General features: G+C 71.0%; 55 protein-coding genes and 2 tRNA genes (1 of these 57 cut by a window edge). 12 read left to right on the forward strand and 45 right to left on the reverse strand.

The features are described from left to right. Both AB0E24_RS28060 and pyrR read right to left on the reverse strand, forming a co-directional pair. Positions 1-49, reverse strand: partial view of an aspartate carbamoyltransferase catalytic subunit gene (locus AB0E24_RS28060; RefSeq protein WP_069869789.1) — the 5' end (the start) only. Its footprint begins 932 nt before the window's first position; 49 of the gene's 981 nt are visible here — the first part of the coding sequence; the start codon lies at positions 47-49; its stop codon lies off the left edge, out of view. 137 nt (positions 50-186) lie between these two features. Continuing rightward, positions 187-768 (reverse strand): bifunctional pyr operon transcriptional regulator/uracil phosphoribosyltransferase PyrR, encoded by a 582-nt coding sequence (gene pyrR / locus AB0E24_RS28065; protein ID WP_069869788.1) that lies wholly within the window; start codon positions 766-768, stop codon positions 187-189. Between the two features lie 222 nt (positions 769-990). Here pyrR and bldD point away from each other — a divergent pair, with 222 nt between their 5' ends. Next, complete coding sequence (gene bldD / locus AB0E24_RS28070) at positions 991-1,491, forward strand: transcriptional regulator BldD (RefSeq protein WP_014056259.1); 501 nt, start codon at positions 991-993, stop codon at positions 1,489-1,491. A 137-nt stretch (positions 1,492-1,628) separates the two neighbouring features. Here the strand turns inward: bldD and nusB are convergent, their stop codons facing one another. The 14 genes from nusB to rpsD form a co-directional block, all read right to left on the reverse strand. After that, positions 1,629-2,072, reverse strand: a complete 444-nt coding sequence (gene nusB / locus AB0E24_RS28075; protein WP_069869787.1) for a transcription antitermination factor NusB — start codon at positions 2,070-2,072, stop codon at positions 1,629-1,631. 2 nt (positions 2,073-2,074) lie between these two features. Then, positions 2,075-2,641, reverse strand: a complete 567-nt coding sequence (efp, locus tag AB0E24_RS28080; protein WP_069869786.1) for an elongation factor P — start codon at positions 2,639-2,641, stop codon at positions 2,075-2,077. A gap of 64 nt (positions 2,642-2,705) precedes the next feature. Beyond that, positions 2,706-3,836, reverse strand: coding sequence for a M24 family metallopeptidase (locus AB0E24_RS28085; RefSeq protein WP_069869881.1), 1,131 nt, complete (start codon positions 3,834-3,836; stop codon positions 2,706-2,708). A gap of 69 nt (positions 3,837-3,905) precedes the next feature. After that, positions 3,906-4,784, reverse strand: coding sequence for a Pro-rich N-terminal domain-containing protein (locus tag AB0E24_RS28090; RefSeq protein ID WP_069869880.1), 879 nt, complete (start codon positions 4,782-4,784; stop codon positions 3,906-3,908). Positions 4,785-5,101: 317 nt separating this feature from the next. Continuing rightward, a complete protein-coding gene (gene aroB / locus AB0E24_RS28095) occupies positions 5,102-6,205 on the reverse strand; it encodes a 3-dehydroquinate synthase (RefSeq protein ID WP_359381087.1) in 1,104 nt (367 codons plus the stop codon). After that, positions 6,202-6,684, reverse strand: coding sequence for a shikimate kinase (locus AB0E24_RS28100; RefSeq protein WP_359381091.1), 483 nt, complete (start codon positions 6,682-6,684; stop codon positions 6,202-6,204). Before AB0E24_RS28100 ends, aroB begins: the two co-directional genes overlap by 4 nt. Before the next feature lie 44 nt (positions 6,685-6,728). Further along, positions 6,729-7,913 (reverse strand): chorismate synthase, encoded by a 1,185-nt coding sequence (gene aroC, locus AB0E24_RS28105; RefSeq protein ID WP_232636762.1) that lies wholly within the window; start codon positions 7,911-7,913, stop codon positions 6,729-6,731. Between the two features lie 275 nt (positions 7,914-8,188). Next, on the reverse strand, positions 8,189-9,016 hold the full coding sequence (locus AB0E24_RS28110; RefSeq protein ID WP_359381095.1) for a shikimate dehydrogenase: 828 nt from the start codon (positions 9,014-9,016) through the stop codon (positions 8,189-8,191). 6 nt (positions 9,017-9,022) lie between these two features. Then, positions 9,023-10,831, reverse strand: a complete 1,809-nt coding sequence (gene mltG / locus AB0E24_RS28115; protein ID WP_359381098.1) for an endolytic transglycosylase MltG — start codon at positions 10,829-10,831, stop codon at positions 9,023-9,025. A gap of 91 nt (positions 10,832-10,922) precedes the next feature. After that, a complete protein-coding gene (gene ruvX / locus AB0E24_RS28120; protein WP_069869780.1) occupies positions 10,923-11,393 on the reverse strand; it encodes a Holliday junction resolvase RuvX in 471 nt (156 codons plus the stop codon). Further along, positions 11,393-14,062 (reverse strand): alanine--tRNA ligase, encoded by a 2,670-nt coding sequence (alaS, locus tag AB0E24_RS28125; RefSeq protein WP_069869779.1) that lies wholly within the window; start codon positions 14,060-14,062, stop codon positions 11,393-11,395. The genes ruvX and alaS overlap by 1 nt, the downstream gene beginning before the upstream one ends. Next, positions 14,062-14,391 (reverse strand): DUF6167 family protein, encoded by a 330-nt coding sequence (locus tag AB0E24_RS28130; RefSeq protein WP_069869778.1) that lies wholly within the window; start codon positions 14,389-14,391, stop codon positions 14,062-14,064. Before AB0E24_RS28130 ends, alaS begins: the two co-directional genes overlap by 1 nt. Positions 14,392-14,399: 8 nt before the next feature. Beyond that, a complete protein-coding gene (locus tag AB0E24_RS28135) occupies positions 14,400-14,846 on the reverse strand; it encodes a DUF948 domain-containing protein (RefSeq protein WP_079153530.1) in 447 nt (148 codons plus the stop codon). A gap of 301 nt (positions 14,847-15,147) precedes the next feature. Next, entirely contained in the window at positions 15,148-15,759 is a 612-nt protein-coding gene (gene rpsD / locus AB0E24_RS28140; protein ID WP_069869776.1) for a 30S ribosomal protein S4, read from the reverse strand. Between the two features lie 55 nt (positions 15,760-15,814). Here rpsD and AB0E24_RS28145 point away from each other — a divergent pair, with 55 nt between their 5' ends. Then, positions 15,815-16,717 (forward strand): DUF2470 domain-containing protein, encoded by a 903-nt coding sequence (locus AB0E24_RS28145; protein WP_359381106.1) that lies wholly within the window; start codon positions 15,815-15,817, stop codon positions 16,715-16,717. Positions 16,718-16,792: 75 nt separating this feature from the next. Here AB0E24_RS28145 and AB0E24_RS28150 read toward each other — a convergent pair whose 3' ends face one another. Together AB0E24_RS28150 and AB0E24_RS28155 are read right to left on the reverse strand one after the other, a co-directional pair. Beyond that, complete coding sequence (locus AB0E24_RS28150; RefSeq protein WP_093705601.1) at positions 16,793-18,181, reverse strand: replication-associated recombination protein A; 1,389 nt, start codon at positions 18,179-18,181, stop codon at positions 16,793-16,795. Positions 18,182-18,272: 91 nt separating this feature from the next. After that, positions 18,273-18,929 (reverse strand): vitamin K epoxide reductase family protein, encoded by a 657-nt coding sequence (locus AB0E24_RS28155; protein WP_435865329.1) that lies wholly within the window; start codon positions 18,927-18,929, stop codon positions 18,273-18,275. Positions 18,930-19,108: 179 nt separating this feature from the next. On the opposite strand from AB0E24_RS28155, the gene AB0E24_RS28160 reads away from it, so the two are divergent. The 4 genes from AB0E24_RS28160 to AB0E24_RS28175 are packed head-to-tail and all read left to right on the forward strand — an operon-like array spanning position 19,109 to position 22,714. Then, a complete protein-coding gene (locus tag AB0E24_RS28160; RefSeq protein WP_435865330.1) occupies positions 19,109-19,987 on the forward strand; it encodes an ABC transporter ATP-binding protein in 879 nt (292 codons plus the stop codon). Beyond that, positions 19,984-20,844, forward strand: a complete 861-nt coding sequence (locus AB0E24_RS28165; RefSeq protein ID WP_174883258.1) for an ABC transporter permease — start codon at positions 19,984-19,986, stop codon at positions 20,842-20,844. Before AB0E24_RS28160 ends, AB0E24_RS28165 begins: the two co-directional genes overlap by 4 nt. Continuing rightward, positions 20,802-22,097 (forward strand): sensor histidine kinase, encoded by a 1,296-nt coding sequence (locus tag AB0E24_RS28170; RefSeq protein ID WP_359381114.1) that lies wholly within the window; start codon positions 20,802-20,804, stop codon positions 22,095-22,097. The genes AB0E24_RS28165 and AB0E24_RS28170 overlap by 43 nt, the downstream gene beginning before the upstream one ends. Further along, complete coding sequence (locus AB0E24_RS28175; RefSeq protein ID WP_359381116.1) at positions 22,094-22,714, forward strand: response regulator; 621 nt, start codon at positions 22,094-22,096, stop codon at positions 22,712-22,714. The genes AB0E24_RS28170 and AB0E24_RS28175 overlap by 4 nt, the downstream gene beginning before the upstream one ends. Positions 22,715-22,765: 51 nt before the next feature. Here the strand turns inward: AB0E24_RS28175 and hisS are convergent, their stop codons facing one another. Continuing rightward, entirely contained in the window at positions 22,766-24,028 is a 1,263-nt protein-coding gene (gene hisS, locus AB0E24_RS28180; RefSeq protein WP_069869770.1) for a histidine--tRNA ligase, read from the reverse strand. 13 nt (positions 24,029-24,041) lie between these two features. Further along, a complete protein-coding gene (locus AB0E24_RS28185; RefSeq protein ID WP_069869769.1) occupies positions 24,042-24,758 on the reverse strand; it encodes an MBL fold metallo-hydrolase in 717 nt (238 codons plus the stop codon). Positions 24,759-24,911: 153 nt separating this feature from the next. Between AB0E24_RS28185 and AB0E24_RS28190 the strand changes: the two genes are divergently transcribed. Next, a complete protein-coding gene (locus tag AB0E24_RS28190) occupies positions 24,912-25,775 on the forward strand; it encodes a peptidylprolyl isomerase (RefSeq protein WP_069869768.1) in 864 nt (287 codons plus the stop codon). A 208-nt stretch (positions 25,776-25,983) separates the two neighbouring features. Next, positions 25,984-27,213 (forward strand): DUF349 domain-containing protein, encoded by a 1,230-nt coding sequence (locus AB0E24_RS28195; RefSeq protein WP_079259644.1) that lies wholly within the window; start codon positions 25,984-25,986, stop codon positions 27,211-27,213. A 122-nt stretch (positions 27,214-27,335) separates the two neighbouring features. Here the strand turns inward: AB0E24_RS28195 and AB0E24_RS28200 are convergent, their stop codons facing one another. The 15 genes from AB0E24_RS28200 to pgsA all read right to left on the reverse strand — a co-directional run bounded on the left by AB0E24_RS28200 (position 27,336) and on the right by pgsA (position 43,628). Further along, positions 27,336-29,867 (reverse strand): RelA/SpoT family protein, encoded by a 2,532-nt coding sequence (locus AB0E24_RS28200; protein WP_069869766.1) that lies wholly within the window; start codon positions 29,865-29,867, stop codon positions 27,336-27,338. Between the two features lie 198 nt (positions 29,868-30,065). Further along, positions 30,066-30,665: an adenine phosphoribosyltransferase gene (locus AB0E24_RS28205; protein ID WP_347234437.1), complete on the reverse strand. Its 600-nt coding sequence runs from the start codon at positions 30,663-30,665 to the stop codon at positions 30,066-30,068. 17 nt (positions 30,666-30,682) lie between these two features. Continuing rightward, complete coding sequence (secF, locus tag AB0E24_RS28210) at positions 30,683-31,804, reverse strand: protein translocase subunit SecF (RefSeq protein ID WP_069869765.1); 1,122 nt, start codon at positions 31,802-31,804, stop codon at positions 30,683-30,685. Between the two features lies 1 nt (position 31,805). Continuing rightward, positions 31,806-33,596 (reverse strand): protein translocase subunit SecD, encoded by a 1,791-nt coding sequence (secD, locus tag AB0E24_RS28215; RefSeq protein ID WP_359381124.1) that lies wholly within the window; start codon positions 33,594-33,596, stop codon positions 31,806-31,808. A gap of 151 nt (positions 33,597-33,747) precedes the next feature. After that, positions 33,748-34,353, reverse strand: a complete 606-nt coding sequence (gene yajC, locus AB0E24_RS28220) for a preprotein translocase subunit YajC (protein WP_359381127.1) — start codon at positions 34,351-34,353, stop codon at positions 33,748-33,750. 293 nt (positions 34,354-34,646) lie between these two features. After that, positions 34,647-35,735, reverse strand: coding sequence for a Holliday junction branch migration DNA helicase RuvB (ruvB, locus tag AB0E24_RS28225; protein WP_069869762.1), 1,089 nt, complete (start codon positions 35,733-35,735; stop codon positions 34,647-34,649). A 67-nt stretch (positions 35,736-35,802) separates the two neighbouring features. After that, a complete protein-coding gene (gene ruvA, locus AB0E24_RS28230; RefSeq protein ID WP_359381131.1) occupies positions 35,803-36,423 on the reverse strand; it encodes a Holliday junction branch migration protein RuvA in 621 nt (206 codons plus the stop codon). After that, the gene (gene ruvC, locus AB0E24_RS28235; protein ID WP_147965158.1) at positions 36,420-37,043 is read right to left on the reverse strand and encodes a crossover junction endodeoxyribonuclease RuvC; all 624 of its coding nucleotides are present in this window, start codon (positions 37,041-37,043) and stop codon (positions 36,420-36,422) included. The genes ruvA and ruvC overlap by 4 nt, the downstream gene beginning before the upstream one ends. A 147-nt stretch (positions 37,044-37,190) precedes the next feature. Next, positions 37,191-37,943: a YebC/PmpR family DNA-binding transcriptional regulator gene (locus tag AB0E24_RS28240; RefSeq protein ID WP_069869759.1), complete on the reverse strand. Its 753-nt coding sequence runs from the start codon at positions 37,941-37,943 to the stop codon at positions 37,191-37,193. 137 nt (positions 37,944-38,080) lie between these two features. Next, positions 38,081-38,701, reverse strand: coding sequence for a pyridoxal 5'-phosphate synthase glutaminase subunit PdxT (gene pdxT / locus AB0E24_RS28245; protein ID WP_232636753.1), 621 nt, complete (start codon positions 38,699-38,701; stop codon positions 38,081-38,083). 99 nt (positions 38,702-38,800) lie between these two features. After that, positions 38,801-39,721 carry a pyridoxal 5'-phosphate synthase lyase subunit PdxS gene (gene pdxS, locus AB0E24_RS28250; RefSeq protein ID WP_079153527.1) on the reverse strand — a complete coding sequence of 307 codons (921 nt, stop codon included), beginning with the start codon at positions 39,719-39,721 and terminating at the stop codon, positions 38,801-38,803. A 298-nt stretch (positions 39,722-40,019) separates the two neighbouring features. Then, positions 40,020-40,580, reverse strand: a complete 561-nt coding sequence (locus AB0E24_RS28255) for a hypothetical protein (RefSeq protein WP_069869758.1) — start codon at positions 40,578-40,580, stop codon at positions 40,020-40,022. Between the two features lie 218 nt (positions 40,581-40,798). Next, a complete protein-coding gene (locus AB0E24_RS28260; protein ID WP_069869757.1) occupies positions 40,799-41,959 on the reverse strand; it encodes a glycosyltransferase family 4 protein in 1,161 nt (386 codons plus the stop codon). After that, a complete protein-coding gene (locus tag AB0E24_RS28265) occupies positions 41,956-42,963 on the reverse strand; it encodes a phosphatidylinositol mannoside acyltransferase (protein ID WP_351371948.1) in 1,008 nt (335 codons plus the stop codon). The genes AB0E24_RS28260 and AB0E24_RS28265 overlap by 4 nt, the downstream gene beginning before the upstream one ends. Then, positions 42,960-43,628 carry a phosphatidylinositol phosphate synthase gene (pgsA, locus tag AB0E24_RS28270; RefSeq protein ID WP_069869755.1) on the reverse strand — a complete coding sequence of 223 codons (669 nt, stop codon included), beginning with the start codon at positions 43,626-43,628 and terminating at the stop codon, positions 42,960-42,962. Before pgsA ends, AB0E24_RS28265 begins: the two co-directional genes overlap by 4 nt. A 206-nt stretch (positions 43,629-43,834) precedes the next feature. Between pgsA and AB0E24_RS28275 the strand changes: the two genes are divergently transcribed. After that, complete coding sequence (locus AB0E24_RS28275; protein WP_069869754.1) at positions 43,835-46,042, forward strand: elongation factor G-like protein EF-G2; 2,208 nt, start codon at positions 43,835-43,837, stop codon at positions 46,040-46,042. Between the two features lie 358 nt (positions 46,043-46,400). Then, positions 46,401-48,053 carry an AbeC-like domain-containing protein gene (locus tag AB0E24_RS28280; protein WP_176742966.1) on the forward strand — a complete coding sequence of 551 codons (1,653 nt, stop codon included), beginning with the start codon at positions 46,401-46,403 and terminating at the stop codon, positions 48,051-48,053. A gap of 78 nt (positions 48,054-48,131) precedes the next feature. Here the strand turns inward: AB0E24_RS28280 and AB0E24_RS28285 are convergent, their stop codons facing one another. From AB0E24_RS28285 to AB0E24_RS28300, 4 genes are all read right to left on the reverse strand, one after another. After that, the gene (locus AB0E24_RS28285) at positions 48,132-48,698 is read right to left on the reverse strand and encodes an HIT family protein (RefSeq protein WP_069869752.1); all 567 of its coding nucleotides are present in this window, start codon (positions 48,696-48,698) and stop codon (positions 48,132-48,134) included. A 92-nt stretch (positions 48,699-48,790) separates the two neighbouring features. Then, positions 48,791-50,770 carry a threonine--tRNA ligase gene (thrS, locus tag AB0E24_RS28290; RefSeq protein ID WP_174883265.1) on the reverse strand — a complete coding sequence of 660 codons (1,980 nt, stop codon included), beginning with the start codon at positions 50,768-50,770 and terminating at the stop codon, positions 48,791-48,793. A 151-nt stretch (positions 50,771-50,921) separates the two neighbouring features. Beyond that, positions 50,922-52,127: a hypothetical protein gene (locus AB0E24_RS28295; RefSeq protein WP_206333725.1), complete on the reverse strand. Its 1,206-nt coding sequence runs from the start codon at positions 52,125-52,127 to the stop codon at positions 50,922-50,924. Then, on the reverse strand, positions 52,127-52,705 hold the full coding sequence (locus tag AB0E24_RS28300) for a DUF4365 domain-containing protein (protein ID WP_435865331.1): 579 nt from the start codon (positions 52,703-52,705) through the stop codon (positions 52,127-52,129). Before AB0E24_RS28300 ends, AB0E24_RS28295 begins: the two co-directional genes overlap by 1 nt. Before the next feature lie 161 nt (positions 52,706-52,866). Between AB0E24_RS28300 and AB0E24_RS28305 the strand changes: the two genes are divergently transcribed. Next, a complete protein-coding gene (locus tag AB0E24_RS28305; protein WP_069869749.1) occupies positions 52,867-53,592 on the forward strand; it encodes a 3'-5' exonuclease in 726 nt (241 codons plus the stop codon). Between the two features lie 205 nt (positions 53,593-53,797). Here the strand turns inward: AB0E24_RS28305 and AB0E24_RS28310 are convergent, their stop codons facing one another. The 6 genes from AB0E24_RS28310 to AB0E24_RS28335 form a co-directional block, all read right to left on the reverse strand. Continuing rightward, a complete protein-coding gene (locus AB0E24_RS28310) occupies positions 53,798-54,169 on the reverse strand; it encodes a VOC family protein (RefSeq protein WP_069869748.1) in 372 nt (123 codons plus the stop codon). A 126-nt stretch (positions 54,170-54,295) separates the two neighbouring features. Then, positions 54,296-54,370: transfer RNA gene (locus AB0E24_RS28315), tRNA-Val, on the reverse strand. A gap of 67 nt (positions 54,371-54,437) precedes the next feature. Further along, the gene (locus AB0E24_RS28320) at positions 54,438-54,935 is read right to left on the reverse strand and encodes an SRPBCC family protein (RefSeq protein WP_359381147.1); all 498 of its coding nucleotides are present in this window, start codon (positions 54,933-54,935) and stop codon (positions 54,438-54,440) included. Positions 54,936-54,968: 33 nt separating this feature from the next. Beyond that, entirely contained in the window at positions 54,969-55,346 is a 378-nt protein-coding gene (locus tag AB0E24_RS28325) for an exo-rhamnogalacturonan lyase family protein (RefSeq protein WP_430541460.1), read from the reverse strand. A 224-nt stretch (positions 55,347-55,570) separates the two neighbouring features. Further along, a tRNA-Val gene (locus AB0E24_RS28330) sits at positions 55,571-55,642 on the reverse strand. A 66-nt stretch (positions 55,643-55,708) separates the two neighbouring features. Continuing rightward, positions 55,709-56,161, reverse strand: a complete 453-nt coding sequence (locus AB0E24_RS28335; RefSeq protein WP_102936813.1) for a TIGR02611 family protein — start codon at positions 56,159-56,161, stop codon at positions 55,709-55,711. A 190-nt stretch (positions 56,162-56,351) separates the two neighbouring features. Between AB0E24_RS28335 and AB0E24_RS28340 the strand changes: the two genes are divergently transcribed. Continuing rightward, entirely contained in the window at positions 56,352-56,765 is a 414-nt protein-coding gene (locus tag AB0E24_RS28340; protein ID WP_003959770.1) for an SsgA family sporulation/cell division regulator, read from the forward strand. The last annotated feature ends 51 nt before the right edge of the window (positions 56,766-56,816 follow it).

Here is a 56,816-nt window from a genome sequence, read left to right on the forward strand (position 1 = left end):
CGGCGTCGTCGCGCGAGAGGTCGGCGGCCGAGATGAGGTGGCGCTTCATCCGGTTGCTCCGTGGGTGAAGGAGGTGTGCGGGCATGCGGGCGGGCAGGCGCGGGGACCGGTGCCCGGCGGCACCGGTGGTCCTTCGGGCGGGTCCCCCGGGGTCGCCGGGGCGGCACTCGCCGTCGGTGAGGGGCGCTACTTCCCGTCCGCGGGGGTGGTCTCGCGCAGCCCGAGGAGCACGCTGTCGCGGCCGTCCTCCTCGGTGAGCTGGACCTTGACCGTCTCCCGCAGCGACGTGGGGAGGTTCTTGCCGACGTAGTCGGCGCGGATCGGCAGTTCACGGTGACCACGGTCGACGAGGACCGCGAGCTGGACCGCGCGCGGCCGCCCGATGTCACCGAGGGCGTCGAGCGCGGCGCGGATGGTGCGGCCGGAGAAGAGCACATCGTCGACGAGGACCACCAGACGGCCGTCGATGCCGTCGTCGGGGATCTCGGTGCGGGCGAGTGCGCGGGCCGGGCGCAGCCTCAGGTCGTCGCGGTACATCGTGATGTCGAGCGAGCCGACCGGGATCCGGCCGGGCCTGCCGGTGATCTCTTCGAGCCGGGCGGCCAGCCGCCGGGCAAGAAAGACACCACGGGTGGGAATGCCGAGCAGCACCACGTCATCGGCGCCTTTGGCGCGCTCGACGATCTCGTGGGCGATGCGGGTGAGAACGCGCGCGATATCCGGTGCTTCCAGCACGGGACGCGCGGCGTCCGAGGTACGGGCGTCCATACGAAACGGACCTCCTTCTCCGCCTCACGGGACGGACCTTAAAGGACGGTCGGATTTGCGCCATTCACACTAGCAGGGGTACTCGGCTCCTCCGTCAACACCCCTGGCCGGAGCCCCTCCGCTCCGTTCGGCTTGACGAATGGAAATTACGCTGCGTAACCTCACAGTGAGTGACCAGCCGCGCGGCAGAGCCGCACGTCGATACAGCGTCCGGGGAGCTTTATGTCCAGCGAATACGCCAAACAGCTCGGGGCCAAGCTCCGCGCCATCCGCACCCAGCAGGGCCTCTCCCTCCACGGTGTCGAGGAGAAGTCCCAGGGCCGCTGGAAGGCCGTGGTGGTGGGATCGTACGAGCGCGGCGACCGCGCCGTGACCGTGCAGCGTCTCGCCGAGCTGGCCGACTTCTACGGCGTCCCGGTGCAGGAGCTGCTTCCGGGCACGAGCCCGGCCGGAGCCGCCGAACCGCCGCCGAAGCTGGTACTGGACCTTGAGCGACTGGCCCATGTGCCGGTCGAGAAGGCGGGCCCGCTTCAGCGGTACGCCGCGACGATCCAGAGCCAGCGTGGTGACTACAACGGCAAGGTGCTCTCGATCCGCCAGGACGATCTGCGCACCCTCGCCGTTATCTACGACCAGTCGCCGTCCGTGCTGACCGAGCAGTTGATCAGCTGGGGCGTGTTGGGCGCCGACGCCCGCCGCGCCGTTCAGCACGAAGACGTCTGAGTCCCCATTTATCCGCTCTTCACCAGCAGAAACGTGCCGCCGGGGGCGGTGGAGCCCTTCTGGGTCCTCCACCGCCCCCGGCGGCTCTGTCATATGACGCCCCTGTGCGGCGTGCGTTCCGCGCCTGTGCGGCGGCGCTATGTCTGGGGCTCCTGATCGCGGCGCAGACTCGGCTTCAGCTCCTTGATACGGCCCAGCAGGCCGTTCACGAAGGCCGGTGAGTCATCGGTGGAGAACTCCTTGGCGAGCTGCACCGCCTCGTCGATCACCACCGCGTCCGGGGTCGCGTCCTCCCACACCAGCTCATACGCGCCCAGTCGCAGAATGTTCCGGTCCACGACCGGCATCCGGTCCAGCGTCCAGCCCACCGCGTAGGTGGCGATGAGCTCGTCGATCCGCTCGATGTGCTGGGCGTATCCCTCGACGAGCTGCATCGTGTATTCGCTGACCGGCGGCTGCCGGTCGTCGGTCCGGGCGAGCCGGATCCAGTCCGCGAGCACGGTCTGCACGGCGCTGCCGCGCTGATCGGCCTCGAAGAGGATCTGGAAGGCGCGCTTACGGGCCTTGTTGCGGGCAGCCACGGTTAGTTGTTCACCCGACCGAGGTACTCACCGGAGCGGGTGTCGACCTTGATCTTCTCACCGGTGGTGATGAACAGCGGCACGCCGATCTCGTAGCCGGTCTCCAGCTTGGCGGGCTTGGTGCCACCGGTGGAGCGGTCGCCCTGGACGCCCGGCTCGGTGTACTCGATCACCAGCTCGACGGCGGCGGGCAGCTCGACGTAGAGCGGATTGCCCTCGTACATCGCCACGACGGCCTCGAAACCTTCGAGCAGGTAGCGGGCGTTGTCGCCGACGACCTCGGGGGTGATGTAGATCTGGTCGAAGGTGTCCATGTCCATGAACACAAAGCTCTCGCCGTCCTTGTACGAGAACTGCATGCCGCGCTTGTCGACACTGGCCGTCTCGACCTTCACGCCGGCGTTGAAGGTCTTGTCGACCACCTTGCCGGACAGCACATTCTTGAGCTTGGTGCGCACGAAAGCCGGGCCCTTGCCGGGCTTGACGTGCTGGAACTCGACAACGGACCACAGCTGGCCGCCGTCGAGCTTGAGCACCATGCCGTTCTTGAGGTCGTTCGTGGATGCCACGGTTGCGGGATCTCCTGGACTGCTGCTGGCGGAGACCAGAAAGCCGCCGGCGCGCCCTGTTCCGCTAGAGCGCGAGCAGCTCTTTGGTCGTGATGGTGAGTAGCTCGGGTCCGCCGTCCGCCTCGGGGCGGACGACGAGCGTGTCGTCGATCCGGACACCGCCCCGGCCCGGGAGGTGAACCCCCGGCTCGACGGTGACCGGCACACAAGCGTCCAGTTTACCCATGGCGGACGGTGTGAGCCGAGGGTCCTCGTCGATTTCCAGGCCCACACCGTGTCCGGTGCACGGTTCCAGCGCGTCTCCGTAGCCCGCGGCGTTCAGCACCTGACGGGTCACCCGGTCCACATCCCGGTACGCCCGGCCCGGCAACAGCGCCTCCCGCCCGGCCCGCTGAGCGGCGAAGACGGCGTCGTACAACTCGACCTGCCAGTCCGCGGGCGAGGGGCCGATGACGAAGGTACGGCCCACCTGACAGCGGTAGCCGCGGTAGTCGGCGCCCAGGCAGATGCTGAGGAAATCGCCCTCCTCGACCCGCCGGTCGGTGGGCAGATGGCCGGGGCGCCCCGCGTTGGGCCCCGCCGCGACCACGGTGGGGAAGGCCGGGCCGTCCGCGCCGTGGTCCACCAGCCGGCGATCCAGCTCCAGCGCCAGATGACGCTCGGTGCGGCCCACCAGGATCGACTCCAGCAGCTCGCCGAGCGCCTGGTCGGCGAGCTCCCCGGCGATCCGCATACAGGAGATCTCCTCGTCGTCCTTGACCAGCCGCAACTGCTCCACGCAGCGGCCCAGATCGGCCAGGCGGAGCCGGGGGGCGGCGGCGCCGAGCGCCCGATGGCGGGCGACGGTCAGATCGTGCTCCTCGACGGCCAGCGACTCGGCGCCGTCCGCCGCGGCCAGATCGGCGGCGGCCACCACCGGATCGCCGTCCGCGCCGGGCAGGACCAGCAGCCGTGGCTCCTCCGCACGCGGCGTCCCCGAAGGAGGCGGTGCGGGTGGTGAGAGCGGTGGGGTGGCCGGCACCTCGGCGGCCACCATCACGTCCTGGACGGGCCCGAGCAGCAGCACGGCCCCGGGCGGCACGGCGCCGCAGAGATAGCGCACATTGGCGGGCCGGGAGACCAGCGCCGCCGCGCTCCCGGCCGCGGCGCACTGATCGCGCAGACGGGCACGTCGCGCCGCGTACACCTCGGACATGTCCCCGAGGTTACGCACGCTCGGGACGCACGGCTCCTCCAGTGGCTCCGGCGAGTGAGCCGAGGGGCGTCACCAGCTCGGGGGGCTCGCGATGGAGCGGGTGACCACCTCGTCGAGCATGCGGGCCGTGGTCTCCACATCGTGCGTGGAGTTGTCGATGATCGGCAGGCCGGAGCCGTACCACCCGGCCATCCGGCCGTGGATCCGCGCCACCTCCTCGTCGCTGAGGCGGCGGTTGCCACTGCGGGCCGCGTTCCGCTCCAGGACGATCTCCAGGCCCGGAAGGACCACCACCGGCAGCAGCCCGGGGCCCACATGGCGCTTCCAGCCACCGAGGCCGACGACCGGGCGGTCGGGGAAGACGGCGTCGTCGAGGATGCAGGAGATCCCGTTGGCCAGGAAGTTACGGGCGGCGAAGCCGCAGGTGCGGCGGGCGAGACGGTACTGCGCCTCGGAGTTCTCGTTCCACCCCGACTGGGGGTTGGCGAAACCGGAGCGGACCCACTCCCGCACGTCGTCCAGGCTGATGTGCGCGGTCGGCACCCGGCGGCGGTCGGCCCAGTGGCGCGCGACCGTCGTCTTGCCCGCCCCGGCCGGTCCGATCAGCAGCACCGCCACCGCCGCCTGCGAGAGATCGGCGACCGACGGGTCCGCCGGGGGGTGGGGCAGCGGCACCGGACCGCCGGGCGGCAGCTGGATATGGCCGGTGGTGTTCACCGTCTCCAGCGGCGCCCCGGGGGGCGCGGGCGGGGCGGGCGGAGGAGGCGACACCGGATGTTGTGCGGGAGGAGGTGCGGGGTGCCCGGGCACGGGAGGCGCGGGCGGATTGGGGTGAGTTCCCGGGTGATGGCTCGCATTCGCGCCCTGGGCCCAGCCCGCACCCTGTGGCCCGGGAACCGGCCCCGGCTGGTGGGGCGGTGGCAGCGGAGCTCCCACTGCATGCTGCATCCGGTGGCACTCCGTCTCGTACAGGCAGTTCTCGTCCGACAACTGTCACATGCTGATACGGCGGCGGCGAGGCCGCTCCTACCGAACGGTACCTGCCCAAAGCTCAGCTGTGTGAACGCCGCGCAAACCGATAGTCCGCCCGCAACCCCTCGCCAGCCAGGCAATTCGTCCCTCAAGGGCCGCAACTGCGAGGGGATGCGAGGTTGTTCGAAAGCCCGCGGCGATGCCGCGGGCTTCGAAGGCGATGACACAGTTGTGACGCGACGTCGACGGAGACGACGAAGGGGACAACGGCCCACTACGGCCCGAGGGCCGGATCAGCCGGAGACCTCGGCGTACGCGGCGAGCAGCACCGCCGGGTCCGGACCCTCCAGCACGGTGGGCTTGGCGATACCGTCCAGGACGATGAAGCGCAGCAGGTCACCGCGGGACTTCTTGTCCACCTTCATGGTCTCCAGCAGCTTGGGCCACTGGTCGCCACGGTAAGTGAGCGGCAGTCCCACGGCCTCCAGGACGGCGCGGTGCCGGTCGGCCGTGGCGTCGTCCAAACGGCCCGCCAGACGGCCCAGTTCGGCGGCGAAGACCATGCCCACGGAGACCGCCGCGCCATGGCGCCAGTTGTAGCGCTCGTTCTTCTCGATGGCGTGGGCGAGCGTGTGCCCGTAGTTGAGGATCTCCCGCAGCCCGGACTCCCTGAGGTCGCTGGAGACGACCTCGGCCTTGACCCGGATGGAGCGCTCGATGAGCTCGGCGGTGTACGGACCGGTGGGCGTGCGGGCGGCGGCCGGGTCCCGCTCGATCAGCTCCAGGATCTCCGGATCGGCGATGAAGCCCGCCTTGATGACCTCGGCGAGCCCGCTGACGTAGTCGTTGACCGGCAGCGACTCCAGCGCGGCCAGATCGCACAGCACCCCGGCCGGGGGGTGGAAGGCGCCGACGAGGTTCTTGCCCTCGGCGGTGTTGATCCCGGTCTTGCCGCCCACGGCGGCGTCCACCATGCCGAGCACGGTCGTGGGGACGGCGATCCAGCGCACTCCGCGCAGCCAGGTGGCGGCGACGAATCCGGCGAGGTCGGTGGTGGCGCCGCCGCCGACGCCGACGATCACATCGGTGCGGGTGAAGCCGGTCTGTCCGAGCGCCTTCCAGCAGTACGCGGCGACCTCGGCGGTCTTGGCCTCCTCCGCGTTGGGCAGCTGGATCGCGATGGCGTCGTACCCCTGCTCGGCGAGGTCCTGGCGGATGGCCTCACCGGTCTCGGCCAGCGCCTCGGGATGCAGAACGGCGACGCGCTTGGCTCCCGTGCCGAGCAGCCCGGGAAGCTCGCCGAGCAGCTGCCGGCCGATCAGCACCTCGTACGGCGCGGTGCCCGCGGTGCCTCCGACCTGGATGCGCGTAGGGGTCTCGGCCACAGGGGGTGTCATGCGTTCTTCAGCTCCAGTACGTCCAGGACGGCATCGGCCACGTCGTCGGGGGTGCGGTCCTCGGTCGACACCACGGCGCGGGCGACCTCGGTGTACAGCGGGCGGCGCTGCTCCATCAGCTCACGCCAGCGCTGACGCGGATTGACCGCGAGCAGCGGGCGCGGGGCGTCAAGCCCGGTGCGCTTGACGGCCGCGGCGACGCCCATCTCCAGGAAGACGACGGGACGGCCGCTGAGCAGCGCCCGGGTGTCCTCGTCCAGAACGGCGCCGCCGCCCAGCGCGAGCACGCCCTCGTGCTCGGCGACGGCGGTCCGTACGGCCTGCCGCTCCAGCTCGCGGAAGTGCGGCTCGCCCTCGTCGATGAAGATCTCCGAGATCTCCTTGCCGGCGGCCGTGACGATGTCGGTGTCGGTGTCGCGGAAGGTGGTGCCGAGCCGCTCCGCGAGCACCTGCCCGACGGTGGTCTTCCCAACCCCCATGGGCCCGACCAACACAACGGCCGGCCCCTCGCCGATCGCCCCGCTCACTGGATGGCCAGGTTGTCGAGGTAGCCCCGGACATTGCGGTGGGTCTCTGTGACCGAGTCGCCGCCGAACTTCTCCGCGACCGCGTCCGCCAGGACCAGCGCGACCATCGCCTCGGCGACGATCCCGGCCGCCGGGACGGCGCAGACGTCGGAGCGCTGGTGGTGGGCCTTGGTCGCTTCGCCGGTGTTCACATCGACCGTGGCCAGCGCCCGCGGCACGGTCGCGATCGGCTTCATCGCGGCCCGGACGCGCAACAGCTCGCCGGTGGTCAGCCCGCCCTCGGTGCCGCCGGAGCGGCCCGAGGAGCGCCGGATGCCCTCGTCCGTGGAGACGATCTCGTCATGGGCCTGGGAGCCGGGCACCCGCGCGAGGTCGAAGCCGTCGCCGACCTCGACGCCCTTGATGGCCTGGATGCCCATCAGCGCGGCGGCCAGCCGTGCGTCGAGTCGACGGTCCCAGTGCACATGGGAGCCGAGGCCGACCGGCACGCCGTACGCGAGCACCTCGACGACGCCGCCGAGCGTGTCGCCGTCCTTGTGGGCCTGGTCGATCTCGGCCACCATCGCCTTGCTCGCGTCGGCGTCCAGGCAGCGCACCGGGTCGGCGTCCAGCTTCTCGACGTCGGAGGGCTTGGGGTAGACGCCGTACGGCGCCTTCGCGGCGGCCAGCTCCACCACATGCGAGACGATCTCGATCCCGGCCGTCTCCTTGAGGTAGGAGCGGGCGACGGCGCCGAGCGCCACCCTGGCCGCAGTCTCCCGGGCGCTGGCGCGCTCCAGGACCGGCCGGGCCTCGTCGAAGCCGTACTTCTGCATGCCCGCGAGGTCGGCGTGGCCGGGGCGGGGGCGGGTGAGCGGGGCGTTACGGGCGAGTCCGTCAAGGATCTCGGGGTCCACCGGGTCGGCGGCCATGACCTGCTCCCACTTCGGCCACTCCGTATTGCCGATCATGATCGCGACCGGGGAGCCGAGGGAGAGCCCGTGCCGTACGCCGCCGATGAAGGTGACCTCGTCGCGCTCGAACTTCATCCGGGCACCGCGGCCGTAGCCGAGCCGCCGTCTGGCCAGGGCGTCCGCCACCATGTCGGTGGTGATCGGCACCCCGGCGGGCAGCCCCTCCAGCGTCGCCACGAGTGCGGGGCCGTGCGACTCCCCCGCGGTCAGCCAGCGCAACCTGCTCAACGGTGCTCCCTCATGCGCGTGCCTCGACGTCCTGCGGCGCGGCCCGGTCCGCGCGACTCCGGCCCGCACCTCCGATCCTCCCACGACCGGGGTGTCTCATCGGCTCGTGGTCCATGAGATGGACGCCCACGGCGGGCCGGGGAGGGGCGGAGAGGGCCGGGAGCGGGCCTGGCGGGGCCGGAGAGGGGCCCGCGACACACCCCCGCGACCCACACACCGTCCGGGCACCGGTCGCACACCAACCGGGCACCGGTCCAGGGCGCCCGCAGGGCGGCTCAGCGGGCCGCCAGCGCCTCGCGCATCGCGGCCAGGGGCGCGGGGGCGAGGCCCGTCATCTGCTCGACCTGGAGCACCGCCTGGTGCACCAGGAGGTCCAGCCCGCCGACCACCGGGCCGCCACGCGCCGCCCAGGCGGCGGCGAGCGGGGTCGGCCAGGGCTCGTAGAGGACGTCGAAGAGCGCGCCGGGGCGGTCAGGTACGGACGCGGCGAGCGCGTCGGCGGTGCCCGCGGGGGTGGTGGCGATCACCAGTGGCGCCCCGAGCGCCTCGGCCGCGTCGTCCCAGTCGGCCGTGCGCACCGCGACGCCCAGCCGCTCGCCCCACTGCCGCATCTCGGCGGCGCGGGCCTCGCTGCGGACGTAGGCGGTGACCTCGCCGTCGCAGATCCGGGAGAGCGCGGCCAGCGCCGAGGAGGCCGTGGCCCCGGCGCCCAGCACGGCCGCGCGCTCCACGCGGCCGACGCCGCGCTCGTGCAGCGCCGCCAGCATGCCGGGAATATCGGTGTTGTCCCCGAGCCTGCGGCCGTCGTCGGCGAAGACGACCGTATTGACGGCCTCCACCGACGCCGCGGTGTCGGTGATCTCGTCCAGCAGCGGGATGACGGCGCGCTTGAGCGGCATGGTCACGGAGAATCCGGCCCAGGCCGGTCCCCCGTCCTCACCGAGCCGTTTGAAGAAGTCGGGCAGCCCGGCCTCGTCCACTTCGAAGCGGTCGTACGTCCAGCCGCTCAGGCCCAACTCGCGATATGCGGCGCGGTGCAGCACCGGTGACAGGGAGTGGGCGATCGGCGAACCGAGCACCGCCGCCCTGCGGTTTTCCGACATCTTTCCTCAGCCGTTGCTCTTGCGCTGCTTATTGAACTTGTCGACCCACTTGAGATGCTCCGTGTAGGTCCTGGAGAAGTGGCTCTTGCCGTCGACCGCGACAAAGTAGTACCACCCGTCGGAAGTCGGGTTCATCGAGGCCTTCAGCGCGTCCGCACCCGGGTTGCCGATCGGACCCGGCGGGAGCCCCTTGTAGAAGTAGGTGTTGTACGGGTTGTCGTATCCCTTGATCTCACTGATCGGGATGTCCAGCTTGCTCTGGTTCTTGATGTAGTTGTACGAGGAGTCGAACTCCACCTTGCCGTTGGTCTCCGGGTTCGCGGGCTTGAGCCGGTTGTAGACGACCTCGGCCATCTTCCGGAAGTCGTCGTGGGTGATGCCCTCCGCCTGGACCAGGCTGGCCACGCTGATCAGCTGGAGCGGGGATTCGAGGCCCAGTTCCTTGGCCTTGCCCTCCAGATCCTGCTGCCCGTAATTCCGGCTGGCCTCGGCGACCATCTTCCGCAGCACATCCGCGGGCTTGGCGCCCTTGCCCACGCTATAGCGGGACGGATACAGGAACCCTTCCAGCGGATCCTTGATTTTGCTGTTGTCATTGGCCCAGGAGGGCAGGCCGAGGTTCTTGGCCTCCTTCTTGGCCACGTCCGCGGTGGTCCCCGCCTTGAGGCCGATCTTCTTGTCGATCGCCGCGTAGATCGTGGCATCGCGCATGCCCTCGGTGACGATCAGGGCGTTGCTGCTGCTGGGGTCGAGCATCAGCTTGACCGCCGCCGCGCCGGACATCTCCTTGCGCAGGGTGTAGGTGCCCGGCTGGACGAACTTGCCGCTGTCCTCCACCGCCTCGACGAAGGCGCCGCTGCTCTTGATCACGCCCTTGTCGGCGAGGATCGAGCCGATCTCGGCATTGCCGGAGCCGGAGGGCACCTCCACCTCGATCCGGCCGGTGCCCTCGCCCGAGTAGTCGGGGGCGGGGCCGAAGCGGGTCTGCCAGAAGTCGTAGGCGAAGTAGCCGCCTCCGCCGACGGCGCCCACCAGGACAACGGTCACGAAGAGGCAGGCCACGCCGCTGCGGCGCTTCTTGGGCCTGCCCTTCTTGCCGGTGCGCTCGCCGTCCTCGTCGTCGTCCGCCTCGTCGTCCACGTCCCGGCCGTCGCCGCCGCCCGTGAAGAACGGATGGTCTTCCTCGTCCTCCGCCTGGATGAACTGCTCTTCGGGCGCCTCACGCTGGCGCGGCACCTGGTGCTCCGCGGGCACCGTGGGCATCTGCTGTGTCTGCTGGGGCACATGAGCGCCATGGGGCCCCATGGGGGCCTGCGGCGCCTGCTGTTGTCCCTGGTAGACGTCCTGACCCGGATAGGGAGCGCCCTGGCCGCCGTAGGGGTCGTGGGGGTCCATGCCCCCGTACGAGCCGTCGTGGCCCGGGTAGGGGCCGCCCTGGCCCGGGTACTCCTGCGGGTGCCCCTGATGCGGATAGCCGCCGCCGTCCTGGCCGTCCCACTGGGGCTGCTGATGCTGCTGGGGGTCCTGCGGATATCCGTGCGGATACTGCTGGTGCCCGTAGGGATCCTGGCCGTACGGATCCGGTCCTTGGGGGCCCTGACCGTAGGAGCCCTGGCCGTACGGATCCTGCCCGTGGGAACCCTGGCCGTACGGATCCTGCCCATGGGAACCCTGGCCGTAGGCGTCCCGCGCATAGGGATCCTGTGCGTAGGGATCCTGGCCTGCCACCGCGTGGCCGCTCCACTCTCGGTCCCCGTACAGCGGATCCTCGGGGTGCCACGGTTGGGAGCCGGGTCCCCGGCCGTACTCAGTCATCGATCCCCTAGCGACGGAGGTGGTCACCGCTGGGCGTGTGCGTGGCACGGGCGGCGGCGGCCATGTCGCGCGGAACGTTACCGTATCGCGATCAGATGACCACTTCGACGGCTTCTCCCGGGGCCCGGCCCGAGACCCGCTCGGTCTCCAGCGCGCTCTGGAGGATCACCACGGCCGCCGCCTGGTCAACGACCGAGCGGCCCTTCTTCGATGTCACCCCGGAGGCGCGCAGCCCCTGGGACGCTGTGACAGTGGTCATACGCTCGTCGACGAGCCGGACCGGCACGGGTGCGACGCGGCGCGCCAACTCGCGCGCGAAGGTGCGCACCTTGGTCGCGGCCGGCCCCTCGCGCCCGCTGAGCGAGCGCGGCAGGCCGACCACGACCTCGATCGGTTCATACTCCTCGACGAGGGCCACGAGCCGCTTGTGGGCGGCCGGGATATCGCGTCCCGGCACGGTCTCCACGGGTGTGGCGAGGATCCCGTCGGGGTCGCACGAGGCGACCCCGATCCGGGCGTCCCCGACGTCGACGGCGATCCGCCTGCCGCGTCGCACGGCGATCAGGCCGATTCCGCGACAAGCCGCTCGACGGCCTCGATGGCCTCGCCGACGGCGCCCGCGTTCTGACCGCCGCCCTGGGCCACGTCCGGCTTGCCGCCGCCTCCGCCGCCGAGCGTCTTGGCGGCGGTGCGCACCAGGTCACCGGCCTTGAGACCGCGCTCACGCGCGGCCTCATTGGTGGCGATGACGGTCAGCGGACGGCCGCCCGCCACGGTGAAGAGAGCGACGACGGCCGGGCGGTCGCCCTGGATGCGCCCGCGCACGTCCAGGACCAGCTTGCGCAGATCGTCGGCGGAGGTGCCGTCCGGAACCTTGGCGGCGATCAGGGCCACGCCCCGGACGTCCTTGGCGCCCTGGGCAAGACCGGCGGCGGCCTGGAGCACCTTCTCGGCGCGGAACCGCTCGATCTCCTTCTCGGCCTCCTTGAGCTTGCCCAGCATCCCGGAGATCTTCTCCGGGAGCTCCTCCGGGCGGCCCTTGACCAGGTCGGTGAGCTGGGAGACGACCGTGTGCTCACGGGCGAGGAAGTTGTAGGCGTCCACGCCCACCAGGGCCTCGACCCGGCGCACACCGGAGCCGATGGAGGATTCGCCGAGCAGCTTCACCAGACCCAGCTGGGCGGTGTTGTGCACATGCGTGCCACCGCACAGCTCCTTGGAGAAGTCGCCGATGGTCACCACGCGCACCCGGTCGCCGTACTTCTCGCCGAACTCGGCGATGGCGCCCTGCTTCTTGGCCTCGTCCATGCTCATCACCTCGGCGGTGACGTCGAGTTCGCGCGAGAGCACCTCGTTGATCTTCTGCTCGACGTCCATGAGCACCGTGCCGGGCACGGCGGCCGGTGAGCCGAAGTCGAAGCGGAAGCGGCCGGGCGAGTTCTCCGAACCGGCCTGGGCGGCGGTCGGGCCCAGGGCGTCGCGCAGCGCCTGGTGGGTGAGGTGGGTGGCGCTGTGGGCGCGGGCGATGGCGCGGCGGCGGGTGATGTCGATCCGGGCGTGGGCACCGGCGCCGACCGTCACCTCGCCGACCTGGACGACGCCCTTGTGCACGCTGACACCGGGCACCGGCTGCTGGACGTCCCGGACCTCGACGACGGCGCCGGTGTCCAGCTTGATCCGGCCGGTGTCGGCGAGCTGGCCGCCGCCCTCGGCGTAGAACGGGGTGCGGTCCAGGACGACCTCGACCTCGTCGCCCTCGGTGGCGGCGGGCGAGGAGACCCCGTCGACCAGCAGGCCGACGACGGTGGACTCGCCCTCGGTGTAGGTGTAGCCGGTGAATTCGGTCAGGCCGGAGGTGTCGGCCACCTCGCGGTAGGCGGACAGGTCGGCATGGCCGGTCTTCTTGGCCTTGGCGTCGGCCTTGGCGCGCTCCCGCTGCTCCTTCATCAGCCGGCGGAAGCCGTCCTCGTCCACCGAGAGGCCCTGTTCGGCGGCCATCTCGAGGGTGAGGTCGATCGGGAAGCCCCAGGTGTCGTGGAGCAGGAACGCCTTGTCGCCGGCGAGCACGCTGCCGCCGGCGGCCTTGGTGTCGCTGACGGCGGTGTCGAGGATGTTGGTGCCGGCCTTGAGCGTCTTGAGGAAGGCCGACTCCTCGGCGAGGGCGACCGTCTCGATGCGCTTGCGGTCGGTCAGCAGCTCCGGGTACTGCTGGCCCATCGTCTTGAGGACGACATCGACCAGCTCGCCGACGACCGGATCGGTGGCGCCGAGGATGCGCATGTTGCGGATGGCCCGGCGCATGATGCGGCGCAGCACATAGCCGCGGCCCTCGTTGCCGGGGGTGACGCCGTCGCCGATGAGCATGACGGAGGTGCGCATATGGTCGGCGACCACGCGCAGCGAGACGTCGGAGTCATGGGTGGCGCCGTAGGCGACCCCGGTCAGCTCGGTGGCCTTGTCCATGACGACGCGAAGGGTGTCGGTCTCGTACATGTTCTGTACGCCCTGGAGGATCATCGCGAGGCGCTCGAGGCCGAGTCCGGTGTCGATGTTCTTGCTGGGCAGCTCGCCGAGGATCGGGAAGTTCTCCTTGCCCTCGCCCGGCCCGCGCTCGTACTGCATGAAGACCAGGTTCCAGATCTCCACGTAGCGCTCGTCGTTGACGGCCGGGCCGCCCTCCTCGCCGAACTCGGGACCGCGGTCGTAGTTGATCTCGGAGCAGGGGCCGCAGGGGCCGGGGACGCCCATGGACCAGTAGTTGGGGCCCATGCCCAGGCGCTGGATGCGCTCGGCGGGGACGCCGATCACCTCGCGCCAGATCCGCTCGGCCTCGTCGTCCTGCTCGTAGACGGTGATCCACAGCCGCTCGGGGTCGAGGCCGTAGCCGCCCTCTTCCTGGGAGCTGGTGAGCAGCTCCCAGGCGTAGGTGATGGCGCCTTCCTTGAAGTAGTCGCCGAACGAGAAGTTCCCGCACATCTGGAAGAAGGTGCCGTGGCGGGTGGTCTTGCCGACCTCTTCGATGTCCGGGGTGCGGACGCACTTCTGCACGCTGACGGCGCGGTCGAAGGGCGGCTTGACCTCACCGAGGAAGTACGGCTTGAAGGGCACCATGCCGGCGGGGACCAGCAGCAGCGTCGGGTCGTCCGCGATGAGCGACGCCGAGGGCACGACGGTGTGCCCGCGCTCTTCGAAGAAGCGCAGCCAGCGGCGGCGGATTTCAGCCGACTCCATCAGTGGTCCTCATTTCCGGCTTTGTGGATCTTGTAGGAAGTGGTCTGGGTGAGCTGGGCCCGGCCCCGCTGGGCGGGCAGCTGCTTACGGTCGTCCGGCGGCGGCGCGGAGAGCCCGAGCGCGTCCTTGAGCGCGGCCTCGCGGTCGGCCATCCCGTCCCGTACGTCGAGGGCGAAGACCTTGATCCGCCGCCCCGCCAGCACCGCGCGGTCGGCGGCCTGCGCCGCCAGGCTCTCCGGGGTGAGCTGGTTGAGCTTGCGGTTGACCTTGGTGGTGGCCCACACCCCGGCGGCGACGCCGGTGGTGAACCAGAATGCGCGGCGGAACATCCGGTCTGTCAGCCCTTCGATCCACGGTTGCGGCGCCCGCCCCAGCGGGCGGACGGCAGGGTCTTGCCGATGACGACGGTGCGCGCGGGCGCGGGCTCGTCCTCCGGCCGCCCCTTGCGGCCGATCGCCCGCCGGACGCCGTAGCCGAACGCGGCCACCTTGACCAGCGGGCCGCCGAAGGCGGTGGAGACGGTCGAGGAGAGCGCCGAGGCGTTGGAGGTGACCTCCTGGACATCGGCGGCGATCGAGTCCACCCGGGCCAGCTGGGTGTTCGCCTCGCGCACGGTCGCGGACGCCTCGCTCAGCAGCGGGACCGCCTGGTCGGTGACCTCCGCCACCAGCCGGGTGGCCGCCTTGAGCGTCTGGGCCAGCCTCACCAGCGCCAGGGCGAGGAAGGACACCAGGATCGCCCAGAAGACGGCCACGAGGATCCCGGCCACCTCTCCACCGGACACGTCGCACCGCTCCCTGTCGCCGCTCGTCGTCGTTGACCGTGTTGGTCGTGTTGGTCGTGCTCGTCGTGATGAGCCGTGATGACTCGTCGTTCGGAGTCCTTCGCCGCCCGCCGCTCTCGGGCGGTATCCGGGTGCGGGCGGCAGGTATCGACCTTATCGCGCCGCGGAGGCGCACCCGAAACGGATAAGGGCCGCCGGCCCGCCCGGCCCGGACCCGCCACCGGACGAGCCCGCGGGTTCCCCGCCGACCGGTGTCGAGGGGAACCCGCGGGCTCGGGTGCGTACCGTCCGCTCCGCCGGATCAGCGGGCGTAGTACTCGACGACGAGCTGCTCGTCGCAGATCACCGGGATCTCCTTGCGGTTGGGGTCCCGGTCGAGGCGGAAGGCGAGCGCCTTCAGGTTGACCTGGAGGTAGCGCGGGGTCTCGCCGTCGGGGGCGTAGCCACCCTCGCGCGCCACCTGGAAGGGGTGCTTCTCGCGGCTGCGCTCGCGGACCATCACCACATCGTCCGGGCGGACCCGGAAGGACGGCTTGTCGACCTTGCGGCCGTTGACCTCGATGTGGCCGTGGGTGACCATCTGGCGGGACTGGTAGATGGTGCGGGCGATGCCCGAGCGCAGAACGAGCGCGTCCAGACGGCGCTCGAGCTCCACGACAAGAGCCTCGCCCGTCTTGCCCTCGGCCTTGCGAGCGCGGTCGTAGGCGCGGGCCATCTGGCGCTCGCTGATGTCGTACTGGGCGCGCAGCCGCTGCTTCTCCAGCAGCCGGACCTTGTAGTCACTGGTCTGCTTGCGGCCGCGGCCGTGCTCGCCCGGCGGGTACGGGCGGGCCTCGAAGTACTTGACGGCCTTCGGGGTCAGAGCGATGCCCAGCGCCCGCGACTTCTTGACCTTGGGACGCGACTGGTTCACGGGGAACGAACCTCCATGTAAGTTAGGTGAGCCTTACCTTAGCCGAGGAGAGCGCATGTTTCGACCTGGGATCCCCCTGCCCAGCACTGGAAAGAGCCCCGAGGAGGGTCAGCCGCGTCCCAAGGAAGACGCCCTGCGGCCAACGGCGGCAGAGCGTGTACGTACTCTCGTTGAATCCAAGGCTACGGCTTCGTTGACGATTCCCGGAATCGAGGCCCTGGACGAACTGGGGGCGGACGGCCCGGCCGCCCGTACGGTCGCTCCGGACGGGGATGTGGTGCTCCTGGTCCCCAGCGGCTCCCCCGCCGCACGTGCCGCCGCGCACGCCCAGGACGACGAGCTGACCTGCGTGATGGAGATCACCGACGTCGCTCCCGTCGCGATGCCGCACCGGATCCGCGGCCGCGCCTGGGTGGCCGGCTGGCTCACCCCCGTGCCCTGCGGTGAGCGCACGCGGGCCGCGGCGGCGCTGCTGGCCGAGCGGCATCCGGTGGGCGAGCTGCTCGGCATCGACCAGGCGCCGCGGCCCCGGCGGTCCGGTAGGCCGGCCGCCGGGGTGGGGCCCGCCGGGCGAGCCGCCTGGGCACTGCTGCGGCTGGAGGTCGGCGAGGCGTGTGTGGACGACCTGTGGGGCGCGGACGGCGTGGAGCCGGACGACTTCTCGACCGCCGAACCCGATCCGCTGATCCGGCACGAGGCCGATCTGCTCCAGCATCTGCACGCCGCCCACGGCGACCAGGTGCGCGGGCTGTGCGCGCTGCTCGGCGACCGCTCCGACATCGTCTGCACCCGGGGCGCGGCCACCCCGGTGGCCCTGGACCGCTTCGGACTGCGGGTGCGCTTCACGGACGAGGCGGACCGGCCGTTCGACGCGCGCTTCGACTTCCCCGAGCCGGTGCGGAACGTGACCGAGCTGCGGTACGCGATGCACGCCCTGTTCGACGCGGCGGCGGGCTGAGGCCGTCCGCCGCGACGAGGCCGGGGCCGGTACGACGAGCGCCGGGGCCCGTACGGCGGGGCCGGGGCCCGGCCGCTACGACGAGGCCGGGGCCTGGCCGTCGGCGGACGGCGGCGGGTCGCCCCGCAGCCGCGCCCGGACCCGCTCCACCACATCCGCGTACCGCGCCTCGGCCCCGTACCGTGTGGGCTCGTAGTACCGCTTGCCGTGGATCTTGTCCGGTGCGTACTGCTGCGCCGCGATACCGCCCGGCAGATCGTGCGGATAGAGATAGCCCTGTGCGTGGCCGAGCTTCTTGGCGCCCTGGTAGTGGCCATCGCGCAGATGCGGCGGCACCGGTCCGGCGAGACCCGCCCGCACATCCGCGAGCGCCGCGCCGATCGCCGTGGTCGCGGCGTTGGACTTGGGCGCGAGCGCCAGGGCGATCGTGGCGTGGCTCAGGGTGAGCGCGGCCTCCGGGAAGCCGATCAGGGCGACCGCCTGCGCCGCCGCCACCGCGGTGGGCAGGGCGGTCGGATCGGCCAGGCCGATGTCCTCGCTCGCCGAGATCATCAGCCGGCGGGCGATGAACCGCGGATCCTCCCCCGCCTCGATCATCCGGGCCAGATAGTGCAGCGCCGCGTCCACGTCCGAGCCGCGGATGGACTTGATGAGGGCGCTGGCCACGTCGTAGTGCTGGTCGCCGGCCCGGTCGTACTTCACCGCGGCCCGGTCGACCGCCTCCTCCAGGGAGGTGAGCGTGACCTCGGGCTCGCCCTTGTCCAGGGCCGCCCCGGCGCCCGCCTCCAGCGCGGTGAGCGCCCGCCGGGCGTCGCCGCCCGCTATGCGCAGCAGATGCGCCTCGGCGTCCTCGGGGAGGGTGACGGCCCCGCCGAGGCCGCGCTCGTCGGTGAGCGCGCGCCGCAGCAGCCCGCGCAGATCGTCGTCGGTCAGCGGCTCCAGGGTGAGCAGCAGCGAACGGGAGAGCAGCGGGGAGATCACGGAGAAGTACGGATTCTCGGTGGTGGCCGCGATCAGTGTGACCCAGCGGTTCTCCACGGCGGGCAGCAGCGAATCCTGCTGGGCCTTGCTGAAGCGGTGGATCTCGTCCAGGAAGAGCACGGTGTCCCGCCCGTACGCCCCCGAGGAGCGGCGCGCGCCGTCGATGACGGCCCGGACCTCCTTGACCCCCGCGGTGATGGCCGACAGCTCGACGAACCGCTTCTGGGTGGCCTGGCTGACCACGTACGCGAGCGTGGTCTTGCCGATGCCCGGCGGGCCCCAGAGGATCACCGACGACGGCCCGGCAGGACCGCCACCGCCCTCGCCCACGAGCCGCCGGAGCGGGGATCCGGGGCGCAGCAGATGCTGCTGGCCCACGACCTCGTCAAGGGTGCGGGGACGCATCCGCACGGCCAGCGGGCTGCTGGCGGGGTCCTTCTCCTGGCGGTCCTCTGCGGCGGCGGTGAACAGGTCTGGCTCCACGTGGGAAGCCTATGCCAACCCTCCGACAACGCCGCCGGACCCAGGGGCCGGAAGGCAATGCCGCCGCCCCCAGGGTCCGGAAGGTGCGGGCTCAGCCCTGCGCGCCCGTCCAGAAGTCCCACCAGCGGGTCAGGATGAGCATGCCGATCACGCCGATCCACAGCACCGGGATCACCCAGTGGAACTCCATGAGCCCGCGCCGCAGCCCGTCCGGTGCCGGGAGGTAGCCGTGCTTGAGGTTGTGGCCGGTGACGTAGCAGAACATCACGATGGTGGCGACCCAGGCCAGGCAGCACCACAGGCACAGCGAGCCGATGACGTAGAGCGACTCGTGCTGGAGCCAGGTCACGAAGCCGACGCCGAAGAGCGTGCCCGCGTTGAAGGTCAGCCAGTACCAGCGCGGGAAGCGCGCCCCGGTCAGCAGGGACACGCCCACGCAGATCACGATGGCGTAGGCGACGAGGCCGAGCATCGGGTTCGGGAAGCCGAACGCCTGCGCCTGGTCGCTCTCCATGATGTTGCCGCAGGAGACGACGGGGTTGAGGCTGCACCCGGGCGTGAAGACCTTACCGTCGGCCTTGTACTCGAGGATCTTGTTCTTGTCGATCGTGATGACCCAGGCGGCGAGGAGGCCCAGCGCACCGGTGATCACGAGCAGGAGGGCGAAGGCGCGGCTGCCTCCCGTCCCGACCCGCGCGCCCTCCCGCGCCTCGCCGGACTCCACATCGTCCATCACTGTCGTCGCCATACTCGCCGTCCGTCGCTCTCCACCGTGTCCAGCCCCGTCGGGCACGGCCATTCTGCCGCACCCCCTGCCGCCGTGTGTCGCGTTCAGCCCGGACATGCCATGGTGCCCTGTCCCCCGTTCGGAGGACATAAGACGGGCTTTCCGGTCGTGCCCGGGACCGGCGCGGCACCGTCAGCCTCATGGGTATGGCAGATGAAGCGGTACGGGTGCGCGGGCTGTGCAAGCGCTATGGCGCGGTGACCGCGCTGGACGGCGTTGACCTGGGCATCCGGCAGGGTGAGGTGTTCGGCATCCTGGGGCCCAACGGGGCGGGCAAGAGCACGACGGTGGAGATCCTCCAGGGCCATCGGAGCCGGGACGCGGGCGAGGTCACGGTGCTGGGCCGGGATCCCGCCTCCGGGGGACGGCGGTGGCGTTCCCGGATCGGCATCGTTTGGCAGGATGAATCCGCCCCGGCCGAGTTGACGGTGCGGGAGACCGTGCGGCATTTCGCCCGCTACTACCCGCGGTCGCGCGACCCGGAGGAGGTCGTCGGGCTGGTCGGGCTCGAGGACAAGGCGGGCAGCCGGATCAAGGCGCTGTCGGGCGGGCAGCGGCGCCGGCTGGATGTGGCCCTCGGGGTGATCGGCGATCCGGAGCTGCTGCTGCTGGACGAGCCGACGACGGGCTTCGACCCGGCGGCGCGGCGGCAGTTCTGGGAGCTGATCCGGCGGCTGGCCGACGAGGGCACCACGATCGTGCTCACCACCCACTACCTGGACGAGGCCGAGGCGCTGTCCGACCGGCTCGCGGTCATCGCCACGGGCAAGGTCGTGGCCGAGGGCGCACCCGCCGGGCTGCGCGAGCGGCACGGCGGCCGGGCGACGGTCCACTGGAGCGAGCCGGGCGGCGGGGCTCGCCACGAGGAGACGGAGACCCCGACCCGTACCGTCGCGGAGCTGATGCGCCGCTTCGACGGGGAGATCCCAGGGCTGCGGATCTCCCGGCCGACCCTGGAGGACGTCTATCTGCGGCTCACCGGACAACTCGACGAGCAGCCCGGGGAGGCCGCGCTATGACCACCACGACCACCACCTCCTCCGGCACCCGGCGCGCCGCCGGGCCCGCCCCCGCGCGGCTGCCCGGCGCCTGGACCCTCGGGCTGCACCGGGGCGCCCTCGAGCTCAGGCAGTTCTTCCGCCAGCGCGAACAGGTCGTCTTCACCTTCGCCTTCCCCGTCGTCTTCCTGGCCCTGTTCGCGTCGATCTTCCGGGACGATGTGCGGGGCGCGGGCGTGACCGCCTCCCAGCTCTACGCCGCGGCGATGATCGCGTCGGGGGTGATGTCGACCAGCTTCCAGTCGCTGGGCGTCTCCATCGCGCTCGAACGGGACGAGAAGGTGCTGCGGCGGCTGCGCGGTACGCCGATGCCCCCGGCCGCGTACTTCCTCGGCAAGCTGTGGCTGGTCCTGGTCTCCGGGATCGCCGAGACGGTGCTGCTGCTGGCCGTCGGCACGGCCTGCTTCGATCTCGAGCTGCCCACGGGCGCGGCCACCTGGTTCACCTTCACCTGGGTCTTCGCCCTCGGGCTGACCGGCTGTGCGCTGCTGGGCATCGCGATCAGCAGTGTGCCGCGCTCCGGTAGGAGCGCCACCTCGGTGGTGGTCCTGCCGTTCCTGGTGCTCCAGTTCATCTCCGGCGTCTTCATCTCGATCGACACGCTGCCGGACTGGATGCTGAACGTGGGCGCCCTGTTCCCGCTGAAGTGGATGTGCCAGGGGTTCCGCGGGGTGTTCCTGCCGGAGTCGGCGGCCGTGCTGGAGCAGGCGGGCTCGTGGGAATACGGCCGGATCGCCCTGGTGCTGGGCGCGTGGTGCGTCGGAGGATTGGTGCTGTGTCTGCTGACCTTCCGTTGGAAGAGCCACCGGGACGGCTGAGCGAACCGGCCGGCCCTCGCGATCCCGACGTGTACAACCGCACCTACCGCCGCTGGGACGTCTATTTCGCGATCGTGTTCGCGGCCACCTTCCTGTTCGTGCTGAGCGGATCGGACCTCGGGACCGGACCGCGCGTGGTCGCGGTGGCCTTCTTCGCCGCGACCGCGCCGTGGTATGTGCTGGTCGGCCGGGCGGTGCTGCTCACCGAAGGCGATGACCAGCCCCGCGCGGTGGCCTATCTGGTGGGGCTCTTCCTGCTGTTCGTGGTGCCGTCCGCGCTGGTCGGCGAGACCCGGATCGCCATCTTCGCGCTGACGCCGCAGTGCTTCATGCTGCTGCGGATGCGCAGGGCACTGATCGCCGTCACCGTGATCAACATCGCCCCGGTGGTGGTCTGGGCGCTCGTGGAGCGGCCGGACTCCGGGGATCTGTTCTTCAACTCCCTCTTCGCGGCCGTCTCATGCGCCTTCTCACTGCTCATCGGCAGCTGGATCATCATGGTCCTCCAGCAGAGCGCCGAGCGCGCCCGGCTGATCGCCGAACTGGACGCCAGCCGCGAGGAGGTGGCCCGGCTGTCGGCCGCGCACGGCGCCCTCGCGGAACGGGATCGGCTGAGCCGGGAGATCCATGACACCCTCGCCCAGGGCTTCACCAGCCTGCTGATGCTCGTTCAGGCCGTGGAGTCCGAGCTGGACCACGATATGCCGCTGGCCCGCGGCCACTTGGGCCTCATGGCCCGTACGGCCCGGGAGAACCTCGCCGAGGCCCGCGCCCTGGTCGCCGGGGCGGGCCCGGCCGACCTGGACGGCAGTTCGCTCCCGGACGCGCTGCGGCGGCTGGCCGCGCGGCACGGGGAGCAGACCGGCTCCCCCGCCCGCGTCGAGGTCTCGGGGGCGGTACGGCCGCTGCCCGCCGCCGTGGAGGTGGTGGCGCTGCGCGGCTGCCAGGAGGCGCTGGCCAACGCCCGCCGGCACGCCGGGCCGGGCGCGGCGGTGACCATCTCGCTCGGCTACGGCGAGGACGCGCTGCGGCTGCGGGTCGAGGACACCGGCCGCGGCTTCGACCCGCGCGCCCCGCGCGAGGGCTACGGCCTGGCCGGGCTGCGCGCACGGGCGGCCGAGGTGGGCGGCACGGCCGAGGTGGCCGCCGCCCCGGGCGAGGGCACGGCGGTCGCGCTCGAACTGCCCGTCCGGCCACCCGCCCCCGTCCCCCATCCCTCCCGGCCGACGGCACGAACGAGGAGCGCACTGTGATCCGGATCCTGATCGCGGACGACCATCCGGTGGTGCGGGAGGGGCTGCGCGGCATGCTCGGCGCCGAACCCGATCTGACGGTCGTCGGCGAGGCGGCGAGCGGGCCGCGGGCGGAGGCGCTGTGTGCCTCGCTGCGCCCCGATGTGGTGCTGATGGACCTGCGGATGCCGGACGGCGACGGGGTGGAGTCGATCGCCCGGATGACCGCCGCCGGGCTGCCCTCCCGGGTGATCGTGCTGACCACGTACGAGACGGACGGGGACATCCTGCGCGCGGTGGAGGCGGGTGCGGCGGGCTATCTGCTCAAGGACATGCCCCGCGCCGAACTCGCCGAGGCCGTACGCTCCGCCGCCCGCGGTGAGACGGTGCTGGCCCCGTCGGTCGCCGCCCGGCTCATGGACCAGCTGCGCGACCGGCCCGAGCGCCCCCGCCTCTCCGAACGTGAGACGGCCGTGCTGCGGCTGGTCGCGGAGGGGTGCACCAACGCGGAGATCGGCCGCCGTCTGTTCATCGGCGAATCGACGGTGAAGACCCATCTGCTGCGGGCCTTCGGCAAGCTGGGCGTGGACGACCGCACCGCGGCGGTCACCAGCGCGATGCGGCTGGGGCTGCTCTAGAGCGGCGTAAGGGGCCCGGGAACCTCCCCGGGCCCCTTACGGCGGCGTCGCTCAGCCGAGGCGCGAGCGGACCGCCTCGACCACCTCGGCCAGCGGCACCGGCGCCTGCTCGCCGGACTCCATGTCCTTCAGCTGGACCACGTCCTCGGCGAGGTCGCGCTCGCCCGCCACGATCGTGTAGCGCGCACCGCTGCGGTTGGCCGCCTTCATCGCGGCCTTCAGACCCTTGCCGCCGTAGGCGAAGTCCGTGGCGACACCCGCCGTGCGGAGCTCGCCGACCACGCCGAAGAGGACCTTCCTGGCCTCTTCCCCCAGCGGCACCGCGAAGACGCTGACGGCGTCGGGCAGGTCCAGCTCGATGCCCTCGGCCTCCAGCGCGAGCACCGTACGGTCCACACCGAGCGCCCAGCCCACCGACGGCAGCGCCGGACCGCCGATCATCTCGGACAGCCCGTCGTAGCGGCCGCCGCCGCCGACCGCGGACTGCGAGCCCAGCCCGTCGTGGACGAACTCGAAGGTCGTCCGGGTGTAGTAGTCCAGGCCGCGCACCAGCTTGGCGTCGTCCTCGAAGGTCACGCCCCGCGCGGTGATCAGCTCGCGGACCTCCGCGTGGTACGCCTTGCACTCCTCGCACAGGTAGTCGCGCAGCAGCGGGGCGTCGGCCAGCTGCTTGCGCACCGCCTCGCGCTTGTCGTCCAGCACCCGCAGCGGGTTGATCTCGACGCGCCGCCGGGTGTCCTCGTCCAGGTCCAGGGCGCGCAGGAAGTCCTGGAGGGCGGCCCGGTAGACGGGGCGGCAGGTGGCGTCGCCCAGCGAGTTCAGCAGGATGCGGAAGTTCCGCAGCCCGAGCGAGCGGTAGGCGTCGTGGGCCAGGATGATCAGCTCGGCGTCCAGGGCCGGGTCCTCGGCGCCGATCGCCTCCGCGCCGACCTGCGAGAAGTGGCGGTAGCGACCCTTCTGCGGCCGCTCGTAGCGGTAGTACGAGCCCGAGTACCAGAGCTTGACCGGCAGGGATCCGGCCTTGTGCAGATTGGCCTCCAGGGCGGCGCGCAGCACCGATGCGGTGCCCTCGGGGCGCAGCGCGAGCTCGTCACCGCCCTTGGTGGTGAGGGTGTACATCTCCTTGGTCACGATGTCGGTGGACTCGCCGACGCCGCGCGCGAAGAGCTCCACGTTCTCGAAGCCGGGGGTCTCGATATAGCCGTAGCCGGAGCGCTTGAGCGGTGCGGCGATCGCCTCGCGCACCGCGAGGAAGGTCGCGGAGGCCGGCGGGATCAAGTCGTACGTGCCCCGGGGGGCCTTGAAGGTGCTCAACGGAAGTCTCTCGTCACATTCCTCGTCGCGGAGCCGGGCGCCGGGCGCCGTCTCCCAGGCCGGCGGCCACCTCCCGCAGAAACGGGTTGGTGGCGCGCTCACGGCCGATGCTGGTCTGGGGGCCATGGCCGGACAGCACCACGGTCGAGTCGTCGAGCGGCAGGACCACACGGGCCAGCGACTCGAGGATCTCGGCGTGATCGCCGCCGGGCAGATCGGTGCGTCCGATGGAGCCGGCGAAGAGCAGATCGCCCGAGAAGAAGACGGACGGGGTGTCCGCCTGCTCGGGCATCCGGAAGGTCACCGACCCCTTGGTATGGCCCGGGGCGTGCGCGACGGTGAGCTCCAGACCGGCCAGCTTCAGCTCGGCGCCGTCCGTCAGCTCCCTGACGTCGTCCGGCTCGCCCACGGTCAGATCGCCCAGCAGGGGCATGCCGACGGAGCGGGGAAAGGCCCTCTCGGGCTCGCTCAGCAGGATGCGGTCGGACGGGTGGATCCAGGCCGGTACGTCATGGGCGCCGCACACCGGCATGACCGAGGCGATGTGGTCGATGTGCCCATGGGTGAGGACGACGGCGACGGGCTTGAGCCGATGCTTGGCGACCGCCTCCTCGACTCCCTGGGTCGCCTCGACGCCCGGGTCGATGATCACGCACTCCTCGCCCGCCGCGGGAGCGACCAGGTAGCAGTTGGTCCCAAACGATCCGGCGGGGAACCCGGCAATGAGCACGATCGTCCTTCACTGTCGTCCGGTGGAAGATTGTCGGCGGCTTCAGAGCCTACCGGCGGCGCCCCTGCCACAGCGAACCCGTATACGGTACGGCCGAGCCCTCGTACACAAACAGCAGCACATCGACGGCACACGCCATGAGGAGACGACCCGGTGGTCAGTAACGAGCAGCGGCGGCGGCAACTCGCCCGGGAGAAGTACCTTCGGCAGCAGCAGCGGCGCGAAACGGCCCGGCGCAAGTCACGTCAGCGCAATGTGGTGATCGCCGCCGTGCTGGCCGTGGTCCTGGCCGGGGGCGGGGCCGTGGCGGCCACGGGCGCGCTGGCCGGGAACGACAAGGACAAGAAGGACGACGCCGCCGCGTCCGCGACCCCCTCGGCCGCCCCCTCGAGCAAGGCTCCGGACCCCTGCGCCAAGGAGGCGAAGGCGGTCGCAGGCGAGAAGCCCAAGAAGATGTCGTGGAAGAAGGAGCCCGAGGTCACGGTCGACAAGTCGGCTTCCTACACCATGAAGCTGGAGACGACCTGCGGGGACATGTCGGTGACCATGGACGCCGGCAAGGCGCCGCACACGGTCAACTCCTTCGACTTCCTGGCGGGCAAGGGCTACTTCGACCACACCAAGTGCCACCGGCTGGTGAACTCGGGGATCTACGTCTTGCAGTGCGGTGATCCGCAGGGCACCGGCGCGGGCGGCCCCGGCTACACGCTCCCGGACGAGAACCTGAAGGACCCCTCGATCAAGGGCGGCAAGTACCCGGCCGGCACCGTCGCCATGGCCAACCAGTACAACCCGCAGACCAAGCAGGGCAAGAACACCGGCGGCAGCCAGTTCTTCCTGGTCTACAAGGAGAGCGAGCTCCCGCCGTACTACACGCCTTTCGGCACTGTGGACGAGGCCGGTATGAAGGTCCTGAAGAAGATCGCCAACGCCGGGGCGGGGGCCCCGGACCAGACGATGAACACCGCCCCGAACGCCAGCGTGGTGATCAACAAGGCGACGGTCGGCAAGTCCTGAGGTCGCCGACGCGCGTACTGCGAAATTTCGGTCGCGCAGGATACGGACAGCCGGGGCACCGGTCGCCTATGTTGGCGTTGTGCAGGGTGCCTGCCCCGGTGGCCGCCACCCTGAAGTGAGACCGGCCAGGGCGTATCCCGACCGGAAGAAACTGTGGACGATGCCGGCGGGCCGCGCGCCCGCCCCGGCATCATGTGGAGGAGGCGCTGTGAGCAGCGAGCCTTGGGGCCGCGTCGACGAGGCGGGGACCGTATACGTGCGTACGGCCGACGGTGAGCAGGTCGTCGGATCGTGGCAGGCGGGATCGCCGGAAGAGGCCCTCGCCTACTTCGAGCGCAAGTACGACGGTCTGGTCGTCGAGATCGGCCTCCTCGAGCGCCGGGTCAAAACCACCGATCTGTCCGCCAAGGACGCGACGGCCGCCATCGAGCACATCCGGCACCAGGTCGACGAGCACCATGTGGTCGGCGATCTGGACGCGCTGCGGAAGCGGCTCGACAAGCTGACCGGAGACGTCGAGTCCCGCCGCGAGCAGCGCAAGGCGGCCAAGGCGGTCCAGGCCGACGAGGCCCGCAGGGCCAAGGAGGAGCTGGTCGCCGAGGCCGAGCAGCTGGCCGCCAGCGAGCAGTGGCGGGCGGCCGGGGAGCGGCTGCGCGCCCTGGTGGACACCTGGAAGGGCCTGCCCCGCCTGGACCGCAAGACGGACGACGAGCTGTGGCACCGCTTCTCGCACGCCCGCTCGGCGTTCTCCAAGCGGCGCAAGGCGCATTTCGCGGCCCTGGACGCGCAGCGTGAGGACGCCCGTCAGACCAAGGAGAAGCTGGTCGCCGAGGCCGAGGCGCTCTCCGGCTCCACCGACTGGGGTCCCACCGCGGCCCGGTACCGGGAGCTGATGTCGGACTGGAAGGCGGCGGGCCGTGCGCAGCGCGAGGCCGAGGAGGACCTGTGGAACCGCTTCCGCGGTGCGCAGGACGTCTTCTTCCAGGCGCGCGGCGAGGTCTTCGCGGAGCGCGACGCCGAGCAGCGGGAGAATCTCACCCGTAAGGAGGAGCTCGTCGTCGAGGCCGAGAAGCTGCTGCCGGTCTCGGACCTGAAGGCGGCCCGCGCGGCCTTCCGGTCGGTCAACGAGCGGTGGGAGGCCATCGGCCATGTGCCGAGGGACGCCCGCGCCCGGATCGAGGGCCGGATGCACGCGGTGGAGCGCGCCATCCAGGACGCCGAGGACACGGAGTGGCGGCGGACCAACCCCGAGGCGCGGGCGCGCGCCCAGGGGCTCACCGGCCAGCTTCAGGACGCCGTCGACAAGCTGCGTACCCAGATCGACGCGGCCCGTGCGGCGGGGAACAACGCGAAGGCCGACAAGCTCTCCAAGGAGCTCGAGGGCCGGCAGGCGCTGCTGGACCAGGCGCTGAAGGGCCTCCAGGAGTTCGGCGGCTGATTCGCTGATCCGGCCGATACGGCGGCGGCCCCCGGCGCGAAGGTGCCGGGGGCCGCTTCGTCGTATGCGCCCGCCGCCGTATGCGCTCGCCGCCGCCGTATGCGCCCCGTGGGGACGCGTTCTCAGCGGGCGCGGGCCGAGGTGACCCGGTAGACGTCGTAGACGCCCTCGACGCCGCGTACGGCCTTCAGCACATGGCCCAGGTGCTTGGGGTCGCCCATCTCGAAGGTGAAGCGCGAGGTGGCCACCCGGTCGCGGGAGGTCTGCACGGCCGCGGAGAGGATGTTGACGTGCTGGTCGGACAGTACGCGGGTGACGTCCGACAGCAGCCGGGACCGGTCCAGCGCCTCGACCTGGATGGCGACCAGGAAGACCGACGACTGGGTGGGCGCCCATTCGACGTCAAGGATGCGCTCGGGCTGCTGGGAGAGCGAGTCCACGTTGACGCAGTCCGCGCGGTGCACCGAGACGCCGCTGCCGCGGGTGACGAAGCCGATGATGGGGTCGCCCGGGACCGGCGTACAGCAGCGGGCCAGCTTGACCCACACGTCCTCGACGCCCTTGACCACCACGCCCGGATCGGCGCTGGAGCGGCGCTTGGTGCGGCGGATGGGCGGGGCGGTCTCGGCGATGTCCTCGTTGGCGGCGTCCTCGCCGCCGAGCGCCTGGACGAGCTTCTGCACCACGTTCTGCGCGGAGACATGGCCCTCGCCGATGGCCGCGTAGAGCGCGGAGATGTCGGGGTAGCGCATCTCATGGGCGAGGGTGACCAGCGAGTCCCCGGTCAGGATGCGCTGGATGGGCAGGTTCTGCTTGCGCATCGCCCGGACGATCGCGTCCTTGCCCTGTTCGATGGCCTCGTCGCGGCGCTCCTTGGAGAACCAGGCGCGGATCTTGTTACGGGCGCGCGGCGACTTGACGAAGCCCAGCCAGTCGCGGGACGGCCCGGCGCCCGCCGCCTTGGAGGTGAAGACCTCCACCAGGTCGCCGTTGTCGAGGGTGGACTCCAGGGGGACCAGCCGCCCGTTGACCCGGGCTCCTATGGTGCGATGGCCGACCTCGGTGTGCACGGCGTAGGCGAAGTCGACCGGGGTGGCCCCGGCCGGAAGCGCTATGACATCGCCCTTGGGCGTGAAGACGAAGACCTCGTTGCGGGACAGGTCGAAGCGCAGGGACTCCAGGAACTCGCCCGGGTCCTCGGTCTCCTTCTGCCAGTCCAGCAGCTGCCGCAGCCACGCCATGTCGTTGACCGCGTCGTCCTTGCCCGCCTTACGGGGCACATCGGTGCGCACCTTGGAGGCGCCGGCCACCGCCTCCTGCTTGTACTTCCAGTGCGCGGCGATGCCGTACTCGGCGCGGCGGTGCATGTCGAAGGTGCGGATCTGGAGCTCGACCGGTTTGCCGCTGGGCCCGATGACCGTCGTGTGCAGCGACTGGTACATGTTGAACTTGGGCATCGCGATGTAGTCCTTGAACCGCCCCGGCACCGGGTTCCACCGCGCGTGGATGGTCCCGAGCGCCGCGTAGCAGTCGCGGACGGTGTCGACGAGCACCCGGATGCCCACCAGGTCGTAGATCTCGGCGAAGTCGCGGCCGCGCACGATCATCTTCTGGTAGACGGAGTAGTAGTGCTTCGGTCGGCCGGTGACGGTCGCCTTGATCCGCGCCGCCCGCAGATCGCCCTGGACCTGGTCGGTGACGACGGCCAGGTACTCGTCGCGCTTGGGGGCCCGCTCGGCGACCAGCCGCACGATCTCGTCGTACATCTTGGGGTAGAGGATCGCGAAGGCGAGGTCCTCCAGCTCCCATTTGATGGTGTTCATGCCCAGGCGATGGGCGAGCGGGGCGTAGATCTCGAGGGTCTCGCGGGCCTTCTTCTCCTGCTTCTCCCGCTTGAGGTAGCGCATGGTGCGCATGTTGTGCAGCCGGTCGGCCAGCTTGATCACCAGCACCCGGGGGTCCCGGGCCATGGCGACGACCATCTTGCGCACCGTCTCGGCCTGGGCCGCCTCGCCGAACTTGACCTTGTCCAGCTTGGTGACGCCGTCCACGAGCAGGGCGACCTGGTCGCCGAAGTCCCGGCGCAGGGTGTCCAGGCCGTACTCGGTGTCCTCGACGGTGTCATGCAGCAGCCCGGCCATCAAAGTGGCCGGATCCATACCCAGCTCGGCCAGGATCGTGGTCACCGCGAGGGGGTGGGTGATGTACGGATCGCCGCTTTTGCGCTTCTGGCCGCGGTGCCAGCGCTCGGCCACCTGGTACGCGCGCTCGATCTGGCGCAGCGTCGAGGCTTCCGCCTTGGGGTCGTTGCCGCGCACGATGCGCAGCAGGGGCTCAAGCACCGGGTTGTACGGGCTGGAGCGCTGGACGCCGAGGCGCGCCAGACGGGCCCGGACGCGGTTGGACGAGCCGGAGCGGGGCGCGGGGCTCTGTACGGCGCGCGCGGGGGGTGTGGTGGCGGGCAGGCTGCTGCCGCGGCCCGTGGCCGGCTTCGGGCTCGTCTGCTCGGGGCCGCGCCGGGCCGGGCCGTCACCGCTGTTCCTGGGCACGCCGGAGGCCGCCGTCGGCTCGGCGGCGGTGGGCGCGTCCGGCTGCGCGGAGGCGGTTCCGCCCGGACGGACTTTGGGCGAGAGCGGCTGGGCCTCGTCTGGCAAGAGCACTCCTAGAGCGGTCCGGACCTCTAAAGGTCGGGCTGCCATGGTATCGATCCCGCCACTCCGCTTGCCTCTCGACCGCGAAGCCGGGCCTGACCTGGGCAGGAGGGCGGCATGACGAAGGGCGGGGAGCCGGCGGTGCGCCGTCCCCGCCCTCCGGCGGTCGTCTCGGCCCGGTACGCGGGCCCGTAACCCGGCTCAGACCGTGATCAGGGCCTCCAGCGGGGCGCTGTCGAGCGCGTCCAGCAGACGGCCGCGGCCGTCGAGGAAGCCGAGCTCCAGCAGCACGGCGACCCCGGCGATCCGGGCCCCGGCCCGCCGGATGAGCTGGAGGGACGCCTCGGCGGTACCGCCGGTGGCCAGCACGTCGTCGATCACCAGGACCCGGTCGCCGGGCGCCAGCGCGTCGGCGTGTATCTCGATCTCCGCGGTGCCGTACTCCAGCTCGTACGTCTGGCCGAGCGTCGCCCCGGGGAGCTTGCCGGCCTTACGGACCGGTACGAAGCCGATTCCGGCGCGGACGGCGGCCGGGGCGGCGAGGATGAAGCCGCGCGCCTCCAGGCCCACCACCTTGTCCGCCCGGTGCCGGACGCACAGCTCGGCGAGCGCCTCGGTCAGCGCGCCGAAGGCCGCGGCGTCGGCGAGCAGCGGGGTGATGTCCTTGAACATCACGCCCGGCTTGGGGTAGTCCGGCACGTCCTGGATCCGGCTGAGCAGCAGCGTGCGCAGCTCCTCGGCGGCGGGGCCGCCGAATCCGTCCGGGGCGCCGTCGGCCGGGGTCCGCGTGGTCTCCGTCATGGTTCAGGCTCCCCCGCTCAGCGCCGCTTGCCCGAGGGCCTGCCGCGCCCCCGGTTGCGGGAGGCGGGCTGGCGGCGCTGGCCGACGACCCCGGCGGGGGCCGCGGCGGCGTCCTCCAGGGCGGGCGCGTCGTCCTCCTCGGCCGCCGGGTCCGCGGCCTCGGCCTTGGCCGCCGCCGCACGCTTGGCCTTCACCCGCTTGGCCAGGGCCTTCATCCTCGAATCGCGCTCCTTCAGATCGGCGACCAGCGGGGTCGCGATGAAGATCGAGGAGTACGCGCCGGCGGCGAGGCCGACGAAGAGCGCCAGCGAGATGTCGTTGAGCATGCCCGCGCCCAGCAGACCGCCGCCGATGAACAGCAGCGCGCCGACCGGCAGCAGCGCCACGACCGTGGTGTTGATGGATCGCACCAGGGTCGAGTTGAGGCTGCGGTTGGCGATTTCGCTGTAGGTGAAGCGGGTCTGCTTGGTGATGTCCTTCGACGCTTCCTTGAGACCGTCGAAGACCACGACGGTGTCGTAGAGCGAATAACCGAGGATCGTCAGCAGACCGATCACGGTGCCCGGGGTGACCTCGAAGCCGACCAGCGCGTAGACGCCGACGGTGATGGTGAGGTCGTGGACCAGCGCGATCAGGGCGGCCAGCGCCATCCGCCACTCGAAGGCGATGGCGAGATAGATCACCACCAGCACCATGAAGATCGCCAGACCCTGCCATGCCTTGCTGGCGATCTGCTCGCCCCAGCTCGGGCCGACCAGCTGGGTGTCGATCTTGCTGGTCGAGACGCCCAGCTCCTTGGCGAGCCCCTCCTGGACCGGCAGGGCCTCCTTGGTGTCCAGCTCGCTGATCTGGATCCGCAGACCGCCGCGGCCGAGCTCCTGGACGACGACGGTGTGACCGCCGGCCGCGTCCTCGGCCGCCTGGCGCACTTCGGTGCTCGAGATCTTGGTGTTGGGGGTGGTGAAGACCGCGCCGCCGGAGAACTCGATACCCATGTTGAGGCCACGCACCGCCAGGCCCACGATGGCCGTGATGGTGATCAGTATCGAGATGCCGTACCAGATCTTCCGCTTACCGACGAAGTCGTAGCCGACCTCGCCTCGGTAGAGCCTGGCGCCGAGAGTGCCGAGTCGCGACATCTCACGCCTCCTTCGTGTCGGCGGGGCCGGGGGCGGCGGGACGGCGGCGGCGCAGCGGCGGCGCGACCCCGAGGCGCTTGGGGTCCAGCCCGGACCACGCGTGGCCGTTCCCGAAGAACGGGCGGCGGGCGAGGATCGTCATCAGCGGCTTGGTGAAGAGGAACACCACGGCGACGTCGAGCAGCGTGGTCAGCCCCAGGGTGAAGGCGAAGCCCTGCACCTTGCCGACGGTGACGATGTAGAGCACCGCGGCGGCCAGGAACGACACGAAGTCGGACACCAGGATGGTGCGCCGGGCCCGCGGCCAGCCGCGCTCGACGGCGGGGCGCAGCGAGCGGCCCTCCCGGATCTCGTCGCGGATCCGTTCGAAGTAGACGATGAACGAGTCGGCGGTGATACCGATGGCCACGATCGCGCCGCAGACCGCCGGGAGGTTCAGCGCGAAGCCGATACCCGGGCCGAGCAGCACCATGATCGTGTACGTCAGGATCGCGGAGACCCCGAGGCTGGCCATGGCCACGAGGGCCAGACCGCGGTAGTAGACCACCAGGTAGATCACGACGAGCGCGAGGCCGATGGCACCGGCGATCAGACCGGCGTCCAGCTGCTCGCCGCCGAGCGCGGCGGAGACGGTGGTCTCGTCCGCGATGTCGAAGGACAGCGGCAGCGCACCGTAGGACAGCACGTTGGCCAGGTTCTCGGCGCTCTGCTGGGTGAAGCCGCCGGAGATGGTGGCCCGGCCGCCGGTGATGGCGCCTTGGGTGACCTCGGGGTCGGAGACGACCGCGCCGTCCAGGACGATCGCGAAGCGGTTCTGCGGGGACTGCTTGGTGGTGAGCTCACCGGTGGTCTTGGCGAACTTCTTGGAGCCCCTGCCGTTGAAGTCGAGCTGGACGATCCAGCCCGCCCCGTTCTGGCTCTCGAAGACCGCCGAGGCGTCGTCCACATCGGTGCCCTCGACCTCGGAGGGGCCGAGGACGAACTTGGCGTCGCCCTTCTCGCTGCACGCCAGCACGGACTCGCTCGGCTTGGCGTTGGCCGCCTTCTCGGCCGCCGCGGCGCGTCCCGCCGTGGTGGTGCAGTCCAGGTTCGCGAACTGCTTGGCCAGCTCCTCCTGGCTGTCGGAGCCGGAGGGCTTCTTGGACGGGTCGGCCTTCGGGGTCTTCGACGGCGAGGGGCTCTGGGACCCGCTGGGCGTCTCGTCGGCCTTCAGGCCCTCGGAGAGGGCCCGCCCCTGGGTGCTGGGGCTGGCGGAGGAGGGCTGAGCCGACGACGAGGCCGACGGCGTGCCGGACGGCTTGCCGCCCTTGTCGTCGCCCTTGTCATTGCCCTTGCCGCTGGCGGACGGGTTGGGGGTGGAGCTGGGGTCGGGGGTCTTCTGACCGCTGGTGGTCGTGGCCACCGGCCGGAAGTAGAGCTGGGCGGTGGTGCCGACCTGCTGCCGGGCCTGTTTCGCGTTCGTCCCCTTGGGGATGTTCACGATGATGTGCTTCTCGCCCTGCGTCTGGACCTCGGCCTCGGACACACCCAGACCGTTGACCCGCCGCTCGATGATGCTCACGGCGGTGTTCATATTGTCCGTGTTGATCGCGTTGGGCTTGCCCGGTTGGTTCTTGGCCTCCAGCGTGAAGCTGGTGCCGCCCGCGAGATCGATACCCAGTCGCGGCGTGGTGTGACCGGAGGCGAACATGCCTCCGGTCAGTCCCACGATGGCGATCAGGATGACGGCCAAGGCGCGCCCGGGCCTGCCCTGTGACCCGGAGGACCTGCGGCCTTTCTTCGGTGCTGCCACCTTCTCGTATCTCCCTGTCCAACCGCCCCGCATCGGGGGTGCGCGGGGCGGCCACGAAGTCTTGTGGGGACGAGCCCCCGCCGGAGCCTAGACCGTCCAGGGAACCGCGGCGCACCGATCGAGGGCGCGCCGCGGTTCCCGGATGACGGACTTACTTCGCGTCGGTGCCGCCGTCCCGCTTGTCGTCCTCGGAGGTGGCCGCCGCGACGGTGTCGTCCTTGCCGAGGTCGATCTTCTTGACGTCCGCCTCGTCCGCCTCGTCGGCCTTCTCGACCGCATCGGTCTTCTCGACCGCATCGGTCTTCTCGGCCGCATCGTCGGCCTTTTCGACCGTGTCGGCCTTCTCGAGCGCGTCGGTCTTCTCGAGCTCGACGGCCTTGTCGGCGGAGTCACCGTCGGCGTCGACGGACTCGGTCAGCGAGGAGGCGTCGTCGGGAACGACAGGGGTGTCGGTGGCGTCCTCGTCGTCGGGGTCGATGCCGTGCACGATGTGGTTGTACTCGGCGTCCGACAGGACGGCCCCCACGGAGTTCTTCGCGTAGATCGCGTGTACGCCGGGAGCCACCTCGAGGAGGACCGTGTCGTCGTGGACCTCCTTGACCGTCGCATACATGCCGCCGATGGTCCGCACGCCGGAGCCCGGCTGCATGTCATTGCGCATCTGCTGGGCCTGGCGCTGCTTGTTCTTGGCCGAACGCGTCATCAGGAACATGGCCCCGATAAGCACGATGAACGGCAGGAGAGTCACGATATTCACGGGACGGAAATTCCTTCACACGACCGCGGGGAGCGGCCTGGTCTACGGGGGTGGGTATACCGCACAGTGAGCGGACGGCATACGGACGGCATCGGCGGAGTCTAAGCGAGCCCACGCCAATGGAACAACGCCCGGCGCGGTACCGGGGTTCCTGACCCCGCCATTATTGGTCCTCTACGCCATGATGCAGGGTAAGCGAGCGCTTATGGCCCGCGATGGCCCCGCATGCCCCTCATGGTGCGTCTTGCCCCGTCATCCCCTGGGCATGCGGCCGGCGTCCCCGGCATGCCCTCTCATGTGTCGAAGAGCCCCGCCTGGGCGCCGCCCGCGGTCTGCGGCGGCGGGGTGAGCCCCATATGGGCCCAGGCCGCCGGGGTGCCGATCCGGCCCCGGGGCGTACGGGCCAGCAGCCCCTCCCGGACCAGGAAGGGCTCGGCGACTTCCTCGACCGTCTCACGCTCCTCCCCCACCGCGACCGCCAGGGTCGACAGGCCCACCGGGCCGCCGCCGAACAGCTTGAGCAGGGCGCTGAGCACCGCCCGGTCCAACCGGTCAAGGCCGCGCTCGTCCACGTCGTACACGGCGAGGGCGCTGGCGGCGATCTCGCGGGTGATCACGCCGTCCGCCTTGACCTGGGCGTAGTCACGCACCCGGCGCAGCAGACGGTTGGCGATCCGGGGGGTGCCGCGGGAGCGGCCCGCGATCTCGGACGCGCCCTCGGCTCCGATGGTCACATCGAGCAGCCCGGCCGAGCGGTGGACGACCCGCTCCAGCTCGGCCGGGGCGTAGAACTCCATATGGCCGGTGAAGCCGAAGCGGTCGCGCAGCGGGGGCGGCAGCAGCCCGGCCCGGGTGGTGGCGCCGACCAGCGTGAACGGCGGCAGCTCCAGCGGAATGGCGGTGGCCCCTGGCCCCTTGCCGACGATGACGTCGACGCGGAAGTCCTCCATCGCCATGTAGAGCATCTCCTCGGCGGGCCGGGACATCCGGTGGATCTCGTCGAGGAAGAGCACCTCGCCCTCGGCGAGCGAGGAGAGGATCGCGGCCAGATCGCCGGCGTGCTGGATGGCGGGGCCGGAGGTGATCCGGATCGGGGCGCCCATCTCGGCGGCAATGATCATGGAGAGGGTGGTCTTGCCCAGTCCGGGCGCGCCGGAGAGCAGCACATGGTCGGCGGTGCCACCGCGCTGCCGGGCCGCCTTGAGCACCAGGTCCAGCTGCTCGCGCACCCGCTCCTGCCCCACGAACTCGCCGAGGTCCTTCGGGCGCAGCGCGGCCTCCACCGCCTGGTCGTCGCCGTCGGCGTCGGCGCCCACCAGCCTGCCGCCCGTGCCGGGCGGGGCGTCGTCGGCGGTGGCCGGTGGGGTCTCGTCCCAGTTCACTGCGTTCAGCCTCGCGATGTCGTCCGAAGGGGTGCCGCCGGTCGCGGCCTGCCGCGGCCGCGGTGGTTCACCGGGTGCGGTTCAGGGTTTGCAGGGCGGCCCGCAGCAGCTGAGCCACCTGGGGCGTGCCGCCCGCGGCCACCGTCTCCTCGGCCCGCGGGGTGACCGCGGCCACCGCCTCGTCGGCCTCCCGGGTGGCGTAGCCGAGGCCGACCAGCGCGGTGTGCAGCTGGTCGCTCCAGCCGGGGGCGGCCGCGGAGCGGGCGCCGGGCACGATGGAGCCGAGCGGCTCGCCGAGCCGGTCCTTGAGCTCCAACAGCAGCCGCTGCGCCCCCTTCTTGCCGATACCGGGGACGGCGGTGAGCGCCTTCTCGTCCCCGGTGGACACCGCGAGCCGCAGCGCGTCCGGGGAGTGCACGGCCAGCATGGCCTGGGCCAGCCGGGGGCCGACCCCGCTGGCGGTCTGGAGCAGCTCGAAGACCTGGCGCTCGTCGTCGTCGGCGAAGCCGTAGAGGGTCAGCGAGTCCTCACGGACGACGAGGGAGGTGGCCAGCCGGGCCGGCTGGCCGACGCGCAGCCCGGACAGGGTGGCCGGGGTGCACTGGACCGCCATTCCGACCCCGCCGACCTCGATCACGGCGGTGTCCGGGGCGACGGCCGCCACCGGACCGGAGACGAACGCGATCATGAGCTACGGCCTTTCGTGGTGCGCGCGGTGCCCGCGGGACGAGAGGTATCCGGGGTGCGGGCGGTACTGGTGGCGCGGGCGGTACCCGTGGTGCGGGCGGCATTCGTGGTGCGGTGGGCGGCGACGGCCTGCTGGAGGCGGTTGGTCGCGGGGGCCCGCCAGATATGGCAGATGGCGAGCGCCAGGGCGTCGGCGGCGTCGGCCGGTTTGGGCGGTGCGTCCAGCCGCAGCAGCCGGGTCACCATCGAGCCGACCTGCGCCTTGTCGGCGCGCCCCGATCCGGTGACGGCCGCCTTGACCTCGCTGGGGGTGTGCAGCGCGACCGGGAGCCCACGGCGGGCCGCGCACAGCATCGCGACGGCGCTGGCCTGGGCGGTGCCCATGACGGTGCGTACGTTGTGCTGGCTGAACACCCGCTCCACGGCCACGAATTCGGGCCGGTGAGTGTCCAGCCACTCCTCGATGCCGCGCTCGATGAGGACGAGCCGCTCGGCGACCGCGACATCCGCCCCGCTCCGTATGACCCCGACGCCGAGCATCCGCAGCGGGCGGCCCGCGACCCCCTCGACCACGCCGACGCCGCACCGGGTCAGCCCCGGGTCCACGCCCAGCACACGCACCGCGCCCCTCCCCTCACCGCTGCTTCGGTCACCTGTTCTTGCAGGCTAGCGGCTGCCGCCGACAACACCGGCGGACAACGCCGACGGGCCGGTGGGGTGCTGCCCCGCCGGCCCGTCCCGTTCGTCGACCGCCGTGCCGATCCGCCGTCAGGCGTCCACCTTGGCCATGACCTCGTCGGAGACGTCGAAGTTGGCGAAGACGTTCTGCACGTCGTCGCTGTCCTCGAGGGCGTCGATCAGCTTGAAGATCTTGCGCGCGGCGTCTTCCTCGAGCTGGACCTGCATCGTGGGCACGAAGTTGGCCTCGGCCGAGTCGTAGTCGATGTCGGCCTCCTGGAGGGAGGTGCGGACCGCGACCAGGTCGGTGGCCTCGCTGATGACCTCGAAGGACTCACCGAGGTCATTGACCTCCTCGGCGCCCGCGTCCAGGACCGCGCCCAGCACATCGTCCTCGGTGAGTTCGCCCTTGGGGACGATGACGACGCCCTTACGGTTGAAGAGGTACGACACGGAGCCCGGGTCGGCCATCGAGCCGCCGTTGCGCGTCATCGCGACGCGGACGTCGGAGGCCGCGCGGTTGCGGTTGTCGGTCAGACACTCGATGAGCACGGCCACGCCGTTGGGGCCATAGCCCTCGTACATGATCGTCTCGTACTCGGCGCCACCGGCCTCGAGACCGGCACCGCGCTTGACCGCGCTGTCGATGTTCTTGTTCGGAACCGACTGCTTCTTCGCCTTCTGGATGGCGTCGAAGAGCGTCGGGTTGCCCTCCGGGTCGGCGCCGCCCATACGGGCCGCAACCTCGACGTTCTTGATCAGCTTCGCGAAGAGCTTGCCGCGCTTGGCATCGATCACGGCCTTCTTGTGCTTCGTCGTAGCCCATTTAGAGTGGCCGGACATCCGCCTGTCTCCTTCGCGTAACCCATTGCTGTACGAACGCCTGCGATCCTACCGGGATAGGCTCAGCCCGCGGCGCGGACCGAACGCTACGCGCGCAGCACGCCCTCCCGTCTCCCACCACCACCCTCGACCGAGCGCTACGCGCGCAGCACCATCTCTACGAAGAGCTGGTGCACCCGATGGTCGCCGGTCAGCTCGGGGTGGAACGAGGTCGCCAGGACGTTGCCCTGCCGGACGGCGACGGTGTGCCCGTCGAACGTCGCGAGCACCTCGGCCCCGCCGCCCACGGACTCGACCCACGGCGCGCGGATGAAGACCCCCTCGACCGGGCCGCCGTCGATGCCGTCGATGTCGACCTCGGCCTCGAACGACTCGTTCTGACGGCCGAAGGCGTTACGGCGCACGATCATGTCGATGCCGCCGATGGTCTCCTGGTCGTCCCGGCCGTCGAGGATCTTGTCCGCGAGCATGATCATGCCCGCGCAGGTACCGTACACCGGCATCCCGGCCCGGACCCGCTCGCGCAGCGGCTCCAGCAGCCCGAAGACGATCGTCAGCTTGGACATGGTGGTCGACTCGCCCCCGGGGATCACCAGGCCCGCGACCTCGGCGAGTTCCTCGGGACGGCGGACCTGCCGGGCCGTGGCCCCGGCCGCGGTGAGCGCGGCGAGATGCTCGCGGACATCGCCCTGGAGGGCGAGCACACCGATCACGGGGGCGTCGGCGGAGGACGCGGCCGGTATGGACGACGTAGTCACGGAAGCGAAGACCTCTCGAACGTCAGGGGCACCACACGCCGGGCCGGTACGCCGGGCGCGTGGTGCCGTGTGGTGCCGTGTGCGCCGTACGAGCGCCGGCTACCAGCCGCGGCTGGCGTAGCGCTCGGACTCGGGGAGGGTGTCGCAGTTGATGCCGACCATGGCCTCGCCGAGGTTCCGGGACGCGTCCGCGATGACCTTGGGGTCGTCGTAGAAGGTGGTGGCCTTCACGATCGCGGCGGCGCGCTTGGCCGGGTCGCCCGACTTGAAGATGCCGGAGCCGACGAACACGCCCTCGGCGCCGAGCTGGCGCATCAGCGCGGCGTCGGCCGGGGTGGCGACACCACCGGCGGAGAACAGCACGACCGGCAGCTTGCCGGTCTGCGCGATCTCGGCGACCAGCTCGTACGGGGCGCGGATCTCCTTGGCGGCCGCGTAGAGCTCATGGTTGTCCAGACCGCGCAGCCGGGCGATCTCGCCCTTGATCTGACGCAGGTGGCGCACCGCCTCGACGACGTTGCCGGTGCCGGCCTCGCCCTTGGAACGGATCATCGCCGCACCCTCGGCGATACGGCGCAGCGCCTCGCCCAGGTTGGTGGCCCCACAGACGAACGGGGTGGTGAAGGACCACTTGTCGCTGTGGTTGACCTCGTCGGCCGGGGTGAGCACCTCGGACTCGTCGATGTAGTCGACCCCGAGCGCCTGGAGGACCTGCGCCTCGACGAAGTGGCCGATCCGCGACTTGGCCATGACCGGGATGGAGACGGCGCTGATGATGCCCTCGATCATGTCCGGGTCGGACATCCGGGCCACACCGCCGTCCTTACGGATGTCGGCCGGCACCCGCTCGAGGGCCATGACCGCGACGGCACCGGCGTCCTCGGCGACCTTGGCCTGCTCGGGGGTGACGACGTCCATGATCACGCCACCCTTGAGCTGCTCGGCCATACCGCGCTTGACGCGGGCGGTGCCGGTCGCGGGGGCGTCGGAGTTGGACGTGCTGGCGGGCGTGATGGACACGGTTTGACCTCACTCAATAATGAAAAGTGCGATGAGCCCATCGTAGGGCCGTTCGATACCGATACATGACCCGGCCATCTGGTCCAGGTCATGAGCATGTGTGCTACACGGATGACAAAAGCCGGTCGGGGCCGGGCTCGACAAGGGCCAATCGAAGGCCGGTGGCTCGAAGCGGCCGGTGAATCCTCAGTGCGCGAACGGCGCCGTGTGCCCCGCCGTCAGCCACGAGCTCGTTCGGCGCCCGGCCTCTTCCGGACCACGCGCCATGTCGGCCCAACGCGCCTGTTCGCGTGCCTCTTCAGCGCTCGGCCTCCTCGGTCCCCCGCACCCGCCCCAGGGCCGCCGGGGGCTCGTCGTCCATCTCGAAGGCGAGCGGGAACGGCGCATGGCCCGCCAGCCGGAACCAGCGCACCATGCGATGGCGGCGCAGCGCCCGCGCCGCGCGCACCGCGTCGTTGTGGAACCGCCGGGCCATCGGCACCCGCCGCACCGCCTCCGTGAGCTCCCCCAGCGCGTCCTCGCCGCCCGGCGCCTCCCGTACCGCCGCGGCCTGCGCGCTGTCCTGGAAGACGGCCCGCAGCGCCTGGCTCAGCTCGCTCTCGGCGACCTCGCGGTGCTCCTCCTCGGACTGCCGGGCGGCGTGCGCGGCCTGATACAGCACGATCGACGCGGCGGGGTCGAGCACCCCCGCGGTGGCCAGCTCCTGGGCCACGGAGGCACGCCGCAGCAGCTGCGCGTCGAGTGCGGCGCGCGCCGCGTCCAGACGGCTGTGCAGCCGGTCGAGTCGTCCCGCGGTCCAGCTCAGGTAGACGGCGATGACGACCAGCGCGACCGCGATCCAGATCAAGGAGGTGCTCACGGCCCGCCACGCTACCGTCTGCCGCCCGCGGAAGTCCGGGGTGGAACTCTCCGCCGGGGACGCTCGATGCGGCGGTGTGGGGCGCCGTACAGCCGTTCAGAGCCCCCTGAAGGGGCGCGGGGCCGTGTCGATGTGCGGGGCTCCGCCGCCTGGGCGCGCTCGGCCACGACGGCGCCGCGGACGAGCGCCGGCCTCCCGGCGCGCTGACGACGGAGCGCTCAGTCCCTGGCGAGCCCCAGACGCGCCCACAGCCCCGTACGGTCGTCGGCGGCCACGGACGCCGCCCCGTCCGTCACCGTCTCGTAGACCGCGAGGATGTCCGCCCCCACCGTCGACCAGTCGAACCGCCGTACGTGCCGGCTGCCCCGCTCCCGCAGCTCGGCCAGCCGCTTCTCGTCCCCCAGCAGCCGTACCGCGGCCGCCGCCAGCGCGTCGGCGTCCTCGTTGGCGAACAGCTCACCCGCCGCTCCCCCGTCCAGCACCTGGGCGAACGCGTCCAGATCGCTGGCGAGGACCGCGGCGCCCGCCGACATCGCCTCGACGAGGATGATCCCGAAGCTCTCGCCGCCCGTATTGGGCGCGACATAGACGTCGACGCTGCGCAGCAGCCGCGCCTTGTCCTCGTCGCTGACCATCCCCAGGAACTCGACGCGCTCCCGCAGCGGCGCCGGCAGATCGGCCACGGCCTCCTTCTCGTCGCCACGCCCGGCGACCAGCAGCCGCGCCCCCGGCCGAGCCTCGAAGATCTTCGGCAGGGCGCGCATCAGCACCGGCAGCCCCTTACGGGGCTCATCGATCCGGCCCATGAAGCCGAGCGTCTCGCCCCGCCACTCCTCCTTCGGCTCGGCATCGGCGAAGAAGCCCACATCGACGCCGTTGGGGATGACCACCGCGTCGCCGCCGAGGTGTTCCACCAGCGTCCGGCGCGCGTATTCACTGACCGCGATGCGCGCGCTGATCTTCTCCAGGGCGGGCTGGAGGATCGGATACGCCGCGATCATGGCCCGGGAGCGCGGATTGGAGGTGTGGAACGTCGCGACGATCGGCCCCTGCGCCGCCCAGCAGGACAGCAGCCCCAGCGAGGGCGAGGTGGGCTCGTGGATGTGGATGACGTCGAAGGCGCCGTCGTGCAGCCAGCGGCGCACCCGCGCGGCCGACAGGAAACCGAAGTTCAGCCGGGCCACCGAGCCGTTGTACGGCACCGGGACGGCGCGCCCCGCGGAGACCACGTACGGGGGCAGCGGCGTCTCGTCGTCCGCCGGGGCCAGCACGGAGACCTGGTGGCCGCGCCGGATCAGATGGTCGGCCAGATCTCGGATATGGAACTGGACGCCACCTGGGACGTCCCAGGAGTACGGGCAGACGATCCCGATCCTCAAGGCTTCTCCATTCCAGGACGTCCCGGGCTTCCGGGACTGCCAGGATCTCCGGGGCCGCCGGAATTCCCGGGACCGCCAGGATCTGGGGAATCGCCGGGCTTTCCGGAAGCTCCGGGACCGCTGTCCAGGTCCGCCAGCCACAGCCGCTGAAGCATGTGCCAGTCCTCCGGGTGCTCGGCGATCCCGGCGGCGAAGGCGTCGGCCGTCTCCTGGGCCATGACGGCGATCCGCTCCGCGCGGTTCCCGTCCGCGGGCACCTCGACCGGCGGGTGCACCCGCCCCCGCATCACCGGGGACTCGTCGTACCAGAGGGTCACCGGCAGCAGCGGCGCGCCGGTCTGGAGGGCGAGCGCGGCGGGCCCGGCGGGCATCTTCGCCCGCTCGCCGAAGAACGACACCTCCACACCGGAGGCCGACAGATCGCGGTCGGCGACCAGGCACACCAGACCGCCCGAGCGCAGCCGCCGCGCGAGCGTCCCGAAGGCGCTCCCGCCCTGGTGCGGCAGCACCTCCATGCCCAGCCCCTCGCGGTAGGCCACGAACCGGTCGTACAGCGACTCGGGCTTCAGCCGCTCCGCGACCGTGGTGAAGGGCACCCCCAGATGGGTGGTCACCCAGGCACCGGCGAGGTCGTAGTTGCCCATGTGCGGCAGTGCCAGGACCACGCCCCGGCCTTCGGCGAGGCCGTCCACCAGATAGTGCAGGTCCTTGACGTCGAAGCCGTCCTGTATGCGCCGCGGGCTCCACGCCGGAAGCCGGAAGGACTCCATCCAGTAGCGCAGGTACGAGCGCATGCCCGCCCGCGACAGCTCGGCCAGCCGACTCGGCGGGGCATCCGGCACCACTCGCGCCAGATTGGCCTCCAGCCGCAGCACGCCCTTGCCGCGCCGCTTCCACGTCTCATCGGCGATGCGCTGCCCGAGGCGCACGGCGACCGGCTCCGGGAGCTTCTTGACCGTGCTCCAGCCGAGTCCGTACAGCGCGTCGGTCAGCCTGTCCTTCACCGCGTATCGCCCCCCTGGGGCACCGCCGGCTCCCCGGCGTCCGCCTCGGCGGCCTCCCGGCGCACGGTCACCACCCGCTGGACGAGGGTCACCGCACTGCCGGCGGCCACGACCCACAGCGCGATCGGGAGCAGGATCTCGATATGCGGTACGCCGAACTTGTGCAGACCGGAGAAGCCGCAGGCCACGAGCGAGATCACCAGCCGCTCGGCACGCTCCACCAGCCCGTTGACGTTCACCGGCAGCCCGATGCTCTCGCCGCGCGCCTTGGTGTACGAGACCACCTGGCCGCTGGCGAGGCAGAAGATCGTCACCGCACACAGCACATTGTCGTCCCCCTGGCCCGCGTACCACAACGTCAGGCCGCCGAAGATCGCGCCGTCCGCCACCCGGTCCAGCGTGGAGTCCAGGAACGCGCCCCAGCGGCTCGAGCGCCCCAGCTGTCGCGCCATATTGCCGTCGACCAGATCGGAGAAGACGAACAGCGTGATGACGACGGTGCCCCAGAAGAACTCCCCCCGTGGATAGAAGACCAGTGCGCCCGCGCACACTCCGGCGGTGCCGGTGAGGGTCACCGCGTCGGGGCTGACCCCGAGACGGATCAGCAGGGCGGCGAACGGTGTGAGAACACGCGTGAAGAACGCACGCGCGTACTTGTTCAGCATGGCCTTCCCGAAGGGTCGATACGGGCCGGATGGTCAAGAGACCACCGGCGCGCCCATCGTAGCCACGCCCCGGAGGGGCGCCGTGCACCTGTCGGACAGCTGCGCGACCCCGTGCGCGCTACGGCCCCATGTGTGACGTATGGACGCACCGTTACAGCGGTGGAAAGCTCGAAGTATCGCAAGGTGTCGACCGGGAGGCGAGACACATGGGCGACAAGACGAGTACGCACCCAGGGGCCGCCGGAAGGGCAGTGGCGGCCGACCGGCCCAGCTCCCTGCGGAATGTGGTTCTGGTCGGCCACAGTGGGACCGGAAAGACGACGCTGGTGGAGGCCCTCGCGCTGGCGACGGGCGCGGTCAACCGGGCGGGCAGGGTCGAGGACGGCGGCTGTCTCTCCGACTACGACGAGATCGAACACCGACAGCAGCGTTCGGTCCAGCTGTCGCTGGTCCCCGTCGAATGGGGCGGGATGAAGATCAATCTCCTGGATACCCCGGGATACGCCGATTTCGTCGGGGAACTCAGGGCCGGTCTGCGAGCGGCGGACGCGGCCCTTTTCGTTGTCTCGGCCGCCCAGGACGCCCTGGGCATCACCGGGGCCACCCGCATGATCTGGGACGAGTGCGCGGCGGTCGGGATGCCGCGTGCCATCGTGATCACACATCTGGAAGCGGCCCGCGCCAGCTTCGAGGAGATGACCGAGCTGTGCCGGGAGAGCTTCGGCGGCGACGACCCCGACGCCGTACTGCCGCTGTACCTGCCCCTGCGGGGCGAGCCGGGGCCGGACGGGCACGCCCCCGTGACCGGACTCATCGGGCTCCTGACCCAGCGCGTCTTCGACTACTCCTCGGGGGTGCGCGCCGAATCGCCGCCCCGGGAGGACCAGCTGCCGCTGGTCGAGGAGGCCCGCGCGCGGCTCATCGAGGGGATCATCTCCGAGAGCGAGGACGAGACCCTCATGGACCGCTATCTCGGCGGTGCGGAGATCGACGTCAAGACGCTGATCGAGGACCTGGAGAAGGCCGTCGCCCGCGGCGCCTTCCACCCCGTGCTGGCGGCCGCACCCGCCGCGGAGGGATCCAAGCAGGGCCTGGGCACCATCGAACTGCTGGACCTGGTCACCGGCGGCTTCCCGTCCCCGCTGGAGCGCGAGACGCCCCACGTCACCACCCCGCAGGGCGCCTCACGCCCCTCGCTGAGCTGCGATCCGAACGGTCCGCTGGCCGCCGAGGTGGTCAAGACCTCCTCCGATCCCTATGTCGGCCGGATCTCCCTGGTGCGGGTCTTCTCCGGCACGCTCCGCCCCGACGAGACCGTCCATGTCTCCGGGCACGGTCTGGAGGACCGCGGCCATGAGGACCATGACGTGGACGAGCGGGTCGGCGCCCTGTCCGCGCCCTTCGGCAAGCAGCAGCGCACCCTCGCCCAGGCCATCGCGGGCGATCTGGCGTGCGTGGCCAAGCTGACCCGCGCCGAGACCGGGGACACCCTCTCGGCCAAGGACCGGCCGCTCCTCATGGAGCCCTGGCAGATGCCCGATCCGCTGCTGCCCGTGGCCATCCAGGCGCACAGCAAACCGGACGAGGACAAGCTGTCGCTGGGCCTGTCCCGGCTGGTCGCCGAGGACCCGACGATGCGCCTGGAGCAGAACCCGGACACCCATCAGGTGGTGCTGTGGTGCCTGGGCGAGGCGCATATGGACGTCGCGCTGGAGCGGCTGCGCAGCCGGTACGGCGTCCAGGTGGACGCGGTACCGTACAAGGTCTCGCTGCGCGAGACCTTCGCGGGGAAGTCGGCCGGGCGCGGCCGCCACGTCAAGCAGTCCGGAGGCCACGGCCAGTACGCGATCTGCGAGATCGAGGTGGAGCCGCTGCCGGAGGGCTCGGGCATCGAGTTCGTGGACAAGGTCGTCGGCGGCGCGGTGCCCCGGCAGTTCATCCCGTCCGTCGAGAAGGGCGTGCGCTACCAGGCGGCGCGCGGCGTCGCCGCCGGATACCCGCTGGTCGACGTGCGGGTCACGCTGCTGGACGGCAAGGCGCATTCGGTGGACTCCTCCGACGCCGCCTTCCAGACGGCGGGCGCGCTGGCGCTGCGCGAGGCGGCCGCCGACGCCCGGATCGACCTGCTGGAACCGGTGGTGGAGCTGGGCGTGCTGGTCTCGGACGACTATGTCGGCGCCGTGATGAGCGATCTGTCCGGACGGCGCGGCCGGGTCGTCGGCACCGAACAGTCGGGCGGCGGACAGACCTTGATCAAGGCAGATGTGCCGGAGATCGAGATCGGTCGGTACGCGATCGATCTGCGATCGCTTTCGCATGGCACGGGACGGTTCAGCCGCTCCTACGCCCGGCATGAGCCGATGCCCCAGCAGCAGGCCGAGCGCATGCGCGAACAGGTGGCCGCCGAGGCGTAGTTCACGGCCCGTCCGTGGGGTGTTCCACCCGTCCGAGGCGTATTTCGCGGCCCGTCCGGGGCGTACTCCACCGCCTGCCCGTGGCGTAATTCACGGCCCGCCCGCCCCAACCGCGCCGGGGCGGGCGGGCCTTCGCCGTCCGCTGGTCACCGGTGGGTCCGGAGAGGGGTCCGGAGCCGGTCAGGAGGCGGGTCCGAGGGCGGTCCGGAGCCGGTTCCGGGGGCGGTCAGGAGGCGGGTCCGGGGGCGGTCTTCCGCACGAGGGTTTTCCACAGGCCGCACACGCCCTGGCGACAGGTGGTACACACCCCGGATACGCTGAGGTCGCAGCGCAAGAGCGTGCCGTATTGGGGGCGTTGGTGACGGACGGATTCGACTTCAGTCCCGGGGCGCAGGTTCCCCTGTCGGGAGCGGCGGGACAGACGGCGGCGACCCAGGCACTCGCCTCGGCCGCCTACCGCGACGACCCCGTGGCAAAGTTGCTGGACGCCAATTCGGAGTGGACGGTCTCGGCCGTCAAGGCGCCGAAGATCTCGCTCTTCGAGCCGAATCTGGGCGAGGCGTTCGCGCGCGCCGTCCAGACGAGAATGCTCGGCGGCGGCCGGGGTCAGGTGATCCAGTCCTTCGGTATGGAGCCGCAGACGGTGGTCGAGCACTGTCTGGCCGCCAACCGCATCCGCAAGACCCGGGACGCCCGGCTCACCGTCGTCATGGTGGTCTTCGGGCTGCTGTTCCTGCCCGGGGTGCTGCTCTGGCTCGGCGCCTTCCAGCTGCGTCGCTCGATCGCCGGGGCCCAGGACAAGCGGATGGGGGCACTCGGCACGGCACTGCTGGTGGCGCTCGGCGTGATGGTCCTCATCTTCCTGATCAAGCTCCCCTTCACCGGCTTCTGGGGGATCTATCTGCGGGGCGTCGTGGTCGCCCCGGTGATCGGCTGGTACATCGCCAAGCAGATCTGCGAGCGCACCGCCAAGGACCTCCGGGACTCCTGGGGCGGGCTGCTCTCCGGCGGCGGTGTCGGCGCCAAGGTCCCCGAGACGGTGCCCAACCACCCGGGCCAGACCTCCGCCGAGGAGCTGCGCAAGGCGCTCCACAAGCTCACCGCCGAGCAGTACAGCAATGTGGTCTTCTACGCCGGCCCCAAGGGCATATTGGGCATGGGCACCCGCTGGGGCAGCTGGCAGCTGGCCGAGGACCTGGTCTCGGCCGACCCCGACAAGGAGATCGACCCCTTCCGCAGCTGGGATGTCATACGGGCGATCCATGATCAGCTGCGCATGCTGGAGCGCACCCCGCTGCACACCGGCGGCTTCCCCCCTCCCTCCGTGCGCCACTGGGTGGTCTCGCCGATCGGCGAGAAGGCAGGGGCGGTGTCGCGCGGCGGCACCTCCGAGGAGGAGGGCTTCCAGATAAAGGGCGTCGAGCTCCAGCGGATCTGCGACCAGCAGCAGTTCGGCGCCGGTGACCGGCACTATCTGGGTGTGCAGTTCGTGCTCTGGGACGGCCAGTTGGTGATCACCCTGATGATCACGGTGACCCTGCTGCACAAGACGATGCGGATCGAGGTCACCGGGCATGCGCTGGGGCCGGTGCACCCGCTGTTCACCAGCAAGCCCTCGGCGCCCAGCAAGACGGTCGCCAAGACCTTCCGGTTCTGGGAGACCAAGTCCATCCCGCTGCCGCTGGTGAACGCGAAGGAGGTCGTGCGGCTGGCCGTGCGCGCCCCCTTCACCTGGTATCCGCCGATCCTCGACCACCTCGGCGGCAAGCTGGTCCTGCCCGAGCCGTTCGGTCTGCGGCACGCCTGGGCGGACAAGCCCTGGCGGCACCGCTTCATGGCGGACGACGCGCTGCGCGCCGCCACTCCGGTGCTGCGGGTGGTCCATGAGGCGGCCATCGGGGTGCTCAAGCACCACGGCGTGGACACCGAGCGCTTCGGCAACCGCTCGCTGGCGCTCAGCGGCCAGGTCCAGGACGCGGCCCCGCGGAAGGCCGATCTGTACGACGCGTAAGCCGCGGTACGGGAGAGGGGCCGGGCCGTGCGGCCCGGCCCCTCTCCCATGGGTCCGTCCTCCCCGTGGGGCGGTCGGTCAGGCCCCCGGCCGGGGCCAGGCGTCGGCGAGCAACCGACGGGTGTCGGCGAGGAGTTGCGGCAGCACCTTGGTGCTGCCGATGACGGGCATGAAGTTGGTGTCCCCGCCCCAGCGCGGCACCACATGCTGATGCAGATGCGCCGCGATCCCGGCACCGGCGACGGTCCCTTGGTTCATGCCGATATTGAAACCGTGCGCGCCCGAGGCGGTACGGAGCGCGGTCATGGCGGCCTTGGTGTACTCCGCCAGCTCGATCGTCTCCTCGGCGGTGAGATCGGTGTAGTCGGCGATATGCCGGAACGGGACGACCATGAGGTGGCCACCGGTGTACGGGTACAGATTGAGCACGGCATACACGGAGTCGCCACGGGCGATGATCAAGCCGTCCTCGTCGGACTTCTCCGGAATGGAGCAGAACGGACAGCCGTCGCCCGCACCCGGGCCGGTCGGCTTGTTCTCCCCCTGGATGTAGGCCATCCGATGGGGTGTCCACAGGCGCTGGAACGCGTCAGGCGTCCCCACTCCGATCTGCTGTTCCGGCTCACTCGTCATGCGGGCCAGCATATTCGCCCGCAAGAGGTGAGGAAGAGCCGAGGGGTGGCCCTGGTCAGGGCCACCCCTCGGAAATCCCGCGGCCTCGGTGGAGACCGCGTGGATCAGACCTGGATCCGGCGCTCCACGGCGTCGGCGATCTCGGCCAGCGCCTCGTCGATCGGGATGCCGTTCTTCTGCGAGCCGTCGCGATAGCGGAAGCTCACCGCACCGTTCGCGACATCCTCGTCACCGGCGATCACCATGAACGGGATCTTGCTCTTCTGGGCGTTGCGGATCTTCTTCTGCATCCGGTCCGAGGACGAGTCCACCTCCATCCGCAGACCCTTCGCCTTGGCCTGCGCGGCGAACTCCTCCAGGTACGGCACATGGGTGTCGCCGATCGGGATGCCCACCGCCTGGACCGGGGCGAGCCACACCGGGAAGGCACCCGCGTAGTGCTCCAGCAGCACCGCGAAGAAGCGCTCGATCGAGCCGAAGAGCGCCCGGTGGATCATGACGGGCTGCTGCCGGGAGCCGTCCGCCGCGGTGTACTCCAGCTCGAACCGGGCCGGCTGGTTGAAGTCGACCTGGATGGTCGACATCTGCCAGGTGCGGCCGATCGCGTCCCGGGCCTGGACCGAGATCTTGGGGCCATAGAAGGCCGCGCCACCCGGGTCCATGACCAGCTCGAGGCCCTGCTTCTCGGCGGCCTTGCGCAGCTCCTCGGTGGCCTCTTCCCACTGGTCGTCGCTGCCCATGAACTTGTCGGAGTCGTCCCGGGTGGATAGCTCCAGATAGAAGTCGCTCAGACCGTAGTCACGGAGCAGGTCCAGCACGAAGGTGAGCAGATTGTCGAGCTCATCGGCCATCTGCTCCTTGGTGCAGTAGATGTGCGAGTCGTCCTGAGTGAAGCCCCGGGCCCGGGTCAGGCCGTGGACGACACCGGACTTCTCGTAGCGGTAGACGGTGCCGAACTCGAACAGCCTCAGGGGCAGCTCTCGGTAGGACCGCCCGCGCGCCCGGAAGACCAGGTTGTGCATCGGGCAGTTCATGGCCTTGAGGTAGTAGTCCTGGCCCTCGAACTCCATGGGCGGGAACATGCCGTCCATGTAGTGCGGCAGATGGCCGGAGGTCTCGAAGAGCTTGGCCTTGGTGATGTGCGGGGTGTTGACGAACTCGTACCCCGCCTCCTCGTGCCGCTTCCGCGAGTACTGCTCCATCTCCTTGCGGATCACGCCGCCCTTGGGGTGGAACACCGCGAGGCCGGAGCCCAGCTCGTCGGGGAAGGAGAACAGGTCCAGCTCGGCGCCCAGCTTGCGGTGGTCGCGCTTCTCGGCCTCGGCGAGGAAGTCCAGATACGCCTTGAGCTCGTCCTTGGTCGGCCAGGCGGTGCCGTAGATCCGCTGGAGCTGGGGGTTCTTCTCGCTGCCCCGCCAGTACGCGGCGGCGCTGCGCATCAACTTGAAGGCCGGGATGTACCGCGTGGTGGGCAGGTGCGGACCGCGGCACAGGTCCTTCCAGCACAGCTCGCCGGTCTTGGCGTCAAGGTTGTCGTAGATGGTCAGCTCACCCGCGCCGACCTCGGCGGACGCACCCTCGGCGGCGTCGGCGGCCGAGCCCTTGAGCCCGATCAGCTCCAGCTTGTACGGCTCGGCGGAGAGCTCCTCGCGTGCCGCCTCGTCGGTGACCGCGCGGCGGGAGAACCGCTGCCCCCGCTTCTGGATCTCCTGCATCTTCTTCTCGATGCGCTTGAGGTCGTCCGGGTGGAACGGGGTCTCGACGTCGAAGTCGTAGTAGAAGCCGTCCTTGATCGGCGGGCCGATGCCCAGCTTCGCCTCCGGGAACAGCTCCTGCACCGCCTGGGCCATGACATGCGCGGTGGAGTGGCGCAGGATGTCCAGACCGTCCTGGCTGGTGATCTCCACCGGCTCGATCTCATCGCCCTCGGCCGGCTGGTACGCCAGGTCCTTGAGCTGTCCGCCCACGCGCACGGCGACGATCGAACGGTCGCCGGTGAAGAGGTCCGCCGTCGTAGTGCCCGTGGCCACCACGCGTTCTTCCCGCTCGGAATCGCGTTGGATGATCACACGGACGTCTGACACCGGTCTCTCCTGACTGATGGATGGCTCACCGCGGCGAATGCCGCGCAGCGTGAATCGTACCGAGCCGACGGGCGCGACCGCGAAACGGTTGTGGACGCCGTCACCGCGCGGGGCGGCCACCGCCACCGGCCCCGAGGGCCGGGTCGTCGGCTCAGGGGCCGCCGCCGCACGCCTCCTCGAAGAAGTCCAGGTTCTCCTGGAGCGATTTGACCAGCCGGTCCCGCTCGGCCTCGTCCACCTCGACCGGGGTGACGCCGGTGGCTCCGCTGAGCCGCCGGAAGCCGCCGCGGCTCTCCAGCCGCCCCCGCACCCGGATCGGCAGCCCCACCAGATGGGCATGGCCGGCGATCCGGTAGTCCTCCTCGTCCAGGGTGATCCGCACCTGGGCGACATCCGCCCCGGAGAGCACCCGCAGCCGCACCGTGCCGGGGCCGCCGGGGCCGGTACGGCGCAGCCGCACCACCGCACCGGTGACGCTCACGGGTACGGACGGCTCGTCCCGGACATAGCGGGCGCCCGCCTCCCGCAGGCCCGGGAGATCGCCGGGCGAGAACTCCACCGGATCGGGCCGGGCCGCGAACCCCGGCGGCGGACCGGCGCCCGGAGACCACTCCAGCGCCACCCGCGCCCCCTCCGTGCCCTGGACCAGCGCGATCACGGCCTCGGTCAGCTCACGGCAGACCCCGGCCGCGACCGCGGCGTCATACGCCTCCATGCCGCCGGTCGTCCGGTGGTAGTCGGCGGCGTCGCGGAGGGCGTACAGCGCGCGCAGCAGGGTGACCGCGGTGGCGCGGCCGTCCTCCTCGACCGGCATGAAGACGGTCAGCTCACGGCCGCCGGACTCGGCGCCCGGGGGCCCGGTCAGCACCCGCTCCAGGGACGCCTCGGCCGCGCGGCGGTGCCGGGCGCCGTAGTAGCCCGCCCGGCCCCGCGCGGCGAGCGCGGCGGCCACCAGGGTGTCGCGGGCGGCGGCGCGCAGCCGCTCCTGCGCGGTCCAGGCGGAGGTGCCACCGCGGGATTCGGGCACCTCGCGCCGCCAGCGGATCTCATCGCTGGGCACGGTGAGGCCGGCGAGCACCTCACGGGCGGAGGGGGCGGCGCTGCGGCTGAGCGCGATCAGCGCCTCGCCGAGCAGATCGGCGCTGTCGGGGAAGTCCCGGCTCTCGGGCACCAGCAGGCTGGTGCCGCCCGCGAGCCGGCCGGGCGGGGTCCAGCGGGCGTAGCGCCCCGGTGCGCCGCCGCGGCGGCGCCAGCCGTGCCGGGCGAGCAGGGCGCCGAGGACGGCCGGATCGACCTCGTCGAGGTGCGGGACCGACGCTGGTGGCGCCGCGTCGTCCTGGGGCCATGGTCGGTCCATCACGGTCTCCCTCCCGCCCCGACCCGGGTCATGATCTCGCAGAGCGCACGGTCGTCGAAGATCCGCGAGGTCGGGATCCGCACAGTGGTCCGGCGGCGGCCCGTGATCGGGTGGCCGGCCAGATTGATCCAGTAGCAGCAGTGGCGCAGGGACAGGCGGTCATGCCCGGCGCGCAGCCAGTCCTCCTGGCCGCGCGGCACGATCATCACCACGAGGATCTTGTGTACGGAGACCGGGCTGCGGGCCAGCTTGACCAGGTGGTTGTTGTCGAGCGTGAAGGCGAAGGTCGGCCCCGGAGGCGCCGGTGCGATCTGGTACGTGGCCTTGAGCTGCACCTTGATGGTGACCTCGTCGTCCACGGCGTGGCCGGGCGCGCTGTGGCTGACATGCCAGTCGATGCCGTGGTCGGGAAAGGGCTGGGCCAGTGAGCAGCCCGCGGCGGCGGCCACCGCGTGCAGATAGCCCACCTGGAGGGTCTCCATACAAGCGGTGGTGGCGATCTGGCCACGCACGGGGGGTGGTCCGCTCAGGGCGAGGCCGGTCGCCGCCGGGGCCGGGTCGGGTTTCGCGAGCGTCATGTCCGTGACGCCTTCCGGTCGTCGCCGGCTTCGTACACCTGTGTTGTCTCCGCGTCAGGACCTCGGCAAACAGCGGCGGTTCGAGGTCCCCCCTCCGGGTATCACCTGGTCGGGGCGGGACACAGATGTCATCGACGGGAAGCGCACGAGGAGTTGAGGCCATGCCGTCCTGGTTCGAAGGGCCGCTCGCCGCCTTTGACACGGAGACCACGGGTGTCGATGTCGAGCATGACCGGATCGTATCGGCGGCCCTGGTGGTGCAGCGCGGGACCGGAAGTCTCCCCGAAGTCCGGCGCTGGCTGGTGAGTCCGGGCGTGCCGGTGCCGCCGGCCGCCACCGAGATACACGGTCTGACCGACGCTCATCTCCAGCAGCACGGCAGGTGGCCGGCGCCGGTGATGGACGAGGTGGCGCGGGCGATAGCGGACCAGATCTCGCGGGGCACCCCGCTGGTGATCATGAACGCGCCGTTCGATCTGACGCTGCTGGACCGGGAGTTGAAGCGACATCGCAACTCCAGCCTGGCGGGCTATCTTTCGCTGCGCTCGATGAGCGTGCTGGATCCGCGCGTGCTGGACAAACACCTGGACCGCTATCGCAAGGGCCGCCGCACCCTGATCGATCTGTGTGAGCACTACGGAGTGGAGCTGACGGGCGCGCATGACGCGGGGGCGGACGCATCGGCCGCGCTGCACGTGGTGCGGGCGGTGGGGCGCCGGTTCGCCTCACGCCTCGAGACGCTGACCCCGGCCGAGCTGCACGCCCGCCAGACGGTCTGGTACGCGGCGCAGGCCCGCGGGCTTCAGGCGTGGTTCGCGCTCAACGGCTCGGACGAGATCTGCGATCCGGCCTGGCCGCTGCGCCCCGACCTGCCGGCCGCCGCCTGACGCCGGGCCCGGCGGCCTGACGCCCGGTCCAACCGCCTACGCGTGATCCTTCGGTCTGAACGCCCAGGTCCGGCGGCCTGACGCCTGGTCCGAACGCCCATGCCCGGCCCGGCGGTCCGAACGCCCAGGTCGGGCGGCCCGACCCCAGGTCCGGCGGCCCGGCCACGGGCTCGCCGGCCCGGCCACGGGCCCGGTGGCCCGGCGCTCAGGTCCGGCGGAGTGCGAAGGGGTGGCCCGCCGGGTCGGAGTAGATCCGGGTGTCGCGCAGACCACCGTTGTGCTTGGTGTCCAGCGGTCGGGCGCCCAGGTCGACCACCTGGCGCTCCGCGGCGTCGACATCGTCCACCAGCAGGTCCAGATGGGCCTGTTGGGAGTCGTCCGGCCGTGGCCAGCTCGGCGGGGCGAAGCCATGGTCCCGCAGGAAGGCCATGCGCGATCCGCCGGGTGCGACGATCTCGATGCGGTCGGGGGTGGTCATCGGCTGGATCTCCGCGCCGAGCACCCGGGCGTAGAACTCGGCGAGTTCCTCGGGGTCGGCGCAGTCCAGGGCCAGGACGGCTGCGGTCGCTACGGCCATGAGTTCCCCTCCATATCGTCACCCACGGAAGTTTTATCCGGATACCCAACTCCTGGCCGTACACGCACACCGACCGGCGCACAGACATGAGGCCGGGCCGCCTGCTGGCGGCCCGGCCTCATGGGGTGGTGGGCGATACTGGGTTCGAACCAGTGACCTCTTCGGTGTGAACGAAGCGCTCTCCCACTGAGCTAATCGCCCGGGTGTCCTCTTCGGGGTCTCCCCCCGGCGGAACGACCTGAACAATACAGGTCGCGGCGGGTTTGGTTCAAACCGCATTCCCGCCGGAGGGCGGGGAGGCGGGGCCGGACGGCCGGGCGGACTTCGTGGCGAGACGCGCCCGCAGCCCCCGCAGCCCCGAGCGCATCATCAGGGCGTGGTTGGCCCGGAAGACGGGACGGCCGGGGAGCGCGAGACGGCGCAGCAGGGGCTTGCGCGCCACCACCTCCTGTTCGAAGAGCGCGCGGGTGCCGTTCCCATGGGGCAGCACCGTCCAGCGCGCCCATCCCTCCAGATCTCCCGAGAAGCCGATCTCCAGCACACCGTCCGCCGGGTCCTGGCGGGCCTCGCTGACGATCACCCACAGGTCGTACGGGACGAGGGAGCGGAAGCGGGCGGCACCGCTGCGCTCGTCGATCTGCCGGACCTCACGGACCTGGCGCCACCACCGCGGATAGTCGGCGCCGTCCGCCAGCACCGCGAAGACGGCGGCGGGTGGCGCGTCGAGGTCCCATCGACTGCGGAAGCGGTAATGGCACCAGTCCATGCCCTCAAGTGTCATCGGACCGCGACGGCGTGGCTACCCCGGCGGCTTGTCGCCGACGAGCGCCATGTTCCGGATCGCGGCGAGGCCGCTCCAGTCGGTGCCGAAGCCGATGGACAGGGCGTGCGGCGAAGGCGCGCAACCGTACCAACGGCGCTGCTCGACCTGGCACTTGTGGCAGTCGAAGGGGAGGTCAAGACGGTCCTCGATCCTCGCCTCGGCGGGGGTGGAGCGGTCGACGGGGGCGAAGAGGCCACCGAAGAGCTCGGCGCGGGCCAAATCGGCGGGTCCGGCGGCCAGTTGGGGCGGGGTGCACACGGCGGCGGCGTGCGCGGCCCATTTGAGCGAGCCGTCGGGCCACGGCGGCGGCCTTGAGGAGGTTGCGTCGGGGGGTCGGGGGCATGTCCGCTTCACCTTTCATGCAGGGGCAGGTGCATGACATAAGTGACCGTGGGTGGCGGAGGGACCAACGCCGTGCCCGTCAACGATTCGGACAGGACCGGCCACAGAACGAGGTGAAGCGCTTCAACGAAAGCGCTTGGGGCGGTGCCGTCGGCCACCCATCGACGGACACCTTCGGGCATGCGACAACGCCGAGGGCCCGGAAGGCGGATGCCTTCCGGGCCCTCGGTCCAGGGTGGGCGATACTGGGATCGAACCAGTGACCTCTTCGGTGTGAACGAAGCGCTCTCCCGCTGAGCTAATCGCCCCGGCGCACGCTCAACATTAGCGCATGCCGAACCGTGCCCATGACCAGTCCTGCGACCCGGGGCCGGTCACTGCTCGATCTTCCACGGCATCACGATGCCGAACTTCCACACATAGACCGACACCGCCACGGCACAGATCACCACCGCGACCGAGGTCAGTATCAGATTGCGCCTGCGCACCTTCGGGTCCAGGGCGCGATGCGCCGCCTCGGTGACCTTGCGCTTGGTCCAGGCCAGCACCAGCTGGGCCCAGACGAACTCGGTCGCCCAGATCGCCATTCCGGCGAAGATCACCAGCCACCCCGGACCGGGCAGCGGCAGCAGGACGATGCCCACGCCCACGACCCCGAGGCCGACGATGAACACGCCGACCTGCCAGCTCAGGTGGAGGGTGCGCGACCGCTTGATGAACCGCGGCGCCCGGGAGCCCAACACCGGCTCCCGCTTCGACGCATCGCCCCCCGCCGCGACCTGAGGCGCGCCGGTGGCCCCCTGCCGCTCGTCACTCTCCGCATTCATGTGACCCAACTTACCTGATCGTTTGAAGTCACCGGAACGGCGGTAGCGGCCACCCCGGAGCTGGGCCGCAAGAGCTACCAGAAGAGCCGCAAAACGGTCAGAGGGGTTTACAACGGCACCGTAGGTGGCATGTCGATTTCGCCGACGTGCGAATCCCCGAGCGCACACTGAGCGAAAGGCCCTGGCGCTTATGAACACCACGGTCAGCTGCGAGCTGCACCTGCGCCTCGTTGTGTCGAGCGAATCCTCACTGCCTGTACCCGCGGGCCTGCGGTATGACACGGCCGACCCTTACGCCGTGCACGCCACCTTCCACACCGGAGCCGAAGAGACGGTCGAATGGGTGTTCGCCCGCGATCTTCTCGCCGAGGGTCTGCACCGGCCCACCGGCACCGGCGACGTCCGCGTGTGGCCGTCCCGCAGCCACGGCCAGGGAGTCGTCTGCATCGCCCTGAGCTCCCCGGAGGGGGAGGCACTGCTCGAAGCCCCGGCGCGGGCCCTGGAGTCGTTCCTGAAGCGAACGGACGCCGCGGTGCCACCCGGTACCGAACACCGTCATTTCGACCTCGACACAGAGCTCTCCCACATCCTGGCGGAGAGCTGAGACCCGGCGAGAGCTGAGCGCTCGGCCGTCCGACTCGGGGAGACGGCGCAA

The organism is Streptomyces malaysiensis subsp. malaysiensis, from assembly GCF_040653035.1.
Taxonomy (GTDB): domain Bacteria; phylum Actinomycetota; class Actinomycetes; order Streptomycetales; family Streptomycetaceae; genus Streptomyces; species Streptomyces malaysiensis.

What these genes read in the sequence shown, in the direction of transcription:
- AB0E24_RS28240 (WP_069869759.1), bottom strand. Translation starts at nt 37,943, where the DNA reads ATGTCCGGCCACTCTAAATGGGCTACGACGAAGCACAAGAAGGCCGTG.
- AB0E24_RS28305 (WP_069869749.1), top strand. Translation starts at nt 52,867, where the DNA reads ATGCCGTCCTGGTTCGAAGGGCCGCTCGCCGCCTTTGACACGGAGACC.
- AB0E24_RS28130 (WP_069869778.1), bottom strand. Translation starts at nt 14,391, where the DNA reads ATGTTCCGCCGCGCATTCTGGTTCACCACCGGCGTCGCCGCCGGGGTG.
- AB0E24_RS28335 (WP_102936813.1), bottom strand. Translation starts at nt 56,161, where the DNA reads ATGAATGCGGAGAGTGACGAGCGGCAGGGGGCCACCGGCGCGCCTCAG.
- secF (WP_069869765.1), bottom strand. Translation starts at nt 31,804, where the DNA reads ATGTCGCGACTCGGCACTCTCGGCGCCAGGCTCTACCGAGGCGAGGTC.
- AB0E24_RS28320 (WP_359381147.1), bottom strand. Translation starts at nt 54,935, where the DNA reads ATGGACTGGTGCCATTACCGCTTCCGCAGTCGATGGGACCTCGACGCG.
- AB0E24_RS28275 (WP_069869754.1), top strand. Translation starts at nt 43,835, where the DNA reads ATGGGCGACAAGACGAGTACGCACCCAGGGGCCGCCGGAAGGGCAGTG.
- AB0E24_RS28100 (WP_359381091.1), bottom strand. Translation starts at nt 6,684, where the DNA reads ATGGGGGTTGGGAAGACCACCGTCGGGCAGGTGCTCGCGGAGCGGCTC.
- AB0E24_RS28085 (WP_069869881.1), bottom strand. Translation starts at nt 3,836, where the DNA reads ATGTCCGAGGTGTACGCGGCGCGACGTGCCCGTCTGCGCGATCAGTGC.
- ruvA (WP_359381131.1), bottom strand. Translation starts at nt 36,423, where the DNA reads ATGATCGCGTTCGTCTCCGGTCCGGTGGCGGCCGTCGCCCCGGACACC.
- alaS (WP_069869779.1), bottom strand. Translation starts at nt 14,062, where the DNA reads ATGGAGTCGGCTGAAATCCGCCGCCGCTGGCTGCGCTTCTTCGAAGAG.
- aroB (WP_359381087.1), bottom strand. Translation starts at nt 6,205, where the DNA reads ATGACACCCCCTGTGGCCGAGACCCCTACGCGCATCCAGGTCGGAGGC.
- AB0E24_RS28340 (WP_003959770.1), top strand. Translation starts at nt 56,352, where the DNA reads ATGAACACCACGGTCAGCTGCGAGCTGCACCTGCGCCTCGTTGTGTCG.
- AB0E24_RS28155 (WP_435865329.1), bottom strand. Translation starts at nt 18,929, where the DNA reads ATGGCGACGACAGTGATGGACGATGTGGAGTCCGGCGAGGCGCGGGAG.
- pyrR (WP_069869788.1), bottom strand. Translation starts at nt 768, where the DNA reads ATGGACGCCCGTACCTCGGACGCCGCGCGTCCCGTGCTGGAAGCACCG.
- pgsA (WP_069869755.1), bottom strand. Translation starts at nt 43,628, where the DNA reads ATGCTGAACAAGTACGCGCGTGCGTTCTTCACGCGTGTTCTCACACCG.
- AB0E24_RS28205 (WP_347234437.1), bottom strand. Translation starts at nt 30,665, where the DNA reads ATGACGGAGACCACGCGGACCCCGGCCGACGGCGCCCCGGACGGATTC.
- bldD (WP_014056259.1), top strand. Translation starts at nt 991, where the DNA reads ATGTCCAGCGAATACGCCAAACAGCTCGGGGCCAAGCTCCGCGCCATC.
- AB0E24_RS28285 (WP_069869752.1), bottom strand. Translation starts at nt 48,698, where the DNA reads ATGCTGGCCCGCATGACGAGTGAGCCGGAACAGCAGATCGGAGTGGGG.
- AB0E24_RS28295 (WP_206333725.1), bottom strand. Translation starts at nt 52,127, where the DNA reads ATGGACCGACCATGGCCCCAGGACGACGCGGCGCCACCAGCGTCGGTC.
- AB0E24_RS28300 (WP_435865331.1), bottom strand. Translation starts at nt 52,705, where the DNA reads ATGACGCTCGCGAAACCCGACCCGGCCCCGGCGGCGACCGGCCTCGCC.
- AB0E24_RS28160 (WP_435865330.1), top strand. Translation starts at nt 19,109, where the DNA reads ATGGGTATGGCAGATGAAGCGGTACGGGTGCGCGGGCTGTGCAAGCGC.
- AB0E24_RS28110 (WP_359381095.1), bottom strand. Translation starts at nt 9,016, where the DNA reads ATGTCGGAAAACCGCAGGGCGGCGGTGCTCGGTTCGCCGATCGCCCAC.
- mltG (WP_359381098.1), bottom strand. Translation starts at nt 10,831, where the DNA reads ATGACTGAGTACGGCCGGGGACCCGGCTCCCAACCGTGGCACCCCGAG.
- AB0E24_RS28165 (WP_174883258.1), top strand. Translation starts at nt 19,984, where the DNA reads ATGACCACCACGACCACCACCTCCTCCGGCACCCGGCGCGCCGCCGGG.
- AB0E24_RS28090 (WP_069869880.1), bottom strand. Translation starts at nt 4,784, where the DNA reads ATGCAGCATGCAGTGGGAGCTCCGCTGCCACCGCCCCACCAGCCGGGG.
- AB0E24_RS28310 (WP_069869748.1), bottom strand. Translation starts at nt 54,169, where the DNA reads ATGGCCGTAGCGACCGCAGCCGTCCTGGCCCTGGACTGCGCCGACCCC.
- AB0E24_RS28145 (WP_359381106.1), top strand. Translation starts at nt 15,815, where the DNA reads ATGTTTCGACCTGGGATCCCCCTGCCCAGCACTGGAAAGAGCCCCGAG.